Below are 57,671 nucleotides of genomic sequence, written 5' to 3' on the forward strand. Positions count from 1 at the left end.
TATAACAAATAGAATAAATGTGCAATATACTTTTAACTTTTTTAAATAAAAAATAAAGCAAATGATTTAATTTCATTTACTTTATCTTTCTTTGGAATTTTAAATATATTTAAACTATAAAAAATTTGGCTGATTAATCATCATTATCTATATTTTCTACTTCAATATTTTTTATACTTCCTGATTCTGCATTTATTTTTATTTCATACTCTTTATTATCTTTTATTATTTTTCCTTCATATTCATTGTCATCACTATCAAATTCAAATTCTACTATTTTACCACCGTTAACTTTATTGTTCATTATTTCCTTTGCTTTTTCATCTGATATTTTATGTTTTGATGAAGTTATATTGTTATCATCTTTGTCATCTAAATCATCATTATCGTCTTCAATTATATTATTATCTTTTATTAACTTTGCTTCACATTCAACTACAACTCCATTATTAGCATTTACTTTAATTTCATATTTAGCATTTCCCATTATTATTTTTCCTTCATACTGATTATCATCACTATCAAATTCAAATTCTACTATTTTTCCTCCGCCAGCTCTCTCTAACATTATTACTTGAGCTTCATTTTTCGTTATATTATTTTTAAATTTATCATCTTCTATTGTTTTTATATTTTTATTATTTTCTTTTACACCTATATTATCATCTGCAAAAGCAACTCCTCCTAAAGTTATACCAATACCTACTGTTAAAACAGCTATTCCTAAAGCGATTTTTTTCATATTTTATTCCTCCTAATTAAACTATTTCTCAAACTTTCTCAATTTTATTTTTCACTATTAAATACAATAATATTTTAAATTTTAGGGCCCTTTTTCAATATTTTTTAAAATTATTATTTTCATTATTAAATACAATATATATTTTTTATTTTGGGACTTTTTTAAATTAAAATTTGTTTTTACCCTATTACTTTTCTTTTTTAATTTTATAAACTTTATAAATTAACTTATATTTTATACTTTCTTATATACATAAAAAAAGTAGCTCTTTTTCAGCTACTTAATTTAAGTTAATAATAACTAATATTATATTAATTCATTTTTCAAGTTTTTAAGCCTCTTCATTACATTATTTTCTCCCTTTCCAAAATAATCATGAAGTATTTTATATTCTTTAAATAGTCTACTATAAAGCTTAACATTTTCCTCAATAGGCTTATATGTCTTTTCTTTTTTTCTAGCCATATATTTTGAAGCTTCACAAATATTATCATAACCACCATTTTCCTTACCTGCAATAGCTGCTGCAAGTATTGCTGAACCTAATGCTGAAGCTTGATTTGAATCAGATATATTTATTTCTTTATTTAATACATCTGAATAAATTTGCATCATCATTTCATTTTTTTGTGCTATTCCTCCAGCTGCATATATTTCTTCAATATTAACGCCTTCATTTTCAAATGCATCTATAATTATTTTAGTTCCAAAAGCTGTTCCTTCAATTAATACTCTATAAATCTCTTCAGGCTTTGTTAAAAGAGTATATCCTATAATTGCTCCTGTTAAATCTGCATCTGTAAGAATACTTCTATTTCCATTAAACCAATCTAATGCAATAAGCCCACTCTCACCTGGCTTTTGGTCTTTTACTTTTTCACATAACAACTCATGAATATTTATATTTTTATTTTTTGCTTCATATTCATATTCTTTTGGTACACCATTTCTAACAAACCAATCAAAATGATCCCCAACACAAGCCTGTCCAGCTTCATAAGCATAATATCCTGGTATTATTCCATCTTCAACAACTCCACTTACACCATCTATAAATCTTTCTTTATTATCCATCATTATATGGCAAGTTGATGTTCCCATAATCATAAGCATTTTACCTGGTCCTACAATACCTAAAGCAGGAAGTGCTGCATGTGCATCTACTATTCCAGTTGCAATTTTTATTCCTTCTTTTAAATTTAACTTATCTGCCATTTCTTTAGTTAAAGTTCCAGCACATTCATCTAATCTTTTTATATTATTACTAAGTTTTTCTTCTGTAAAGTTTTCTAATCTACTATCTAATTCACTTAAAAATTCTTTTGATTCATATCCACTTTCCTTAGACCACATTCCTTTAAATCCAGCACTACATATACTTCTACTTTCAATTCCCGTAAGCTTTAATATAATCCAATCAAGTGCCTCTATTATTCTATATGAATTATTATAAATTTCTTCATCTTCTTCTATAAGTTTCATGACTTTAGGAACAAGCCATTCTGAAGATATTTTCCCACCATATCTTTTAATAAAGCTTTTTCCTTTATTAATTGCTATTTTATTTAACTTATTGGCCTCATCTTGTGATGAATGATCTTTCCAAAGCTTAACATAAGCATGTTTTCTATTTTTAAATTCTTCTTTAAAACATAAAGGTTCATTATTTTTATCTATTGGAAGTATAGTACATGCTGTAAAATCCACTCCAATTCCAATAATATCTTCTTTATTTATTTTACATTCTTTTATAAGATTAGGTATTTTATATAAAACGTCCAAATAATCTTGTGGATGTTGAAGTGCAGTATCAAGTGGAAGTTTTGTCTTTCCATCTGGCATAAATTCATCCATAACACCATGTTTATAAGAAACTTCTTTAACTCCAATTTCTTTTCCATCTTGTACATCTACTAAAAGTATTCTTCCTGATAATGTTCCATAATCAATTCCTATTGTATATTTAGCCATATCTCTCCCCCTATAAATTAAGCTTATTTAAATCTTTAAGAAAACGTTATCTCATAGATTAATTATATTATCTTAAAATAATTATAGCTACCCTAAAATCACTTTAAGGTAGCTATTTTAATGAACTATATTATAATTTATTAATGGTCATCTCTATTATTTTCTTCCTTATCATTATCCTTTTCATTCTCATCATCTTTATCTGATTTATCATCTTTTTCATCATCATCTTTTTCATTTAAATCCTCATATCTATCTTCAATTTCATCTCTTATTTCTTCATTTAAATAAACAGGATTACCTTTCTTTTTAAGTAATTTTATAAGTTCATCTACAGACATACTTTCTATTTGATCTTCTAAATCATCTTCTATTTCTTCATCAGCTTTATATCTACCAAGACTTATTCCCTTATCAGTAGCTATTTTACTCTCTTCCTTTGTTCCATGCATATAAACTATCTCAACACCATTAAAATTCTTTCTGATTGTGTTCTGAACATTTTCTTCAAAAGTTTTATCCTCTTTATTATTTAAAAATGCAAATCCTACAATCATAGAATCTTTATTTTTTATTTCTTTATTATTTTCAATATAATCTTTTAATATTTTTGTTGCATCATTAAGACTTTTTCCTTTTAATTCATCAATATTTATTTTATTTCCATCATTATTTAAACCTTTTGTATTTAATACTATATTTTCCTCATCAACTTCAAGTCCTATACTTGGATTTATATCTAATGTTACTAATGCATAAGGTGTTAAAATGTTATTTATATATTTACTCGTTACATTAAACGTTACTATTAAACATATTAATGCTGCTGTGACTATAGGTATAATAAACTTTTTATTTTTAAATTTAGATACATTTTTATCTTTAACAACATCTTTTTCAGTGAACATTATTGTATCTCCAACAGATAATTTACCCTTTAATTTTATCTTTATTACTTCACCACTATTTATCATAACTATTGCAAACTTATCATTAATATCAATAACTATGCCTTTATAATACATACAATTACCCCCTTATCCAAAGTATTAAATTTCTATACCTTTTAAAAAATATTATTATAAGAGAAATTATAAATTTCTTACTTCTTTTTAATACTTTTTCAGTAACTAAATACTTTAAAGACATATTTTTTATTGGCAGTCTTTTTTTGCTATACAAAAATGTTGTAATTTCAATATCCTTACTTGCCTTTTCTGATATATTAATAGCATTTTTTCTAGTGTCTTTATGTTTTGGTGATTCATCTACTAGGTCTTCAAATGTAAGCTTGAATAACTTTAGTTCATTTTTTAATTTATCTATTTCATTTAAAAGCTCCTCTTTATCTTCTATGGGATTGCTTATTAAATTAGTTATATCAATTCCTAATTCATTATATTTATCTATAGAAACTACATTATTATTTTTACTTTCTTTAATTAAATAATTTTTTACTCTACTTTCAATTACAAGCTTTGCAAAAGAAATAAATGCGCCTTTTCTCTCATCATACTTTTCTAAAGCTTCTAAAAATCCCATTAAACCTATACTAAATTCTTCATCATTTTCAATTGAAACATATTTTCCAGTTACATTAGAAATCGTATTTATTATAAATCCAATATGCTCTTCTATAACATCGTTTATATTATCTTGAATGAACAATTCATTTATCATTTAATCCCCCTATTATTCATATTTTATTAACCATTAGTTCATAAAATAATTATACATTATTTTCTCTTTCATTAATAAATACAATGTTAAATAATATTTTTGGGACTTTTTTATAATAAAAAAGCATATAAAAAAATAGAAAATCTATCTTTTTATATGCTAAATTAATCTCATTTATAAAGCAGCAATTATATTATATATATTTACTAAAATAATTAATATCAAAACTATATTAAACATTCTTAATATATTCTTTTCTGAAACTGTTTTATTAAGTTTATAACCTATAAATCCTCCAAGTATTCCTCCAATAATCATAAGAGGAAGTGCTGTTAAATTATAAACTGCAAATCCAGTTGTAAAAGCTACTGATAGTATTTTAGCTCCTTGAGAAAAGAATATTACAATAATTGAATTTCTTGCAGCTTCCTTAGCTTCCATCTCAAAAAATATTGCAAATATAGCTACATTTATTGGACCTCCACCTATTCCTAAAAATGCAGCAATAGCACCTAAAACTATACCAATTAATATTATTATAAAACTATTTTTCAAATTATAAGTTTTTAATTTATTTTTATATCTCATATATATAAATACAAATAATAATAGTACTATAAGCATTATACTTTGAAGTATTGATATACCTGATGTATCCTTTGACATAGAAACTAATACTCTAAGTATTTTTTGTCCAACTATACCACCTATAATAGATCCTATAGCTAATATAGAAGTATTTTTAAAATTTATTTTATCTTTTTGTTTTATTTGCTTTGCAATAGAAACAACTGCCATTGCAAATATTGTTGCAGAAGATAAAAAGTTAACCGTTGGAAGAGTAAATATATTCATAGATTCAAGTACTGGTTTTATTATAACTCCTCCGCCAATTCCAGATGATGCACCTATTGTAGTTGCAATTATAGCAACTATAAAACAAATTAATTCCATTTATAAAATCCTCTTAATTTATAAAACCTTTTAAGGTTTTACATATGCAAAGCCTTCATTTTGTTTTTCTATAAGCTCCATAACTCCTGCAGGTACAACTTTTACAAAAGCTAAAAGTTCATCTTTATTTATATTGAATTTATTTAAACTATTATTACAAGCTGCAATTACAACTCCATTATCAGATACATCCTTTAAATCACTAAATACACCATGTTCTTTAGCATAATCTTCTTTTAAATTAAATATTGGATGTCCATGAACTAATAGTTCAATAATTATGTCTTTATTTAATTTTAATAAGTTTTTTATGTTGCCTAATGCAACTTCTAATTTTCCCTCTTCATCTACATGTAAAATTACTTTCATATAAACCATCTCCTTTATTACTTTAATTGTATCAGACTATATTATTTCTTCTGTTTCTAAAGTATAAACATTAATTGAAGTTTAATAGTAATTTCTTATATTATATATAACTATTTGTTTATATAACATAAAAAGCCGACTTTAATAAGTCGACTTTTTATTAATTACCAACACTTTCATAAGAAGAAAGTCCTTTAAGCCATATAAAATAAGCAACAAATATTGCTATAATTCCAATTATAAAAGTCATAATAACACCTATAAAAAAACTTTCTTTTCCTAAAAGATATGCTCCTGGATAAAATCCTGTAAAAGCAAAAGGGATTATATATGTTAAAAAGTTTTTTATAACATTAGGATATATTGTAACTGGATATTTAGAAAACCCACTTAATTCATAGGCCATTTGTAAATGTCTAAAGCTTGTCTTAGTCCAAAAAGCTATTGAAGCAGCTGCAAGTTTTATAGCTGTATATATAAGAGTTCCTCCAATTATAGCTAATATAAAACCTATTATTGTAATTGGAGTTACATTAATATGAAGCTTAATTCCAGAAAATACAACTAATATAAGTCCCACTATAAGCTCTCCAAATCCTTCTGGTTGAAATCTTTGTGCTATAACTTGAAATAATGGATTTAAAGGTCTTAAAAGATATCTATCAAGTTCACCATTTTTAACAGAGTGTCCACTAAATATCCAAAGGTAATCTGTAAATACATGATCTATTCCTCTTGGTATTTGTGAAAATCCATATATAAATATTATTTCATAAAATCCCCAACCTTTAATAGACGGAATATTATTAAATATAAGACCTATAAATATTAATGAAGATAATTGTATTAAGATAAATCCTATTAAGCCATACATAAAGTCTTCCTTATATTCCATTAATGTTTTTATATATTGCTTTAAAAACTGAATATATATTTTAAAGTATCTCTTCATATTTTAGCCCCCTTGTATAGTTAATTTATTAACTACCCTATTCCACATAACCTTTGATAGTCCTATAAGTATTAAAATCCATATAACTTGTAATATCATAGAATTAACTATTTGAGCTACCGATAACTTATTTAAATAAATCATTGCAGGTGTATAAACAATAGAACTAAAAGGTAGAAAGTTAAATAATTTTTGAACTAATTCTGGGAAAAATGTAAGCGGTATAAGACTACCTGAAACTAACATTACTATAGCTTCTGCTATTTGTCCTACTCCCCAAATACTATAAAATTTAAATGCTAAAAGTCCAAATATATAACTATAATATGTGTTTATTAAAAGACCTAAAAACATACTTAATATAAATAAAACAATTGATCCAAATGTAATGTTTACTCCATTTATAATTCCATATGATGTTATTCCAATTGCACCTGGTAAAAATAAAAGTACAAACATAAACATAAATTGTCCTATGCTTGCAGCAACCATTCTTCTTCTATAATTAATTGGTTTTATTAAATTCATTGCAATAGCTCCAGTTTTTACATCATCTGAAATCATAAAAGAAACATCACTTGAAGTTACAATTCCAATTAAAAAAGTAATCATAACATAAGTTAGCATTTCATTTAAAGTAAAGCCTTTCATTACACTATCTTGGGAGCTACTATATATTGCTTTCCAAAGATAATATGTTACAATAACCATTATAACTCTGCCTATTACTGCCATAATAATATTTGATCTATATGCAGCAAATTCTTTAGCTCTTCCCTTTGCAAAAGCTTTATACACCCTTAATTCTCTTAAATCCATAGACTACACCTCATTTCTATAGATTTTCTTTATTATATCTTCTATACTACTTTCATTTAAGGCAAAATCTAAAACTTTTACATTTTTCATAACATAATAAAGTATTTCTGAAGATGATATTTTATTTTTATTAAAATTAATTATAATTTTTGAATCTTCTATATCAAAACTTAAATCTTCTATATCTAATTTAAATTGTTTATCTAATCCTAAATTTTCTTTTAATAAATCTCTGTCTCTTTTATCTTTTATTTTTATTTTTATTTCTAAACTTGCCATATAACCAAATTTATTTTTTATATTTTCAAGACTTCCATCATAAATTTTTATTCCTTTATCAATAATTATAATTCTATTGCAAAGCTCTTCAATATCATTTAAATCATGCGTTGTTAAAATTATTGTTGTTTTAAACTCTTTATTTATTTCTTTAATAGCTGTACGAACTTTCTCTTTTACAACAACATCAAGTCCAATAGTTGGTTCATCCAAATAAAGTATTTTAGGATTATGAATAAGTGATGCTGCAAGATCCGCCCTCATCCTTTGTCCTAAAGAAAGAGTTCTAACAGGTCTTTTTATAAATTCCTCTAAATCTAAAACATTATTTAAAAATTTCATATTTCTCTCATATACATCATCCTCAATATTATAAATATCCTTTAATATTGTGAATGTTTCAGAAAGTGCTAAGTCCCACCAAAGTTGCGTTCTCTGTCCAAATACAACTCCAATATCCATAGCATTTTTTTCTCTTTCTTCATATGGTACTATCCCATTTACAATAACTCTTCCAGATGTAGGCGTCATTATTCCTGTCATCATTTTTATTGTCGTTGACTTTCCAGCTCCATTTGCTCCAATATAACCAACTACTTCACCATCATCTATTTCAAAAGAAATATCTGATACTGCTTTTTTTGTTTCATATTCATTTGAAAATAAAGATTTGACTGCGCCCTTAAAACCTCCATCTTTTTTTCTTAATTTAAAATCTTTTGTTAAATTCTCAACTTTAATCAAGTATATCCCCCCTTTATCCATAGCTTTATTAACGTTTACATTTAAAACTATATTTTGGAAACGTTTCTAATTAAAAGAAAAACTTTATAGATTAGCGTAATAATTATATCACATTTTTACTTATTATGGTAAATAACATTCATTATTTGTCTTATTTTTATACAAATCCCTATAATTAAATTTATAAAAAATTACCTCTTTAAATATATAAAAATAATATTTATATATTTAAAGAAGTATAATTTAATTTTTAATTATAAAATTTTTCTTTTAATTTTCTTTCAATTAAAAACATTGGAATCATTAAGGAAATTACTTCAACACCCATATTTATAATAGATAAATACTCTGGTCTTACTGGAATTAATATTTTATTAAATACTATAAAAATAAAAAGTACAATTCCAACCTTCATCCAATATTCTCCACAAAGTGTATTAGCATATCTCCAAGTTTCAATAGATTTAATTGCTCTTTTAGTTCTATACCCCAATCCACTATTCATGTCCTTAAGCGGATTTTTATAAAGCATATAACCAACAGCTATCATAGTTAATGGAATTAATAAATCTGTAACCCAAAAGAAAATCTTCATAGTTTTCCCTCCCATAAATAAATTTTATTTTATAATTTATTTTTATTCTCATTTACTCTTCCATAAACACATATAATATTTATTTTTTAATTAGCTAAAATAATTTTATTACTTATTCCTAGTTAATAGAAATCATTTACAAGGAATATATTTATTGATAACTACTATACATAAATCTATTTTCTTTATATTTTTTGAATATATTACTTTATTTTCCTTTATTATAAACTTTATTTATAATAAAATTAATGAACGTTTATTAAATTAATTATTAATTATTAAACGGTAATATTTATAAAAAAATTACCTTCTCAAGTATATAAATACTTATATACTTAAGAAGGTATAACTTAATTATAATATTTACTAACTATGAAATTTATCTTTTAACTTCTTTTCTATTATAAAAATCGGAATTATTAAAGCACCAATTCCAATAACCATATTTATAAGTGATAAATTTTCTGGTTTCATTGGTACTAATAATTTATCAATTACTACTATCATTAAAACTATTAATCCAATCTTTATCCAGTATAATCCGCAAAGTGTATTGGCATATTTCCATGCCTTAATAGATTGCTTAGATCTCCTTGTTCTATATCCATATAAACCATTTATATCTTTAGGTGGATTCTTATATAAAATATAGCCCATTATTATCATAGTTAATGGAATTAATAAATCTGTAACCCAAAAGAAACTCTCCATTATTTTACCCCCCATAAATTTTCTCTATATAAATTTATTATATAATAACTTTCAAATTAATGTAAATTTCTATTCTAACTCTGTTTCATAAACTTTATTATTCTTATCTCTAAAATATAATATTGAACTTATAAACCCTACAAATAAAATTACTACTCCAACAAAAAATGTAAAACTAAATCCTTTTGAAAAAGCTAATGCTACATTATCTCTACTAACACTTTCAAATAAATTTAAATAAGAATCTCTCTTCATAACCATTAAACTTACAAAAAGTGATAATCCCATAGCTGCTGATATTTGTTGAACTGTATTTATTATTGCAGTCCCATGAGGATATTCTTTTGGCTTTAATTGATTTAAACTATTAGTTTGAGATGATGTCATAACAAAAGGCATTCCTATATTTAAAACACAAAGAATTACAATTATATTTATATAACTTGTATTAACTGAAACCATAGACAACATAAAGAAACATACTGTAAGAATAATAAACCCTATCCTTACAACATTTTTAGCTCCAAATCTATCATATATATTACCTGTTATTATTGATGTTATAGCATTTATTATACCTGCTGGAAATATAGCCATACCAACTTGAAGTGGTGTTAAATGGTACATTCCCTCTAAGTACATAGGAATAACTACTAAAGTCTCAAATAAAGTCATCATTGACATCATTATAAAAATTACACCAATTGAATATTTTTTATTCTTTAACACTTTTAAATCAAGCATAGGTTCATTTAATTTAAATTGTCTTTTAGAAAATAATACTAGTGATACAATTCCTATTACAAAAAATATTAAACATGTCTTACTTCCAAGAAGACTAAATCCCATAATTATTCCACCAAATCCTGATGTTGAAAATATAATTGATATTATATCTATACTAGGATTAGTGCATTCTGTTACTTCTTCTAAAAATTTATATCCACAAATTATAGCAATTAATATTAAAGGAACTTCTATTATAAATAAATAACGCCATGATAAAGCTTGTATTATTATTCCTGATATTGTTGGTGCAATTGATGGTGCAAATAATATTACAAATAATCCAAGACCTACAGCAGCCCCTCTTTTTTCTGGTGGATTTATTACTACAATTGTATTCATCATTATTGGAACTAACATTCCTGTACCAGTAGCTTGTACTAATCTACCTATTAGTAAAATATTAAAATTTGGTGCTATTGCTGCAATTATTGTTCCAATCAAACATAAAAGCATTGCCCCTAAATATAATTTCTTTAAAGTAAATTTTTGAATTAAAAATGCAGTTACTGGAACTAATATACCAATAACAAGTAAATATCCTGTACTTAACCATTGTATAGTTTGTGCTGAAACATTTAATTCTTCCATAAGCTTTGGAAGTGCAACATTAACTATAGTTTCATTAAATAATGCTAAAAATCCTCCAAATAGGAGAACCCCCATAATTTTAATAACTTTTTCTTTTGATATCATAAAAAACTCCTTTTAAAATAATTAGACCAGTCTATATAATTTTTAGAAAAATAATAAAGGGATTTCCCCTTATTATAAAATCTTTTATGTAAACTTTAATTAAGTAAAATATTATTTTACTTTATGTATTGATTGATTATTGCTTTAATATTATCTTTAACTAATATAAGAGAACTGTTATCCTTTTTAGTTAATGCCATCACTATAGCACCTTCTATCATTATCTGAATTATTTTACTTAAATTTTTAGCATCTTCTATACTTATATTAAGTTCTTTAAGCCTTTCTTCATAAAGACTTTCCCATTCTTTAAACGTTTCGGCACAAGCTTCTCTTAAAATTTCATTTGTTTGTGAAGCTTCTAATGCTAACAAACTTACAGTTACACCTTTTACTATTTCTTCTCTATTTATTATGTCAGAAACATTTAATATAACCTTTTCAATTCCTTCTATTGGATCTTTTGTCTTAAATAAATTTTCTCTTATTTCTTCTCTTACAGAATTTTTAACTACTTCAATTGCTTCTAATGCCAACTCTTCTTTTCCATTTGGAAAATAATAATAAAGTGATCCCTTTGGAGATTCACTCCTTTTAAGTATAGCGTTTAATCCTGTTGCATGATAACCATTTGAAAAAAACATTTCTGATGCTGTTTTTAATATTTTTTCTCTTGTATCTATTTTATTTGCCATAATATCTCTCCTAATAATTATAACGATTGGTCTATATATAAAATACTTTCTAATAGTATAATTGTCAACTAATAAAATTTTAAAGAAGAGTCAATAAAGCATCTATTAATTGAAGAATTATAGTTTTAATATTTTTTGTAGGTCCAGCATACTGAATATCCCTTAATTTTTCAGTTAATTTTTTAAAATCCATATAATCACCTCAAAATATTATTTACTAAATCTATTTATATTTTCCTAATGTATCATTTTTATTTATTAATAATGCTATCATCAAAATTATTGGAAATACTATAAACCAAACTTTTCTTGTAAATATAGCTATTGTGTATCCAATAATCAAAAATAATATAGCTATAAAGTTCCTTATTATCTGACCCTTATCCTCAAATTTAAATAATTTTTTAAATGAATTAAATAATAATACTCCATATATAATTCCTAAAACTAAATATAAATATATTTCAAGTAATTGTTTTTCCACATTATCCTCCTGGTATTTTTTACTATTTTTATTAATTATACCTAATTAAATTAGTTTTTTAATGAACTTTATTTAAAGAAACTATTAAGTAAAAAAATTAGAGAGCTATAAAAACTCTCTAATTAAAATACAATTAATACCATTATATTATTTTATACATTACAGCTTCATAAGGTCTTAACATTAAATCATTAATATTTGTACTTGAATCCTTATAATTGCTTATTAATATATTTGCATCACCAGTTATATTTTCATCTAATTTAAACTGGACCTCTTTATCATAAAAATTACATATTACTAATATTTTTTCTCCATTTAGTTCTCTAACATACGCAAATACATTTCTATTATCCTTATTTAATAATTTATAATCTCCATATACTATTACTTCATTTTCTTTTCTTATTTCTATAAGTTTTTTATAATGATAAAATATTGAATCTTTATCTTCTAAACATTTTTTTGCATTTATATAAGTAAAATTTGGATTTACTTTAAGCCATGGATTATGCTCTGAAAATCCTCCATTTATTGAATCATCCCATTGCATTGGAGTCCTAGCATTATCTCTTCCTTTAGCATAAATAGATTCCATTATATCATCATGATTATAACCATTTTCTATTCTTTCCTTATACATATTTTTAAGTTCAATATCATTATACTCATCTATAGTGTCAAACTTAATATTTGTCATACCAAGTTCTTCACCTTGATAAATATATGGAGTTCCCTTCATTCCATGTAAAAGTGTTGCAAGCATTTTTGCACTTACTTCTCTATATTCCTTATCATTTCCCCATCTTGAAACTATTCTTGGAAGATCATGATTATTCCAAAATAAACTATTCCAACCATCAGAACTTAATTCTATTTGCCACTTTGATAATACTCTTTTTAAATCTAATAAATTTAATTCTTTTAAATCCCACTTATCTTTTCCTTCAACTTGATCAAGCATTATATGTTCAAATTGAAATACCATACTTAATTCATCTCTATCTGGATTTGAATAAAGTTTTGCAGTATCTGGAGTTACACCCCATGTTTCTCCAACTGTAAGTAAATCATGCTTTCCAAAAGTATTTTTATTCATCTCTTTTAAATACTCATGTAGCATTGGTCCATTTTCTCTAATCATCTTATCTGGAATTTTCCCAATCAAATCAATAACATCCATTCTAAATCCACCAATGCCTTTATCTATCCAAAAATTCATAATATCATAAATTTCTTTTCTTAAATCTTCATTTTCCCAGTTTAAATCTGGTTGCTTTTTACTAAACAAATGTAAATAATACTCATTGCTTTCCTTATCAAATTCCCAAGCACTTCCACTAAATGCTGATCTTAATTCATTTGGTTCTTTTGAATTTACAGGTTCTCTAAATATATAATAATCTCTATACTTATTATCCTTTGATTTTTTAGCTTCAATGAACCACTTATGTTCATCTGATGTATGATTTACTACTAAGTCCATAACTATTTTTATTCCATGTTCTTTTGCCCTTTTTATAAGCTCATCCATATCTTTCATAGTTCCAAACTCGTCCATTATATCTCTATAATCACTTATATCATATCCATTATCATCATTTGGAGACTTATATACCGGACTTAGCCATATAACATCTATTCCCAATTTTTCTAAATAATCTAATTTTTCTATAATTCCTTTTATATCACCAATTCCATCATTATTACTATCATTAAAACTTCTTGGATATATTTGATATACTACTGAATTATGCCACCATCTTTTTTTCATAAAATTATCCCCTTTTTACTTAAACTATATTTTAAAATAATGCTTATCTTATATAAAATTTTATAACTTTAAATTAAACATTTACTTAAAACATAACCTATACTTTATTTTTTATAATTGTATTATAAAATCTTATTTTAATTATTTCTTACGAATTATTGATTTAAAATTACGTTATTTTGACTTTTATATTTAAAACATTATTTAAATAAATATAACACTTATAACCTAAATTATTTACAAAATATATCTTTTTACATAAAAAAGCCTTTATAGACAAATAATTTTATCTATAAAGGCTTTTTTGAAATTATATTATTTTAAATAATCTTCAATTGCTTTTATTATAATCTTTCCTTTTATTAAACTATCACAAATAACTTAAGTCTTTTATTTAATCCAATATTTTTATTAATTCATCTAAATTTTCTTTAAGCTTCAATAACTTTTCTTTTGGAAGTCCAACTGAACAAAATAATTTCATTGGAACATCGCTAACCTTCTCTTTAAGTTCCATACCTTTTTCAGTAACTTCCACAATAACAATTCTATCATCTTCAATATCTCTGTATTTTTTTATAAGCTCCATACCTTCTAATTTTTTAAGAAGAGGAGTTAGTGTTCCAGAATCTAAATGTAGTTTTTTACCTATATCCTTAACACTTATATTTTTATATTCCCATATTACAAGCATTGTTATGTATTGAGTGTATGTTAAATTATATTTACTTAATATTGGTTTATATCTTTTTATTACTTCCCTTGATGCAGCATATAAACTAAAACATACTTGATTATCTAATTTTAACGTATCTTTCTTATCCATGAACTTTCACCATAATTAATCTTTCTAAATTTAATTTTATACAATTATTATGCTATTATCTTTTAATTTATATGTCAACATTCTATAACTTCATTATTTTATTTAATTTTAATGATTCTATACTTTCTTCTGTATGTGTTCCTAAATAAACTGTATCATTTTCTTTAATAAATTCTCTTACTTTATTTAAAGTATTTTTAGCTAATTCTAAATCTTCAAAAACAACTGAAAGTTTATTTTTTCTCAATGCCTCATCTGTATAAGTTACATCTCCATAGAACATATAATATTTATTATCATATTCTAATATAGCAATTGAATTTCCCTTTGTATGTCCATAAGCAGGAAGCATATATAATCCGTCTAAGATTTTTTCACTTTCACTAAAATTTTTATATTTTCCATCTTTAAAATTAACCTTTATTATATTATCTCCATCTAACTCCATATCTTCTGCTTCTATTTCTGATATATATATTTTTGCATTTTTAAACATTCGTAATTCTCCAGTATGATCTGGATGTTTATGAGTTACTATAACCTTATCTATGTCTTCAACTTCATATCCTAAGCCATTTAAAGCCTCTAAAAAACTTTGAATATATTCTCCTGGATATATCATCTGACCTTCCTTTTTTTCTTGTTCTTTAATTTCCATTGGAAGTCCTGTATCTATTAATATAACCTCATTCCCTGTATCTATCAAATAATTTTGTAAACTTGATTTATATTTTTTATTTAAATTTATTCCTTCTTTTCCTGAACCTCCAAAAGCAAACCCTTCTGTTAAATATCCACCTTTATAAAATTGTAGTGCTTTAATTTTCATATAACTCTCTCCTTTATTTTAATAATTTTTCTATATATTTTTTCATATTACTAGGCTTTGTAGTTGGTGAAAATCTATCTACTACATTACCTTCTCTATCTATTAAAAACTTAGTGAAATTCCATTTTATTTTTTTGCCCCAAATTCCACTTTTTTCATTTTTCAAAAATTTATATAATGGATGAGCACTGTCATCATTTACATCTATCTTTTCAAACATTTTAAATGTAACTCCATAATTTAATTTACAGAAATTATTTATTTGTTCATTATTGTTTGGATCTTGATTTTTAAATTGATTGCATGGAAAACCTAATATTTCGAAACCTTGCTCCTTATACTTTTTATATAAATTTTCTAATTCCTCAAATTGAGGTGTAAAACCACATTTACTTGCTGTATTAACTATAAGAACAACTTTTCCTTTATATTCTTTCATATTTATTTCTTTACCACTCATATCATTTGCTGAAAAATTATAAAAATTCATTTTTTTACCCCCTTTATTAATTTTACTAAATTTAATTTTATACAATTTAATTTAGTAAAATCATATTAGCATTAAATTTTTACTATGTCAATTTTTTTATAATAAAAAAGCCTTTATAGATAAATAAGTTTATCTATAAAGGCTTTTTTGAAATTATATTATTTTAAATAATCTTCAATTGCTTTTATTATATCCATTTGTATTCTTAAACTATCAATTGGATCTTTTTCTATATTTAAAGCGTGGTTTGCACCTTCAAATTCTATTAATTTTTCTCCATTTAAATTAGCTATTTTATTTAAATTTTCTTTTGTTAAAAGTGGATCTTTACTTCCAGTTATAACTAATGCATTTTCTTTAATTCCCATATTAACAGTTTTATCTATAGGACTTATATAAACATTTGTTATGTTGTATCCTTTTATATTTTCATTTAATACATTTTGTAAACAAGTTCCTATACTTTTACCTATTATAACTATATTTTTATAATTTGAATTTAACATTCTATTTACTTGCTCTAAAGTTTCTTTTGCAGCTATATCAAATTCTTTAGCTACATCAAAAGATTTTCTTACAGCTTGGAATCCATATTCAATTTTCATTAAATCATAACCTAATTTTAATACTAATTCACTAGCATATTCTAATGTTACTCTATCTAAAGTATATCCTATTCCAGGTAATACTATAGCCAAAGTTTCACTTCCTTGCTTAACTGAAAGTGGTTTTAGTTCTACTCCCCAATATGAATTAATTACATTATTCATAACCTCATCTTCTTTCTTTTTTATTTCTTTTATATATAAATATAATTTATGTTTTATCTTTTTACAATTTTTTGGTTTGATGTTGCAAGCTTTACATCATAATATATATTATTTTCTACTTTTAAACCTTCTTCATATCTTCCAAACTTAAAATATATATTTTTCAAACTATATAAATCAGGAAATTTAAGTTTAAACTCTTCTTCATTAAGGCCAGAATAAATTATTACTTTAAGCTCTTTATTTATAGCAGAATTTACAAGTTCTCTAAGCTCATTTGGTTGAAGTGACCATTCAAGTCCAGCAAGTATTATTCCTTCATTAAAAGGATTTTTTATTACCTCATCAAGTATTTCTTCTGAATCCATTTCTATTGTAGGTAAATTTTTCAAATGCTGATTAAAACAGCCCTTACAGTTAAACTTACAGTCTACTGCACATATTAATGCTCCCATAAAAGGTGCATCTTCAACTCTTTCATGAACTATTCCCTTTGTTTTTATAATCATAAACTTAATTGATTCCTATCTTTAAATTCTGATTTTTTACCATCATTAAAAAATTCTACTTTCCTTAAATATCCTGTTATTCGTTGATACAAATCTAACTTTTTACCACATATAGGACACTCTTCAACTTTATCTTCAATATATCCATGCTCTTCACAATATCTATTTAAAGGTGAAATACTAACATATGGAGTTTTATATTTTTGACAAACTGTCTTTATTATATGTTTTGCTTTTTCTCCACTTATTGCTCCATCACAATATATATGAACAACAGTTCCACCTGTAAATAATACTTGAAGTTTATTTTGGTGATCAAATAATTGATTTAAACTTGAAACTTCACTTGGTGGTATATGACATGAGTTTGTATAATATGGATACTCTCTTGACCCTCTAAATATTATGTCATCAAAGTCTTTAGCATCTTTTCTAGCTAATCTATAACATGTTGATTCAGCTGGAGTTGCCTCAAAATTATAAAGATTTCCTGTTTCTACTTGAAATTCTAATAATTTTTCTCTTATGAAATTACAAACTTTAATTGAAAAATCTAATCCTTCTTCTGTTAATATATTTTTCCCATTAAAGTTTTCACACATTTCATTTAATCCAACTATTCCAATTGTACTAAAGTGATTATTAAGTGTTCCAACATATGTTGAAAATGCAGGTAACATATCCTTATTTATTATATTTTCATTTAACCATTCTCTCTTCTTTTCTAAGCTATCTTTTGCAATAACTAAAATTTTATATAAATTTTCAAAGAAAGCTTCTTCATCATTTTTGTTTTTATATGCAAGTCTTGGTAAATTTATAGTTACAACTCCAATACTTCCTGTACTATCTCCACTACCAAAAAGACCTCCATTTCTCTTTCTAAGTTCTCTAAGATCTAAGTTTAATCTACAACACATTGATCTTACATCACTTTGATCCATGTCTGAATTCATGAAATTTGCAAAATATGGATAACCAAATTTTCCTGTCATTTCAAATAGCATTTTATTATTTTCATTATCAAAGTCAAAGTCTTTTCCTATATTGTATGTTGGAATTGGATAAGAAAATGGTCTTCCATTATAATCTCCCTCATTCATAAGCTCATAAAAAGCTTTATTTAACATATTCATTTCTTTTTGACAATCTTTATATTTAAAATCTGCTATATCATCACCAATTAAAGCAAAATCATTTTCTAAATCCTTTGGTGGAAAAAGATCAAATGTTATATTTGAAAATGCAGGTTCTGCTCCTGCACGACTATTGCTATTTATACTAAAAATGAAATTTTGTAAATTTTGTTTTACTTCTTTGTAACTTAAGCTATCAACCTTAATATATGGTGCTAATAATGTATCAAAAGAATTAAATGCAACAGCTCCCATTATTTCATTTTGGTATATTGTAACTAAATTAGCTATCTGATTTAAAATAGCATCAAAGTGCTTTGCTGGGCTGCTTGTTGGAATATTTGGTATTCCTTTTACACCCATCATAATTATATTTCTTAATGAATATCCACAACAATAAAGTGTTAATCCTCCTAAATCATGAATATGCATATCTCCACTTCTATAAGCATCTATTATATTTTTATCCTTATATACTTCATTTAGCCAATAATCTTTTGAAACTTCTGCTATTATATGCTTATTAAGGCTTCCAAAACTGTACGGTGAATTCGAATTTTCATTTACCCTCCAGTCCATTTTATCTATATAATCATCTACTATTTTTTTGCTAGATAGCATAGTTTTCACATCCTTTAATTATTACCTCTTTTAACATAATAACATTATACTCCTCATTGATTTATTATTATAATATAAATATTTTATATTATTTATAGGCTAATTATTATTTACATTTTTTATATATAAATAATTTAAATTTTTAATATTTTATACACTATAAAAATAATTTTTTACTTATTTATACTGTTAAATATATAAAAAAAAGGAGTTGTAAAACTCCTTTTTTAAAGTTAAAATATTATTTTTTTAAAATGCTTTTTTTCTAGATTTTAAAATCAAGATTATAGAAACAGGTAAGAATATAACTAAAAATATAATTCCAAGTATTCCTGTTAGTGCTACTGAAATAGTAGCTAATTTTGAAAGTGTCATTCCTAGAAAATTAAATACTATATGTACTATTATGCTTCCTATTAATGATTTACTATATAAATACATTAATGCACAAGCAACCCCTAATATAAAAGTATATATTCCTTGTACTATATTAAAATGCATAATTGAAAAAACTAATGCTTGAATTATAACAGCTATTACAATATTATAATTCTTCTTTAAAAATCCAAATATAACACCTCTAAAAAATATTTCTTCAAATATAGGTACAAATATTGATATTATTAAAATTCCTATTATTGAATTTTGTGCATGACTCAAATTATTTTGAACCGCCTTATAACTTGAAAAAATTGGAGCTAATAAAGATATTATAATCATTGAAACCATATATAATCCACAAGCTAACATAATAATATATATACATTTTTTTATGCTAATCTTATTAAATTCACCTTTATTTATAAGTCCATTTTTATGTCTTGTAAATATTAATAACAATATTATTAGCATTATTAAATCACTAATAAATATAGATAGGTTCAATCCTAACTTTGTATTTGAAATTAATTGCATTACCTTTCCATAATCAAATGGCAAATTATTTTGTTTCGCCACTATAAATATTTGCATGCTTTGAACTATCATCTGTATTATTACAAAAATTACAGGTAATCCAATTACTATCCCTAAAGTTTTTAAAGCTTTTTTCATTTTTATCCCCCTTAAAATATGTCTACACTTTTATATAAATGTATAAATTAATAATATCATTAAACACTTTTTTCAATTTTAAAGTTTTATTTACTATTTTGTAAATTTTTATAAAATTTATCTTTTAAATTTATTTAATCAATAAACTTTACTTTGCATATAATGATTATAATCAATGTATAAAGTGATATTATGGAATGTATTATAAAATTAAATGATTGCGAAATTTTAGGCTCTGGATGTGAAGGAAGTGTTTACTTGACTCCTGAAGGATATGCTCTTAAAGTTTTTACTAGCATTAAATCTGCTGAAAGTGAAGCAGAAATACTAAAAAAAACCGAAAGCAGTAGATTTTTCCCAAATCTTCTTCTTAAAGTTAGTAATATAGTAATACGAGACTGTGTTCATGGTGAAACTCTTTATGAATATTTAAAAATTAAAGGACTTTCTTTTAAAACATCAACTGAAATAATAGACCTTATTGAAGATTTAAAAAGACTTAAATTCAAACGTATAAACATAAGGAATGCTCATATATTTATAGATGATAACGAAAACATAATGGTTATAGACCCAAGAAAATCTTATGATAAATTAACTCCATACCCAAAGGATATAATTAAGGTTTTACTAAAGCTTAACCTATTTGATGATTTTATTAAAAATGTAGTAATTTATAAACCTGAACTTTTATCTTACTGGATAGATGGATACAATTATGTAGTAAATATGTATAGACATGTCCTAAGATATAAATGTTAGGACAAAAAAATAGATTATCTTATTTTAAATAAGATAATCTATTTTTATTAATTTCTCTATATTATCTAATTAATTATTCACTTATATCATCTACTTTCTTTTAAAAATTTCTATATAATCTTTTATTTATAATTTGAATAATCTTTTAATATTTAATTTATATATTTTCCAAATTTACACTTGAATTATTTTCCTAATAGTATTAAAATTTAATTAAGTAATTACTTAATTAAATTTAGAGGTACTTATGAAAAATATAGAAAAAATATTCAAAGCTTTTGGTGATGAAACTAGATTAAAAATTTTAATCTTGCTTTCAAAAAAAAATATTTGTGCTAAAGGTTTAGCTAAACATCTTAATATATCTGAGGCTGCAGTTTCTCAACATATAAAAATTCTTAAAGAAACTAATATTATTGAAGGTGAAAAAATTGGATATTTTGTTCACTACTCAATTAACGAAGATATTTTAGATGAATTAGTTAATTTTATAAACGCCATTAAAGGCAAAACTTTAGATACTAAAAATTATATTGACCTTCCAATATTTAAATGCGAAGGTAAGAAGCATTGCAAAAAAAATTGCAATTCTAATTCGAAAGGAGATATTAATAATGAAAATTTGTATTCCTGTAAAAGAAAATAAAGGTTTTGAAAGTATTCCTTATAATCACTTTGGTTCAGCACCATTTTTCTTAGTTGTTGATACTGATACAAATGAAATTACAGCTATAAATAATGGTGATTTAAATCATGAACACGGTAAATGTCAACCAATAAAAGCAATAGGTGGAGCTGACATTGATGTTGTTTTAGTTCTTGGAATAGGTGCTGGTGCTATAAATAAATTAAACAGCTTAGGTAAAAAAGTATTTAAAGCAGAAAATACTTCATTAAAAGAAAATGTTAATTTATTTATGGAAAACAAACTAATTGAATTTAATCCTGCAAATTCTTGTGCTGGACACACTTCAGGACATTCTTGTGGTCATAACTAAAATTTAAAAATAAAAATATAGCTAATAAGATATTATTCTTATTAGCTATATTTTTATGTAATTTATATATATTTTAATTTGAATATATGTATTTACTTCCTACCTTATCAGTTTTTAAAACTGTCTTTACTTCTATTATAGGCTTATTATCTATTACATTTATAGTACCCTCTACACTAACCCAGTCCCCTTCCTTAAAATTTGATAATGATTTGTAATCACATAAAAGTCCTACAATTTGAGTATCAGCAGCACAACAAGTCATAAGCTCTCTTCCAATTACAAACTCCCCTTCTTTAAATCCTTTTTCTTTAAAAATAAATCCTTCTGTTGTTATTTTTTTCCCTTTATAACTATCTGGATTTATCATTATTTCTTGATACAAACTCATATAATTATCTTCATTTAATATTAAGCTATCATCATCTTTATTATAATTTTCACTTTTTATTTTATTTTCTTCTTTTAACTTATATATTTCATTAAAGTTATCTTTTTCATACTTTTTTTCTGCATTTATTTCTTTTTGTACTATTTTATTATCCATATGAACCTTATAAATTGGATAAGTAAATAATATCAATATTCCGAAAAATGCTATAACTCCACCTTTAATCCACTTTAAACTATCAATTGAAAATGCATTTAAAAATTGATTTATACATAAAGCTATAAAAACTATAAATGTAAATAATATATATTTATTCATTCTTGGATTTAAAAATAATATAACTTTATTTGTTACTAATAAGTAATATAGTATTAATGCTCCAAATAAAAGTATTAAAAAATCAATAAATTCTTTTCTTTTAAAATTCATAAATTATACTCCTCCTAAAAGATTAAATAAAAGAGTTGAAATAAATGTTACTGCAATTATATAAATACTTAGCCTAATAACAAATGATTTTTTGAAATTACCAAGTAACATAGCAATATTTTTTATATCTATCATAGGTCCTAGAACTAGAAATGCAAGTATTGAACCAGTAGTAAATTTTAACGTAAATGCACTTGCTATAAATGCATCTGCTTCAGAACATACTGAAAGTACTATTGCTAATATAATCATTACAACAATTGATAAAAGAATATTAGAACCTAAAAACTCAAAACTTTCTTCTTTAACTGCTACTTTAAATAAACTAGAAATAAATGCTCCAAAAGCTAAATATTTAAAAACACTAAAAAGTTCAATCTTTGTATGAGTTAGTAACTCTCTTATTTTTGAAGTTTCTTCTTTATGATTATGTTCTTCATTATTATGATCATGGTGACAACATGAACAACTACAATTATGTATTTCCTTTGCTTCTTTTAATGGACTTTCCTTATCTTTATAAGAAATATGAATTAAATATCCAATTACTATAGAATTTATTATTCCAAATAATAATCTCATAAAAAATATAATTGGCTTATTTGTAAAAGCATAATACGTTGACATTATTACTATTGGATTAACTATCGGTACAGACAGCATAAAAGTAATTGCTATTGGAAGTGGTACTCCTTTTTTCATAAGTCTTCTTGCAATTGGAATTATGGCACACTCACACACTGGGAAAATAATTCCTAAAAATGATGTTGCTATTAATGCTAAAAACATATTTTTTGGTATTATCTTCTTTATAAAATCTTCTGAAACAAACATTTGTATTAAAGAAGAAATTATAGCTCCTATTAGTATAAATGGAATTGTCTCTAACAATATACTAATAAATATTGTAAAAAACTTGCTTATCATCTTAAATTTTCTCTCCCACTATTTTTATTTTTTTAATTATCTTTTAAATAAAAATTTATTTATATAACTACACCTTAAACTTTAACCTCCTTTACAAAAAGTTTTTTTGCAAATCATTTGCAACTACAATTATTTTTATCATAATTGCAAACGGTTTGCAATTACATTTTTATTAAGATGTGTATATCTAATATTCAATTTAGGAAAACTAAATATGAAATTTCTTTATTTAGGAGGTTATAATTATGACTATAAAAGAAAAGGCTTCACATGAAAAAGCAAAACAAATGCTTATTGCTGGTGAATCATATGATGATATAATAGCTGAAACTAATTTAAGATTAAAAGATATAAAAAGAATCGAAAAAAATGAAATATCTTCTAAATTCTAAAAAAACTATCTCAACTATATAATATTAGTTGAGATAGTTTTTAATTTTTATTTTATTTAGTTAATATTAAAACTTCTTCACCTTTTATCTGAATATCTTTTGTTATATGTTCTGATTTTGTATCTCTTTTATTAGATAAAGTAACTTTATAATTTCCAATTGGTAATTTTATATTAGCTGGATTTTCACTACTATTTACTATAACATATGAAACTTCATTCTTTGCTTTTCTTTTCATAACCATTACAGATTTATTGTTAGAATTTTTATAGGATACCGTTCCAGTTTTTAAAGAGATATTTTCTTCTCTAGCATTTAATAACTTTTTATAAAATTCATATATAGATTTATTTTTTTCTAAATCATTTGGTGAAATTTTTTTATCTATCAATTTACTTTTATCATAAATAATAATATCTTCACATAAACCTTTATTAGTAAATTCAAGTAATTCTCCACCATTTTTACTTTCAACTACTCCTTCACCTAAAAGTCCTATCTCTTCCCCATAATATATAACTGGATTACCTGGCAAAGTTAAATATATAGCTCCAGCCATTTTCATTTTTTCTTCTGAATTTCCTAATTTATTTATAAATCTATCTTCATAGTTATTATTTAAAACTGGTGATATTTTAAAATTTTTATTATTTAATTTATTTAGCTCATTATAATGAATTTCTAAAGTTTTTGATAACCTATCTATATTTTCCGTTAACAAACCATCTTTAATAAAATCACTAAGGTTTACATATAAAAAATTATCTAAAACATCCGTATAATTTTTCATATAAACTTGTCCTTCACGAACATCACCCATTATTATAAAATCATTCTTTAAGTCCTTACAGTAACTTGAAAATTCTTCTATAAATTTAGTGTTTTCTTCATAATAATTAAAATACCATTTAACTCCTTCTAACTTAAATCCATCAATCCCTTTATCAATATAAAATTTTGCTATATCTTTTATTTCATTTTTTACATCTTCATTAGTTAAATTTATATCTGGCATACACTCTGACCAAGTAGCATAATATTTATCCTTTTCATTTAATTCTCTCCAAGCAAACTTTATTGAAGGTGATACTATACTTTGATTAAAATCCTTAAGTTTCTCTTCATTATCTTTCCATATATAATAATCTCTATATTTATTTTTTTCATCTTTTTTAGCCTCTTCAAACCATTTATGTTTATCTGAAGTATTATTTAAAACTAAACTAAGATTAACCTTTATATCTCTTTTTTTTGCCTCTTTTATTAAATTTTCAAAATCATCAATGGTGCCATATTCTTCTTTTATTTCCTTATGCTCTGTAATATCATAACCATAATAACTATTTGACTTTTGTATAGGCAAAAGAATTATTCCTCCAACACCTAAATCTTTTAAATAATCTAAATTATTAATTACACCATTAATATCTCCAATTCCATCTCCATTACTATCACTAAATTCTCTAACAAAAATTTCATAATAAACTCTTCCGTCCCTACCATTTAGAATGTTATTTTTTACAGTAAAATAATAAATAATTAATCCACTTAAACTTGCGCCAAAAATTAATCCAGCTATAACTTTACTATATTTATTTTTCAACATTCTTCCCCCCATTTTATTAATTTATTAATTAAAATTAAATTTTTTTCATTATTATCTCAAATTATACAGTATATTGTTATTTATACAACACATTCCCTAATACAAAATACTACATTTTTTTACTTTGACTCAATTAATTGGTAATGTAACCCTTTTATTTCTTTACATATCTTTTGAAATAAAAAAAAAGCACCTATTTTTATAATTTAATAAAAATAAGCACTTTAAAATATTATTTCGTTAATATTAATATTTCTTCTGAATCTAAATCAATTTTCTCTTTTAATTTTAATTTTTCTTCTCTCTCTTTATTTGAATAAGTTACTTTATATTTTCCATTTTCCATATTAACTGTAACTTTATCTTTTGAATTATTTATTATTACGTATGATATTTCTTTATTTTCTTCTCTTTTCATCACCATTACAGATTTATTTCCTGACTCAACCATAGAAACTGTACCACTATTTAATGATTTATTTTCATTTCTAACTTTTATTATATCTTTATAAAAATTATATAATGAATCTTTATCTTCTTTTTGTACATTTAAAGCAACTTTATTAACATCATTTGTTATCTTTCTCCAACTTGTATTTTTCTTCATATCTTTATTATCCCATATAAATGGTTCTCTTATATCTTCATCAGGCTTTATGCCAGTCATTCCAACTTCCTCACCATAGTATATAAATGGTGTTCCTGGTAAAGTTAAATAAATTACAGCTGCCATTTTCATCTTTTCTTCATCTTTACCTAATGTATTCATAACTCTATTTTGATCATGATTACTTAAAAATGGTGCAACAACAAAATTTTTATTTTTCTCTGTGTATAATTCATAATTCATTTCTATAGACTCAGGTAATTTTTCTATATTACCTGATAGTAATCCTTTAGTTACCTTTTCACCAAGTGAAAAATCAAAAAAACTATCAAGTGATGTTTGATACTCAGCCATCGAAAATGGTCCATCCCATACTTCACCAACTAAAATAAAATCTTTATTTAATGACTTACAGTAACTAGAATATTCTGTTATAAACTTATTATTTGGTTCTATCTCATTGTAAAACCATTTAACTGCATCCATTCTAAATCCATCTACTCCAATATCAATATAAAACTTTGCTATATCTTTTAATTCATCTTTTACCTTTTCATTGTCTAAGTTTAAATCAGGCATACCTTCCCAAAATATTCCGTAATGATAGTCATCATTTCCTTTAAACTTTGACCATGGCATTGTGCCCATTGGTGACATCTTTGATACTTCTTCTTTATTATCTGTCCATATATAATAATCTCTATAATGATTATCTTTTCCTTTACTTGCTTCCTTAAACCATTTATGCTCACTTGAAGAATGATTAATTACCATATCTATAAATACTTTTATATCTCTTTTATGAGCTTCTTCTAATAATTTTTTAAAATCTTCAATTGTTCCATAATCTTTATTTATATCCTTATAATCAACTACATCATAACCATGATAACTTGGTGAAGGATTTATTGGCATAAGCCATATTCCTCCAATTCCTAATTCTTTAATATAATCTAGTTTTTCAGTAACTCCATTTATATCTCCAATGCCATCTCCATTAGTATCATTAAATGCTCTTACAAAGATTTCATAAAAAACACGTCCATTATAACTCTCTTTGGAAAGGTTTCCAGAACTTTCAATAGAACATGACATAGTAGTTATCATTATAATTACTATAATAATAGATACAATAATCCTTTTTATATTTAATTCCCTTCTCATTATTTTACCCCCATATTTTACAACTTTATCTAATATTATACATTAGATAAAGTTTTATGTAAATATTTTCATTATATTAATATTTACTATAATTTTAATCTTTATGTTAATGGTATAATAAGTATATAGAAGAAATATTTAATCATATTTTATTTTTTGAATCTAATTTTAATTCTTTTTATATTAAGCTTTATTTTAAAGTTTTTTGAGCTTAATATATATATTATTAATTTTATAAAATTGAATATTTATAAACAAAAGAAACTTTAAATATAATTAAAAAGGACTGTTTTATTATGAAAAATAAAAAAATAATCCCTTTAATCATAAAAATAGTATCCTCTGTAATTGTATTAATAGCAATAATACTTATTTTTAAAATTTGCGATACTGTAAATGTTAATAATAATACTTCTTTAGTTTCTTATATTGAAAAAAGAGAACATTCTTCAAATATTGAAATTAAAAAGAAAAAAGATTATGGAAAATTATGCTTTCTTTTATATACTACAAACAACAACTCAAGTAATGAATATAAACTTATAATTTTAAGTAGAGATAATATATTAAGAAATCGCTATGGATTCTTTGGCTCATCAGGCTCTTCATTTAAAACAGATCCTGTTGAAATATATATTTTCCCTCATTCTGATTATAATTTATTTGTAGTCTTTGGAAATAATTCAAAACTGCATGCATCTAAATATGAAATCTTAAATAATAATGAAATACTTTATGATGAAAATTTAAATGTTAATCAATATATTCTAGGTGTATATAAAGTAGATCCTAATAATGTATTCTCAAACAAAGTAGAATTTTTCAATAATGAAGGTATTAGAGTATTTTAAAAAAACTATCGTATATAATTTTATATACGGTAGTTTCTTTAATAAATATTATTTTAGTTTCAAATTAAATATAGCACTTGGTGTATTATCTAAAATATTTGAATAAAATTCAACTATAATCTCTTTTGACTTACTGTTTAAGGCATAAGCTGCACTTGCTGTGCATTTTTTACCTTTACTTATACTCTTTGCAACTTTCTCAGAGTCTACTGGATAACTTTCTAATATGTTTCCTTCTTTGTCATAAACTTTAAAGTTACTATCTGATATAAATAATTTTTCACTTAAATCTAGATTCTCATACATAAATTCTAATAAGATAACCTTATTAGCCTTTGTATTTAAAAATTTATTTCTTTCCTTAATTTCACTTAAACTATTAATTGTAACTGACATAAGCTTATTGCCGTCTTCATCTTTTTCATAATATGATTCTTTTATTTTATATTTATTATTTAAATTTTTACTTGAAACTTCTTCATCATTACTTTCATTATTTTTATTGTTATTATCATAAGAATTTATTTCTTTATATAAATTTTCATTATTTAAAACTTTACTTTCCATCTCCAAAAGATACTTATATCTCTCTTTTGTAATATTTACTCCATTTCCTACAAAATGCATAAATAAAACTCCTAACAAAAAAGAACTTATAAAAATTACAAATTTATTTGATATTACTTTTTTTATTTTCTCCTTAATCAAAAAAATCCCTCTCTTTACAATAGATAATAACTAATTACCTTAGAATTATCACCATAAAGAAAAGGATTTATTCACCATTTTAAATTTGTTTTACATTTAATTTAACTTTATATTCTTCTTTTTTTCCATTTTCAAATTGCAAATTTAGTTTTAAATACATATTACTAAGTAAATATTTTTTATCATATTGTTTAGTTATATATTCACCAGATATTCTACCTATATTTGTTTCTAAATCTCCTGGAAATGAAAATAAGCGTTTCTCATAATTTTCTGATTTACAATTAGTGCAAAATAAAATTTTTTCATTATTGTTTCCATAAGCACATATTTGAATTTTATAAGATTTTAAATCTTTTTTATTATCACCTAAATATTCAATTCTACCAGCATCTAATATATCTTTATTATAACTTTCTATTATAATACCATCAGTAATCTTCAAGTAGTCATTTTCACCATTTACTGAATAAACTTTAAATGCTTTGTTTATCTTATCTGATTTATTTTTATAATTTGTTGCTATAGCAATAAAAAATATATTAGTTACAATTAAAGCTACAAGCAAGAATCTGAATTCTTTTTTCATAATCTCACCCCATAAGAAACATTATTTTACTAATATATTATTTACAACTTAAATAGTAATTATTAAATATTTTAACTATATTTTCTGAAACAATATTACGATAAATAATATAATTTTTAAGCTTTTATACATTTTTTATTTCATTGTTATAATATTACAAATTTTTAATTGATACCAACCATATTTTGTGATATAATAAAAAATTCACTATTTCAAAAATGTATGTTATAATATAATATATAATAAGTTAATCTTTGTTTAAAAAGCGATAATCTACTATTATTGCTTTTAATTTGCCTTAATTTAAGGCTATTACTTCAAAGGAAGTCATATACGCAAGAAAAATGTTATAAGGAGGTTTTTCATTTGTTTAACGTAGGTGATAAAATTGTATATCCAAGTCAAGGGGTAGGTGTTATTGATCTTATTGAATCAAAAGAATTTAAAGGTAAAATGCAAAAATATTATAAAATACACCTATTTAATAATTCAATGAAATTAATGGTACCATTTAGTGTAATTGAACCATCACATATAAGACTAGTAAGTGATACAGAAGAAATTGATAATGTATTTGATAATATGGATAAATTCTTAGATGTAGATGATGATTTTACTTCTAATAATTTTAGAGAAAGAATTGCTATTAATAATCAAAAGATTAAATCTGGAACTTTATCAGATTGTATCGAAGTTATATGTAATCTTAGTAAAATTAATTCAAAACATAGTCTAAATAATGTTGAAAAACAAATGCTAACTAATACAAAAAAAATTTTAATCGAAGAAATATGTCAATCTAAAGACTTATCTAATAATGAAGCAGAAAAATTATTAGACGCTTCTATAATCTTTTAATTCAAACCAATATATTTTTCAAGTAAAATACTTCGATTTAGCGTTGTAAAATTTAAATAAAAAACTTAAGGGACGCTAAATGCGTCCCTATTTTTTTATTATAATATTTTCTATTTTTTCATATGTATTAATAACAAATTCCTTTAAAAATTTATTATATAAAATACTAGTTATTATAACAATTATATAAGCACCTATTACATCTGTTGGATAATGATGACCAACATAAACTCTTGATATTCCAATAAGTACTGAAAGCACTGTAAATATACAGCCTATAAATTTATTAAACATTCCAAATCCTAATGCAATACTCATACTTGCAGTTGCATGATCACTTGGAAATGAAGTATCTGCTGCATGATAATAAAGTAAATTAACTTTATTATGAACAAAAGGTCTTGGAGAATAATAGAATACACCTATTAAAAAACTTATTATTAAATTAATAATAGTAAATACTATTGTGCTAACAGCCATCTTTCTATAATTTATATCTCTCTTAACTATACCTATTAAAAATATTGCGATTATAGTTAAAGCAAATATATATGGTAAATACTTTGAAGAAAATATCATAAAACTATCTAAAGCATTACTTTTATATGCTAGTCCATTAATCGCATGAAAAATTTCCATATTTAAGCTCAAAATTTCTTCCTCCTTTGTTTTATCAATGCTTATTATACACAAAATAACTAAATACTTAATTAAATATAGATTATAATTTAATTAAGATATAATTAAATTTTTTTAATTTTTATAATTATATATATAATAAAAAGCAGACTAATTTAATAATCTGCTCTTAATCTTATATTTTATCCTATTACTAATTCCATTTCTGTTTTTTCTTTTGTAATTACTTCCGCCTTAACCTTTTTAACTAAAGATCCACCTGATGTAACAAATACATTCTTTTCTATAATTAAATCCATTAAATCATTTACTTCTGTGTTTGTTAAGTCATCTCTTATTTCTTTAATAGTTAAATTAATACTATTATCTAATTCATTTTTAAAATTCATAACTAATATTCTTTCAATCATTCTAATATACCCCCTTTTATTTATAAAATATTCTTTTAAAATTATTCAGATACCAATACACTATCTTCTTCTCTTTCGATTGCTACTAATGGATAAGATATTAAACTTGATATAGCTTTTCCAACTAAATATATGTCTGTATCATTTGCTGTTAAATTTATATTTTTATATCTTTGATACTTAACTATATCCTTTCCCTTTCCATCTTTTCCTCTGTTATAATTTACTGATAAAGCTAATTCTTTTATTGTTTTTGTTGCCATCTTTATCAACTCCTTTCATTTAATAAATATGCACTTTATAAAAAACGCAAAAAAATTTATAAGAAAATTTTTAAGAAATCTTATAAGAAGTCTTAATTGTAACTTTATTTAAACTTAAATAAAAAAGAGATTCCTACAAATAATGCAAAAATCTCTTTTTAAAACTTATTTAATTATTTATATTAACCCATTAAAAAATCAAGTATATTCCAACCATCACTTGTTTTAGCCTTATATAACTCAGTAAATCCACATCTTGTACAACTTATTGTAATGAACTTCTTATTTTGAACATCAAATATTTTTGCGAAATTACCTCCTGTTGCTTGAAATTGATCTGATTCAAAATGTTCATTCCCACACTTTGGACAAATATATTGTTTCTTTTCCATTAATATCTCCCCTTTACTTTCATTAATTCAAATATACATAAAATTTTTTAAAAAATCCTTAAATGTTTATTAGATTTTACTTAATACACTAAAAATTTATTGATTCATTTCAATTAATAGTATTTATTTAATATATTACTAAATTTAATTCTATTTTTATTTTAATATCCCTTTAAATATTATTATTAAATAAATTTTATAAATTCAAATGATTATTTTATGCTATTTTTCAACTTTTACTAATATATATTAATATAAACCTTTTTGATGCTCCTGACCTCCTGGCATTAAAAAGAAAAGGTGCTAAAATATTAGCACCTTTATCTTATATATATTCTATTAACCAGCCATTCCAATGTACATTCCTACAAAATAAGGTATTAACCAAATAAACCATACTACCATACTAAATTTATGAAATGCTTCTTTAGCTTTTTCGCTTCCTTTATTTAAAACCCAAGTTGCCCAAACTGCATGGAATAACATTAATAATATTGCAAGCATGCCTGTTGATTGATGAATTAAAAGTTGAGCTGGTGTTATTGTTTTGTCAGCATGTGCTGCTGCAATTCTGCTCATTGTAAATGTTCCTAAAGTATCACAAACTAAACCACACCAGAAAATAATAACATGTTTCTTTTCTAATACTTTAGCTCTATGCTCTCCCCATACTCCTACTGTGTAGAAAATTAATGCAAGTGTTATAAATATAATTGCTGGAATTAATAATTTTGGCATAAAAATCTCTCCTTTTCAATCTTATTATTTATCTATTTTATTAATTAGCTTTTCTAAATTAGTTTCTATAAGAATTAAATCATCTTTAGAAATACCATTAAAAACCTCTTTGAAACTACCATTTATATCTTCTTTTATATCATTAGATAAAATTTGTCCTTTTTTAGAAAATACTATATAAGTAACTCTTTTATCATCTTCATCTTTAACTCTTTCAAATACTTCCATATTTTCCAATCTATCAACAATTCCAGAACAAGTAGATTTTTTAATTGACATATACTCACTAAGTTCTGTTAAAGTTAATCTTTTAAAATGTGCTACAAGTTTTATAGCTGTAATTTGACTTTGAGTAAGACCTCTCTCTTTAATTTTTTGATTAATTCTATTATTTATAATTGAATTAATTTCTTTTAAATAAAGACAAATCTTAAATTCATGTGAGTCTTTCATATTTTCCTCCCACAATTAATTTAGTTAGTATACTAACTACTTTATTATAATAATATTTTAAGGCTACAAATACAATGAACAGACTATTAAATAATATTTAACAATAAAAGAAATGATTTTTTAATAAATTAGTAAATTGAGAATAGATATATATAAGTGTTATAATTAATTAAATCAAATGAAAAGAAGGGATGAGACTATGTTAAAAAAGCTTACAGATAGAGTATATTATATGGAAAATAAAGAGTCTGGTGATAGACCTGCACTTGGCCTTGTAATTGGAGATAAATATAGTTTAATTATTGATGGAGGTAATTCAAAAGCTCATGCAGAAAGCTTTTTAAAAGAAGCAAAAAAACTAGCAACTTCAGAAATAAAATATTTAGTTATAACTCACTGGCATTGGGATCATATAGTTGGAGCAAGCTATATGAACTTAATAAATATAGTAAATGGTATAACTAATGAAAAACTTGATGGACTTAGAGATTTAAAATGGACAAACAGTGCAATTGAAGAAAGAGTTAAAACTGGTGAAGAAATTGAATTTTGCTTAGAACATATAAAAATAGAACACCCAAATGATGATAGAGAAATTTTAATACCTACAGGTGATATAATTTATGATGAATTTTTAAAGATAGATTTAGGTGGAGTTAAAGTTTTTGTTGAACACATTTCAAGTGATCATTCAAATGATAACTCAATAGTTTTAATTGAGGAACCATCTAAAACTACAGCCTTTGTTGGTGATTCTCTTTATTTGGACATGTATAACGGTAATTGGAGCTATTCAAAAGATAAATTTATACCACTTCTAATAGAACTTGAATGTTATGAAGCAGACTATTACGTTCCATCTCATCATGAAATATATACTAAAGAAAGTTTTGATAAATATGTTAACCATATGAAACTATTAAGTAATATTGTATCTGACAAAACTTCTATAGAAGATTGTATAAATGAATTCAGAAAAGAATTAAAAAAAGAGCCAACTGAAGATGAAATATATGATATGAATTGCTTTGTTGAAGGTAATAAAAAAGAGTTATAATAATAAATTGTAAACAATTTCAAATATATGTTTTATTTTTCTTATATATGGTATATAATAAACTTAAATTAAATACTATATATAAAAAGATTATATATATTTGATGTACGCATTATGAGAATTAGGAGTCGCGTGCTATTCTATAAAGTCTATAGATTAGCTGCGATTTTTTTTATCCCTTTTGTTAATTTTTTAACTTATTATTGGTATAATGGAGGTATTTTTATGAATTATTCAAAACAATATAATGAAAAGCTTATCTCAATAGATGATGCATTAAACCTTGTAAAATCAAATGATGAAATAGTTTGTTCACTAGGACCATGTGAACCACAAGGTTTTCTTAATAAATTACACACAATAAAAAACAGGGTTGAAAATGTTAATGTAGTAACAATGTTAAGCTTAAATGAGTATGTTTATAACACAAATGAAGCTATGAAGGGACATTTTTTTAATGAATCTTTATTTATGGGAGGTCCTGCAAGAAATGCTAGAAAAAACGGATTAGGTTCATACATCCCTACTCACTTAAGATATTCTGCAACTAAAAGATTAAAATATAAAAAACCTAATATTTTTGTTGGAGCTGTAACTCCAATGGATAAACATGGTTTCTTTTCTCTTTCACTTTCTTTAGTTTATGAACGTGAAAATGTAGAAAAAGCAGATATAGTAATTTTTGAAGTAAATGAAAATTTACCAAAAACTCATGGAGATACACAAGTTCATATAAGCGAAGTTGATTATATAATAGAAAACACAACTAAAGTTCCAGAGCTTCAACCAAAAGAACCATCAGATAAAGATTTAATAATAGGTGATTATATAGCTTCTTTAGTTGAAGATGGTTCTACTATCCAACTTGGTATTGGTGGAATTCCAAATGCTGTTGCTAAATCTTTAATGACAAAAAAAGATTTAGGAGTTCATACAGAAATGATTACAGAAGGAATAGTTGATCTTTTTGATGCTGGAGTTATTACAAACAGCCAAAAGACTCTTCATAAAAATAAAATAATTGGAACATTTGCTCTTGGAACGAAAAAACTTTATGACTTCTTAGATGATAATCCTTGTGTGGAATTAAAATCTTGTTATTATGTAAATGATCCATTTGTAATTGGAAAGAATAATAAAATGATTTCAATAAACACAGCTTTATCAGTTGACTTAACTGGTCAGTGTTCATCTGAAAGCTTTGGCTTTAATCAATACAGTGGTACAGGTGGACAAAGCGATACTGGAATTGGTGCATTTATATCAGAAGGTGGTAAATCAATTATAGCTCTCCACTCTACTGCTAAAGATGATAAAATTTCAACTATATCAACAGGACATGCTCCAGGAACTTCTATATCTTACTCAAGAAATGATGTTGATTACGTTGTTACTGAGTATGGAATAGCAAATCTTACTGGAAAAAGTGTAAAAGATAGAGCTAAAAGTTTAATAAAAATAGCTCACCCTAAATTTAGAGATGAACTTACTGAATTTGCAAAATCAAATAATATTATTTAAATAATAATCTAAAATTAATATAATAAATTTTATAAAAAAGGATGTGTTCAATATGACTGAAAAACAATCAATCAAAAAAATGGAAAGACAAATAGATATTTTAAACAATCAAATCAAAATGCTTGAAATGCTTGCTAAAAACTCATCCTCTTGTGAAGAAATCCTAAATTACTTTGGTGAAGAAACTACTGATTACATTGAAAACGTAATCAAAAATGCATCCCAAGTTTTAGGTAACTAAATTTAATAATTATTTTTTATAATATAAATAATTTAAAATAAACCACTATATACTCCAATTGTTCAAAATAAAAACGACATGTTTTAAAACATGTCGTTTTTATTTATATTATTAAACAAATTATTCCACATCTAACATATTAACAGTTGCCTCTTCTTCTTTAGTAAAAATATTAATAACTAATGAAACTACTACTGCAATTACTGCTGGTACTATCCATGCAAATCCTGCACTAGCAAATGGTACAAATTTAAATATTCCATTAAGTGCTGTAACTCCAAATTTAGTATGAAGTACATCTAATACAGATACTACAAGAGTTGTGTAAACTGTTATTTTGTAAGTTAATTTACTTTCTACTCCAATTATATTAAATAATATAAGAACTATTTGTATTGGGTAGAAAATCATAAGTATTGGAACTGCAAGTGATATTATGCTTCCTATACCAGCAATTGAAATTATTGCTGAAGAAACACAAATTATTGTAACTATAATTTCATATTTAACTTTTAATAATTTTGAGAAAAACTCTCCTACCATTGCTGTTAATCCAATTGCAGTTGTAAGACAAGCTGCTGCAACAGCAATTCCAAGTGCTATCTTACCAAAATTACCTAAAATTAAATGTGCAATTCCTATAGTTAATTCAGCTTGGCTTATATTTTGTGGAAAATATCCTCCAAGGGCTGCCCCTAAAAATAATAATCCTCCATACACAAATACAAATCCAATACTTGATACTATACTTGCTTTCTTTAATATAGACTTTTTATCTGAATCTTTATTATAACCTAAAGCAACAATTGCATTTATTGCAATTACTGCTGTAAGAGGTGCTCCTAATGCATCCATTGGTTGGTATCCATTTATAAATCCATAACTAAATCCATTTACTGTTCCATCTCTAAATATATGTTCAGTAAAAAATATACCTTTAATTATAATTACTGAAAGTATAACCAAAATAATTGGTGTTAATACCTTACCAATATATCCTACAATTTTTGTTGGCCTTAAAGTTAACACAAGTGTTATTGAGAAAAATATTACTGCAAAAACTACTGAGCTTATTGAATCACCTAAGTTAGGTAAAATACCCATTTCATATGTGCTAGCTCCAGTTCTTGGGATAGCAACAATTGGCCCTAAGCATATAAGTATTAGTGCTGTATAAATATTTGTAAATTTAGAACCTATTTTCTCTCCAAACTTCTCTAAACTTCCTGCTTTATTAAGAGCTAATATTCCAAGAAGAGGTAATCCTATACCTGAAATAAAAAATCCTAATAAAGACATAAACCAATCTTTACCTGAATTTATACCAATCTCTGGTGGAAATATTAAATTTCCAGCTCCAAAGAATATGGCAAATATTGTGAATCCTACTGCTATGAAATCATGCTTTTTATTCATGTTCATACCTCCTATACTACTATTAACTTTCCTTCTTTTAAGTTTAATAACTTAAATCCTACTTTTCCTAACTGTACTACTCTGTTCTACAATGCTATATGTTTTGTCCATTTTATCATATAAAATAATATTTTGTAAATAATAAAATAATATAAAATTCATTTAATTTAAAACTTATTTTATTAAACATTTTATATTATTTTTTAAATTATTATATTAATTTACTAATTCTTTCTTTAACCTTATTTGGTAAAATTCCATTCAATGATCTTTTTAATAACTCATTATTTTTTATTCCATTATCATTTAAATACTTTTCTATTTTCTGTACTTTATATTCTCTTCCTTCTATAAGTTGATATATAACATACCAATCTTCTAAAGATGTAAGCGGTATATTTTCTCCATTTATTTGCATTACATTGTCTATTGATTTTTCATCAAATATATATTCAAAAACTCCATCCTTATGGTTAATTTTAAATCCTGACATAACATCAATATCAATATTCTCTATAACATATTCATAAAAATATTCAGTTGAATAATCTTCTGTTTTTTTATATTCTTTCTTTATTCCCATTTCTTTTAAAATATTGTCAGCTTTTTCAATATCTTTTAAGCTAACTAATATATCTATATCATTTGGATTTTCAATTAAATTATAATAATTTAACACTATTGAAGCTCCAACCGCCCACAATATTCCTTCTTTATTAAACTTTTTTCCTATATCACTTAATAGTGAATATTTATCTAGTATTACTTCTTTACTATTATTCATTACTTTTCTCCCTTATTTTATTTAACAATAAATTCAACCAATCTTTTTGCTTCTTCTAACCCTGAATTAATTTTTAAAGCTTCATTAAAATAATTAAATGCAATTTTATCATTTTCCATTAAAAAATTAAGTGATTTCTTAGGTCCCATATACCTAATACCCTTTATATTAAAATATATTTCAAGCCCTTCTGTTAATAAAAGATGATATCTAAAATTCCCTTCAATATCATTTCTTTTTACTCTATTTATCATTTTAAGAAGCCAACTCTTTTGAAAATTAATCTCTTCATCACTTAATTTTTCTTCTGTTTTCAAATACTTATCAATATCTTCTAAGAGCTTATTACACATATTTTTTTCATCTAATATTATCTTGCCACCCAAAATATGAATTAATTTTTTAAAGTCATACATAACATTAGTATCATATATCCACGCATCTAACTCTCTTCCTAATAATTTATTTGTATCATTTTGTTCTTTAACATTGTCAGAGAAACAAATTACATCTATATCACTTTCATTAGTTTCTGTTCCGTCTGATAATGATCCATATAATATTATTGAATGACAATTATATTTTTTCTTTAAGTATTTTTTCAAAACCTCTATCTCTTCTTTTTTATCCACGCCCAATAACTCCTTACTATTTTTTATTACTTATTTGTGATGAAAATTTTATTATAATTGTAACATATTTCAAAAAGCAGATAGAAATTTTTATTCTATCTGCTTAACTTGTAAACACTAAAAATTTTTAATCTTAATTAATCCACAATCATAACTTAAAAAATATATTAAATACTAAATAATCTCTAACCTTTTTACCTTCCAAATACTAATAATTATACTAAATATAATTATTATAATTAATGGTAATAAGCTAGTTGTATCATACTTTCCTGTACTCATTATTTCATAACCTAAAGTTGCTGGAAATACTTTCCCTATATTTCTAAATATATTTGGTAATAAATCTACTGGAAACATAATACCTGAAAGCATTATTGATGGAAGAAAGATAAACTGTGATATCATTGTAAGCTTAGATATGCTTTTTACAAATAATCCAATTAATGTTCCAATTGACAATGATGCAAAAAGAAATATTAAAAGTCCAATAAAATATAAAAATATATTATTTGGAATAGTTGCATCAAATGCTATAGGAGCAATAAAAAATAAAATCAAACTCATAATGAATAAATGTATAAATCCTGAAATAAAATTATTACCTATTATTGAGAAAAAAGGTATGTTGTATACTTTGTAAGATTTTTTTATATCACTATTAAAAAATTCTACTAGCGATGTTGGAAACCCTATAATTGCTCCCATAGTTACTCCAAAAACAGTCATTGATGGAATAAGTGTTTTATATGCTTCTTCATTAATTGATGTAAATATCCTACTCATAAATAAAAAGAAAACTAAAGGAACTATATAATAAGTAAGTAGTATTCCTTTATTTCTTAAATCCAACTTCCACTTAATTAAAACACCATATAAAAATGCACTCATTCCTCATCCCCCTTAGTAATACTCATAAAACATTCTTCTAAGCTTGCACGTTCTATTTTTATATCATTAATATCAATTTTATTCTCTTTTATTAAATTGAGAAGTTCTAACAATGCTTCATGAACACAATTGGATTCAAAATTGTAATATTCTTTATCGATTCCTTTATACTCTGAATAATTAATTTGTAAATTTTCTAATTTAGCTGATAATTTTACTTTTATTTTATATACACTTTTTATATTGTTTGTAAGTTCATTTGCTGTTCCTATAAAAACTATACATCCATCTTTTAAAATAGCTATTTTATCACATAAGCTTTCTACTTCTGCCATATCATGACTTGCTATTATTATTGTTTTACCAGAGCTTTTTAACCTTTTAATTTCTTCGTGAAAAGATACTCTTCCTTCAACATCTAAGCCTGCCGTTGGCTCATCAAGAAAAATAATATCAGGATTACCTATTATTGATAATACTAAATGTAATCTCATTTTTTGTCCTGTAGATAGCTCTTTATACTGTTTTTTTAATATATTTTTTAATCCAAGTCTCTTTATTAATTCATTATCAATACTTCCTTTATTCCACTTTGAAAATAAATTTAAAACTTCATAACATCTTATATTCTCAGGAAGAGATGATGTTTGTAACTGCACCCCTACTTTTCCATTAATATATATTTTTCCATAATCATATTCTCTTAAACCTTCCATACATTCAAGAGTAGTTGTTTTACCTGCACCATTTATTCCTAAAATCGCAAATATTTCTCCTTCTTTTATGTCAAATGATATTCCCTTTAAAACTTCTTTTTTCCCATAACTCTTCTTTAAATTAGATACTCTAATTTTATAATTCATATTTCCCCCTATTTAATTAATATTTGAAAAACATAATTAATCATTATAGTATAAAGAAAAGAACAAATATAAACTTATCCTTTTTAACCTATATATCATTATCATTATTTATAGTTTCCTTTTCATAACAATAGCTTGCAAAGCCTTTCCTGACCAATTTAATGCTTCAAATATCATTTTCACTATAATCCTTTAACTTATTATTCTCCATTTTCCAAGCATTATAAAATTCACTAATAGATTTATATCTTTTTTCTCTATTTTTATTTACAGCTTTTTTGGCAATATAATATAAATTTTCTGAAGCTTTCCAAGATTCAATATCCCGAGTTTTATTATCTCCTAAAACTTCAAAAGCAATCGCTCCCATAGTATATACATTAGTAATTTCATCTATTGATTCTCCAAATTCAAATTCTTCTGGTGACATAAATCGATCTGATCCCCACATTCTTCCCATAGTATTTATTATAGGACCTTTAGTATAAAAATCTATATCACATATTGTAGTTTTATTATTTAAAAAATCATATATGATACTTCCATCATAAAAATCTATTGCTACATATCCCTTTTTAGCTATTAATTCATGTAGTTTAAAAATATCATCAAGACATTTAAGCTTATATCTTAAATCCAATTTACTAAATTTATAATTTGGAGATTTTGGATGAACATACTTTGGATACTTGTCAAAATTCCAATGTTCATGCAAACATTCACCATCTATCCATTCAAATATTAAAGCATACCCATTATTTACTTCAAAATGATCAATTAAATTTATAAGATTTGAATCTTTGATATCCTCATATATTAAAATTGTATTCTTCAATCTTAAAATAGCCTCTTCACTCTTTCCACCATAATTAATAGTAGGTGCTCCTGCATATTTTATAAATAACTTTTTATTGCCATCTTTAAGTCCAAAACAAATATTTCCTGAATCTTGTTTATCAAATACTTTAAAAACCTGTCCATATTTATTTAAAAATCTAAAATCAAAATCTTTTTTCAACTCAAAACTTACATCATCAATCTTTTTTATTATACTATTCAAATTATTCCCCCTTAAGTAAAATAACCTTATTTAACTTTTATATAATAAGTATCATATGCTTTATCAAACACATATCCTAACTTTTCAGCTAAACTTTTTGAATTTAAGTTTGCTGCATCCCAACTTGGATATATATTTCTTTCAAGACAATCTTTAATTAGTGCTGCCGATACTATAGTTGCAAGTCCTTTTCTTCTATAATTAATATCTGTATCAACTTCTATTTCAATTCCATTATCATAAATTGTATAACTTGATGCCCCACTAACAACTTTACCATTATGAATTATAACGTATCCAATTCCCCTATTTAGAAAATCTTTTACTGATTCAAATTGACCTGTAAAATCTTCTGAAAGCTCATTTAAAGATTTGCTATTTGCAATTTCTTCATCAATCTTTTTTAATTCATATCCATCTTCTAATGGAATTAAAAATCCTTTTATTTTGTTAATATCCAAATTATTTATATCCTTTTTAAATGAATATCTGCTAAACTTCTCTGAAAGTTCTACATCCATCTGTTCAATACGCCTTCCAATACTATCACTTTGAGGAACTATAAACATATTTTTAGGAATATTATTTAATAACTCACCTAGCCCATCACTATTTGAATCTCCTGCAAAGAAAGTAAAATCTCCAACTAAAGCTTGTACACAAGTAGGTTCTTTAAGATTATCAACAAAAATACTTCCCATATGTCCTTGAATACATGAAAGTATTAATGTATCATCCATTCCACTAAATAGCTTCATTACTTTATCTCTTAATTCATTATTAGATTTTAAAACAGCTTTATAAATCATAAACTCACTCCCTTCTAAAATAAATTTCTTAGAATTTTAACTTATAAATTTCTCTTTAATTTCTTTAATCAAAGTATTAAAATAACGCTTTACAGCATTCCTATTATTAAGCTAATTGTTGATAATAGTGCCATTATTGAAATAAAAACCATAGCTAAAATTTTCCCAATCTTTGCAAACTTATCCCCTCGGTACCTATTACCAATAAATATTGCTATTAAAAATAATATTATAGAAATTATTGAAGTTGGAATTTCAAGTCCTAATGCTCTCATTATAAAAGTTCCAACATAATTCCCATTTACATAAGTAAAAGAAAAAACTATAGATATTATAGAAATTAATAAAGATAAACTTCCTACACCTAATTTCCTAGTAACTTTTGACTTCTCCATAAACTCATCCCCTCAAATTTATTTTTCACAGTTATATTTTTTTGTAGTTATCTCTAATATACATCCTAATCCTAATCCGATTATCATTCCAAATATTAGCCATTTGTTATTAACTAAATATCCTATTACACTTCCTAATAATCCCAAAAACCTATCTTATATATCCAAAATATATGAATTGTTTTATTCATTTTATTTACCTCCTTATAAGATTATTTTTTATCTTCTTACTTATATAATATAACTCCCAAGAATAAATTTCCATATATTATAATATTTGTTTTAAATTTATACTTAATTATAAAAAAGCCTATTTAAATAAAATTTTAATTCTATTTAAATAGGCCATTTTGTATATTCTAAAATATTAAATTCATCCATAATCGTCCTCAAAATTTAGTAATTATAAATTTTCTATATTATTTTCATCATATCCTATAAAAGTTGCTACTGCTATTGCTTTTAATACTCCAAAAAATTTTTTCATCCTTATCACTCTCCACTAATTTATTGTTTAATTTCTTTTTACAATTCAAATTATATAATTTCACAATAAAATTAAGTATCGATTTATATTTCATATAAATTACATTTTTGAAATCTTCTTCAAATTATTTCTTTAACTCTTCCAACAATACCACCTTCAAGCATAACTTTAATACCTCTATGATGATTTGGTGAATTTGTAAGAATTCTTTGTATTACCCCTTCTGTTAATTTACCAGAACGTTGGTCTTGCTTTTGAACTACCATAACTTTCATACCTAGTTTTAAATCCGCTCTTCTAGTTCCATTCATATTTTTCCTCTTTCCTATTTATATCATTTAAAATAAAAATTGCCTAAAATAATTAGAAACTTTTAGGCAATTTTAAAATTACATATTTTAATATTTAAATTTTTACTTTTCTACTACACCATATTTTATAAATTTAAATTTTCTTATTAAGTCCTCTCTACACTTTTCTTTATGACACATATTACTAAAAAATATAGAAATCTGATTCATCATTATATTCATAAGCATACTATTAAGACTTATAAGTTCATCAAAATCTTTTACTTTTAAACTACTTACATCAACAAGCTTTATAAAATAATCTTTATATTTTAAAAAATTATCTGGCTTTAAAAATGCAAATAAATGATTTAAAAGTTTTATATCCATATTTGAAACTGTAGTTATTATAAAATCTCTATCTTCACTATTTGCTGTATCCTCAGTTATAAAATCATAAACTAAAGTTAAAAATTCAAATATATCATATTTTTTACCTTTAATATTTTTTGCTAATGATTCAAGCATTCTATATTTAAATTCATCTAAAATATATATAAATAAATCTTCTTTATTTTCAAAATATTGATAAAAGCTTCCTCGTGATATACACGCTTCTTTTATTATTCTATTTATTGAAGCATCATAAAAACTATATTTGCTAAACTCTTCCTTTGAAGCAGTTATAATTTTATTTTGTTTATCTTTTTGTAAATTAAAAAATGTTTGGAAGGGCATCTATAATCTTCTCCTATCAATATTTAAAGTAATTATTTTATTCTGTTCTTAATGAATCAACTGGATCTAATTTTGCAGCTTTTCTAGCTGGTACAAGACCTGCACACATACTTACAATTGTACTTACAAGAATACCGCATATTGCATAAGCTGGAGTTATATTTATAACTTTCATATCAAAAACTTCCATTGAACCAATGTTTGCAACAATTGATATTAAAAATGCACCAGTTAAGCCAATTATACCACTAAATAACCCTATTAAAAATGCTTCTGATACAAATATTCTCTTTATATCTTTACTTCTTGCTCCTATTGCCCTTAATAATCCAATCTCCTTTGTTCTCTCAACTACACTTATATGAAGAACTACTAATATCATTATCGATGAAACAATTAAAGAAATAGCAGCAATACCAGCAAGAACTATTGTTAATACATTTAACATTGTTATCATTTGATCTCCCATAATTTCTTGAGTTGATCCTTGATACCCCATATCTAAAATCTTTGTTTTTATATTACTTGCCTTTTCTTTTGTATTTGCAACAAGATATATAACACTTGCATCTAAGTTTTCATCTTTCTTTTTAAGTAATGAATTTAAATCATTATAATTCATAAACACAACTTCTGTTGTTTCTGACATACGGTCTTTGTTTCCAGTTGTATAAATACCACTTACCTTAAATGTTCCTTCAACTTCTTTTCCTTGAACCAATGCTTTTAATTTAACATTTTTTCCAATAATATTTTCACCAAGTTCTTTTTCAACTAATTCACTTACTAAAATTTCATTGTTTTTTGGTAATTTACCTTTCTCTACATTTTTATCAGTTATGGCAGATGACATACTATTTAACATCATTATATCGCTTTTCTTATCTCCATATTTTAATGAATTATTTCCTGACATATTTATATAACTAAATCCTTTTTGTACTTCCTTAACACCATCTATTTTTGATAATTCTTTTATATTTTTATCTTTAAAAGGTTCTTTTGCACCCATCATGGCTTTCATAGCGGCTGCTGGGTCATTTGGATTATTAGAATTTTTCTCTGCCGGCATATTAACTTCAACTACTAAAGGGTTCATAAAACTTTTTATCATATCATTAAAATATGATTTCATTCCATTCCCTAAAGATAACATTAATACAACACTCATAATCCCTATACTTACCCCTACAGCAACTAATATATTTCTCTTAAGTTTTTGCTTCATATTATTTGCTGCAAGTCTTATTGCTGAAAAAAAGCTTAAATTTTTGTTGCTTTTATTTTCTGCTATATTTTCAAAAGAAACGTTATCTAATTCTACTCCTTCAATATCTTCAACTATTTCTCCATCCAATATTTTTATTATTCTACTTGAATGGGCTGCAACCTTTTCTGAATGAGTAACCATTATTACAAGCTTACCTTTTCTTGCAATATCTTTTATAATGTTTAATACTTGTTCTGTTGTTTCAGAATCTAATGCCCCTGTTGGCTCATCTGCAAGTATTATCTCTGGATCATTAACCAAAGCTCTTGCTATTGCAACTCTTTGTTTTTGACCTCCAGATAACTGATTTGGTTTTTTGTGAATATGTTCTTCAAGTCCAACTTCCTTTAAAACTTTAGTAGCTTTTTCTATACGAGTCTCTTTACTTACATTAGATAAAGTAAGTGCAATAGTTACATTATCTAATATAGATAAATGTGGTATTAAATTACAACTTTGAAATACGAAACCTATTTTTTTCTTTCTATATTCATCTAATTCTTTTTCTTTAAAATCACCTATATTCTTTCCATCTATAAGTAATTCACCTGTAAAATCAGAATCCAAACCTCCAATTAAATTCATCATTGTAGATTTACCGCTACCTGACTCACCTATTATAGATACAAGCTCCCCTCTATTAAAGGATACATTAATATTTTTTAATGCATGAAACTCTTGATTATTACCTAGTTTATAATACTTATTAATATTTTTTAATTGTAATAAATCCATATTTTATCTCCTCTAACTTTAACATTATATGACAAGTTGTCATTTCTAATAAGTTTATATGACAAGCTGTCATATGTCAATTGAAATATATGCCTTAATCAATTAATATTTTATCTACTTTTTAAAATAATTAATCATATAATACTAAAAATATTTTTTTAATTTATCTCTATTTAAATTAAATACTATGAACTTTTTGTATAATTTAATTATATTTATTTCTAAAGTAGTATAATTTTACTTAGTAATAAGGGAGGTTTTTTATATGAGAAGAGTCTATACTTGTTTTCCTCACGGAAAAGTTAAAGCTTTAACTTTAAGTTATGATGATGGTTCTTTAGCTGATATAAGATTAGTTAAAATATTAAATGAAAATGGTATTAAAGGAACTTTCCATTTAAATTCAAATTTAATTTTAGATGATGTAGATGTTTATGATAAAGTTCCATTTTATGAAGTTAAAGAACTTTATAAAGGTCATGAAGTAGCATGCCATACTTTAAATCATCCTGATATGACACGAACTAATATGACTACTAATATACAAGAAGTTATAAATGATCGTATTAATATTGAAGATGTAGTTGATTATCCTGTTCGTGGTATGTCTTATCCTTATGGTACATTTAATTTAGAAATTAAAAATATTATGAAAATGTGTGGAATAGCTTATTCTAGAATTACTGGTAATTCTGAAAACTTTAATATGCCAAAAGATTTTTATGAATGGAAACCAACTTGTCACCATAATCATAAATTATTAGAACTTTGTGATGAATTTTTAAAAAGAGATAGAAAAAATTTACTAAGTCTTTTCTATGTTTGGGGACATAGCTATGAATTCGATAGGGATAATAACTGGAAACTAATAGAGGACTTTGCAAAAAAAATTGGTCATAAAAAAGATATCTGGTATGCAACTAATATTGAAATAGTAGATTACATAAATGCTTCAAAAAGACTTCAATTCTTTGCTGATTGTAGTAAAGTTTTCAATCCAAACGGAATATCTATTTGGTTATCTATATTTACTAACCTTTCAAAAACTCAAAAAATCATTGAAGTTAAGCCGCTTGAAACAGTTTCTTTAAAGTAAGATAAACTAAAAATACTAAGGAATATAAATTAAATTATTTTATAATCCTTAGTATTTTTTTTAGTTTATTTATTAGATTCTATTTCATTAACTATATTATTAATTCTTTGCATTAAAGTATTTAAATCTGTATATCCTTTAGCCGCAAGATAATATTTCTTTTCATTTTCTTTTATTAAAACTTGTGGAAATGAGTTAACTTTAAGCATCTTTGCATATTCAAAATCTTTAATAGAATCTTCTATGACACTTTTCTCTTTCATTTTACTTAAAAATTCATTTTCATTTATATTAAAATATTGTGCAAGTGATTTATAAAACTCATCATAATTAGGATTTAATCCTTCAAAAAATATTTGATTTTGTAATTTCTTTATAAATTTAAATTCATCTTCTTTTTTAAATCCATAAGTTCTAAATGCACTTAAAGCACGTGCTGTTTTTTCTGAATTTAATTTATAGTTTTCTTTTCTTATTAATTCTAAATACGCTTCTGTTATTTTAGCACCTGTAACTTCAAAAATACGATTATATCCTTCTTTATAATGTTCTTTTAGTATCATCTTTACTGGTACCATTGCTTCTCCTGTAAACATACCTCCACTTACTATTTTAAAATTAAATTTATCCTTAAACTTTTCATAAGCTTCATTTATTACATCATCAAAACCATAACACCATGAACATAAACCATCATATACATAAATTATTTCATAATACTTTTCCATAAATATTACCTCCAAATCTTTACATACATAATAGTTCAATGAAGTTTCATTTTCAATGTACTTAAAAGTTATTTAATTGTATATTAATATAAATAATATAAGCAGTATTAAATGTTAATAATTATTGTTTTAAAAGTTAAAGCTAATCTTCTATTGAATTTATTATATTATCTATATTTACTTTTAGCTCATTCCAATTTTCTATAAAATTATTTAGCTCATCTATTCCGCTATCAGTAAGTCTATAATATTTTCTTTTAGCTCCAACATTTGATTCTCTCATAGTAGCAGTTAAAAGCCCTGCTTTTTCTAATCTTAAAAGCAGTGGATACATTGTTCCCTCAGATGCATTATCAAAACCATATTCTTTTAACTTTGATATTATCTCGTATCCATAAGTTTCATTCTTATGAATTATTGCAAGTATGCATCCTTCCAATGTACCTTTAAGCATTTGTGTTTTTTTGCTCATTTATATCAACTCTTTCTTTAATCCTCTTCTTTTCTTATATTCTTTTTCACTTATATAGTTATTTAGCTCATATAAAATTCCAAATGGTAACACTAAAAAGTATATTTTTATATCAATTAAATTTATTTGTGGAACTATTGTTTTTACAGTTATTATTATAGAAATTGAAATCATTATAAGTAAAATAATAAACTTTAATATTTTATTATCTTTTTTAATCTTTTCACCATAAACTTTAATTTTACATTCTTTTATAGAATCCTTTTTTATTTCTGAAAATACTAAATAACACATTAAAGCTATTATTAAATTTGAAATTAATTGATTGATTGTCAGGTTATAATTTAATGTAAATCCTTTACCCATTAATATACTTGTTAATTGAGACATTAAGTAATTTATAGTAAATAATACAGCCATAGAAATTAAAAATACTTGAATTTTAAAATTATTTATTATTTTATCAACTCTAGTATACTTAACTTTTATTTCATTTATTATATTATCACAAAATTTTATATAATTATCTCCAACTAAATATTTTATATCTTTACCATCTTTTTCAGCTTCTATAATCATATCTGCAATTTCTATTAAAGTTTCTTCTACATCTATATCTTTTAAATCTGAAAGTCTCATATAAACTACAATTTCTTCGTATATATTCTCATCTTCTTTGGTCATTCTTTTACTCAGCTTATTTATTTCTTTTAAATATTTCTCTTTAATACCCATATTACCATCTCCTAAATAATATTTATTCTTAAGTATATGTGTATTGTATTACAAGGTATATACTTTGTCAAACAAGGTACTATAAAATAAAAAGAAGAAGTTAAAATTTTTAACCTCTTAACTTCTTCCTTATTTTTACTTTATATTATTTTTCATCTTCTACTTTATTTTTCTTTTTTATAAATACTACCCCAACTAACATTAATAAAGCTGCTACCATAACTGATAATATTCCATATTCATAACCTGTTTTAGGTAAATTATCATCTTGGTTATTTTTATCTGTTTTATTTAAATCTTTATCTTGACTATTTGCTTCAGAGTTTACTACTTGTTTTTTATCATTTGCAGTGTCCTTTGATTTATCATTTGTAGTTGCATTGGCTGTGCTATTATTATCTTTTGAAGCATTAGTAGAATTATTTGTATTTGTATTATTATTTTTATTATCTGTTTGTTTATTAGGGTCTTGGTTATTATTTGTTTTATCGTTGTTTGTTTTATCATTACTTGTTGTTCCGCTATTTTTATCTGAATTATCTTTATCATTATTAGTATTTGGGTTTTCTACTGCAAATGCAGTTTGTGAAGTTGTATGTGGTTTGTTTGCGGCAAGTAAATCTTTATATAATAAATAATATGATGCTGATGACCAACTAAAGTTTTTACAATTTAATCCATTACCATTTTCAGGATCATAATTTTCTCTTATTGGACCATCTCCAGTTAATCCTTCTGCTTTATTAAACAACTTCTCTGTCATTGATTTTGCTTCTTTATTGTAACCATAATTTTGAAGTGCTTCTACTCCAAATAATGCTTGATCTAACCATACTGGGCCTCTCCAGTATTGAGTAGGTGAATATTTAGGATTATCCTTTGAAGCTGTTGGGAATGGCATTGGAGTATTAAACTTATCTGGACTAACCATATTTTTTTCTACTGCTTGAGCTTGTTCTTTAGTTGCCATTTTAGCCCATAATGGTATCCAACCTTCTGTTCCTTTTCCCCTATTAACTAATAATTTTTTCTTTGTTCCATCATTATTAATTTGAAGGTCGTAGAAAAATCCTGTTTTCTTATCAAACATATTATTATCTACATATTGTTTTATATGTTCAGCTTGCTTTTCAAATTTTGCAGCATCTCCACTTTCACCTAAAACATCAGCCATTGATTTTAAGAATCCATCTTCTGCGTAAAGATATGCATTTAAATCAACTGATTCTTGATTTATAGAGTATCCAACAACTTTTCCATCTTTATTTTTATTTTCAAATACTTTTACCCCTACATCTCCTTCACCTGATCCTTTAACATCGAATCTTGTTGCATTATCCATTCCACTTTCCCAAGCAGCAGCTTCGATTATTGCATTAGGATCAAATTTTGGATTTCCATCTTTATCTTTAACTACATTTCCATCCTTATCATATAAGTAGTGAGCATTATGAACCATAGCTCCATATTCAGCTATACCATTTTTATCATGATCTCTGTTCTCATACCACCATTTATGATAAGCAACTAACTTAGGATACATTTCTTCTAAGAAACTTACATCACCTGTTTGTTTATATACATTCCATACTGCCCATGCTGATAGAGGTGGCTTAGAGTTTCTTTCATTCCAGTTGCCACCTTTCCCCCCTCTTTCTGAATCTTTGTTGTAAAATATTGCATCTATTACGGCTCCAGCATCTTGTGGTCTAACTTTATCTCCTGGTTTTACTTGATAATCAAACATAGCTCTTATATTATTTTCAGCAAGTGTTCCATCAAAATTAGCTGCTGCAACTGCATGTTTCCATGAATCCCAAGCCCACATTCCTAAGAACCATTTATATGACATTGAAGGAACAATTCCATCATGTTTAATAGCTCCAGCTTTACTCTTCCAGTTTGTAGTAAGAGTTTCCATAGCTTTTACTGCTACTTTTTCATATTTAGGATCTATACTCTTTGTTCCATCAAAAGTTTTATTTAAGTATCCTTGCCAACGTTCATTATTCTTATTAAAGTATGTATCTCCATTAGCTAATAAATTATTTATCTTTTCATTTTCATTATTTAGCTCTTCCTTTGTAAAAGTGTAGCTTTCTGTTGTATATGTTTTAAATTCTTTTTTGGGTGATATTTTTATACCTTTATTTAATTCAGTTGTATAACTATTACCATCTACCTTTGTACTTGTATCTCCATTATAATTTATTGTAAATCTAGTTTGATCTGTTGAAAAAAAGTTCCAAGTATACTCAATATTTGAGAAAGTAATTTCTACTCCATTTTTAGTTGCTAATAATTTTTGATTAAGAGGTGCTGAACCTCCTCCTTCTTTAAATTCATTAAATATATGACCTTTCCATCCTAATTTAAGATTTAAATCTTTATCAGTATTGTTTATTATAGATGTTTTAATTAATGCAGTTCTATTAGTTGGAAATATAAGTTCTAAAACTAAAGTAAAATCTTTTAATTTATAATTTTCAACTAATTTTCCTGGGTAATATGTAAAAGTAGCTTTACTATCTTTTCCTAAATCATATACTTTACCAGTATCTGAATTTGTTATGTATATTTTACTTATTGAATCTGATAAATTAATTGGATATTCTTGACCAATTATTACTGGACCTTGGAAGTCCCCATAATTCTTTGTATCACTTTCCTTTGGCAGATAATATCCATGCCATGCTCCTTTATCAGAGAAATTATTATATTTATTATTTGAATTTTCCCCATATAAACTACTTGTTATGTTTCCTTTTACATTTAATACATTTTTATAATTTGTAACCTCCTTTCCGCTTTCTGCTGCAAAAGCATTTACTCCCGTACAACTTAAAAGTACCATTGATGACATTCCAAAAGAAGCAATACACTTAATTGCCCTTTTCTTAAAAATCATTAAAAATCCCCCTTTATTCCTTTTAAGTTATATAAATTAACTATGGAATTTTATAAACTACTTTTAATACATCTTTTAACCTATAATATATAAATTTTCCATAACTAACTTGAATATCTTAAAAGAAAAATAAATTATTATAACCATTCAGATTTTATTATAAAACCCTTATTAAACGTTTTCAAACTTCTCTAAATTCACTTTTATTATTTTTTTAACTATTATTTTAAAATTTTTAAAGTATTTATAATAACTTTTTCAAATAATTTAATTAAATAGTTAAATTTACATATTATTTTTAAAACTTTACTATAGTAAATTGATTTAATATTATTTTTAAATCCTTTTAATATAAATTAAAAAATTTATTTAAATATATATTTGATATAGATTATCTTTATTTATCTTATAAATTTCTAATTTTATATATTTATTTAATATCTTTTATATATATTTTTATTATGATAAAATATTTTTAGAAACTTTTATAGAATTTATATATATTTTCTATAATATGTATAATTTTTCAAAAGACAAATTTAAAATTAACTTTAGGGGGATTGTTAATAATGAAAAAAATTACTACCTTAGTGCTGTCATGTTTAATTCCTGTATCTTTATTATTTACAGGCTGTGGCAAATCTACAAATGATTCAAAGGATTTTAAAAGCGAAATTTCTTTTGCTGGATCTTCTACTTTAGTTCCTGTAATTGATGCTGAAAAAGAAGCTTTTACAAGCAATGGAAAAACTACTTGGAACAAAATTAATAGTGAGTTTCCAGAAGAAGAAATTAAAATGCCAATAACATCTGGTGGTTCTGGTGAAGGGGTAAAAGCTGTAATTGATAAAACTGCTGACCTTGGACTTGTATCTAGAACTGTAAAAAAAGAAGAAAAAGAGAAAATAAAAGATTTTAAAGAATTCAAAATTGGTACTGATGCTTTAACTATATCAGTTAATCCAAAGAATCCAATTTTAAAGAAAACTGATAACTTAACTACTGAACAAATAAGAGATATATTCTCTGGAAAATATAAATATTGGAGTGACTTAGATAAAAGCTTACCAAAGAAAGAAATCGTAGTTATTACTAGAGACTTAAGTGGTGGAGCTCATGAAGTATTCCAAAAGAATGTTATGAAAGATGTAAAAGTAAAAAAAGATGTTATACAAGCTCCTTCAATGGGTGCCTTAACAAGCAAAATCATGGAAAATGAATATGCAATAGGTTATGCATCATATGGTGTTGTTAATCAAAATAAAGGAAAATTAACACCACTAAAAGTAGATGGAGTTGAAGCTACAAAAGAAAATATTAAAGATGGTAAATATAAAATCTCTCGTCCATTATTAATTATAAAAAGTGGAGATTTAAATCTTTCTGAAAAAGCATTTGTTGACTTCATTCTTTCTAGTGATGGTCAAGCTGTAGTAGAAAAATTAGGTTTTATTCCTGAAAAGTAATTATTTAATTAACTTGTAGTGTAATCTTATGCTACAAGTTAATTTATTTTAAAAGAAAGGATTTATTTTATGAATATAAGAGATAAGTTATTTAAACTTATAATAAAAGTAATAGCTATAATTTCTTTAAGTTTAATTGCACTTATTGTATTATTTATTTTTAAAGAAAGTATAGCTCTTTTTAAGGACTATTCTTTTACAAAATTTATTTTTTCAAAAGAATGGAATCCATTAAGTGATCCAGTAGAGCTTGGTATACTTCCTATGATATTATCAACTCTTTACATTTCATTTTTAGCAATTTTAATTGCAACTCCAATAGCAATAGGTGCTGCTTTATATATTAGTTTTTTTGTAAATAAAAGGCTTAAAAATTTAATTCATTCCTTTATATCTATACTTGCTGGAATCCCTTCAGTAATTTATGGATTTATTGGACTTTTAGTTGTAGTTAAATTTATAGAGATTACTTTCAATAAGGAATCTGGAGAAAGTGTACTAGCTGGTGCTATAGTTTTATCTATAATGATAATTCCATATATAATATCCAATTTAGAAGAAAGTTTCACTAAAATTTATAATAAATATGGTAAAGCATCATCTTCTCTTGGTGTATCAAAAAATTATATGATTTTAAATCTTATAATTCCATCTGCAAAGAGAAGTATAATAGCAAGTATAGTATTAGCCCTTGGAAGAGCTATGGGTGAAACTATGGCTGTTATGATGGTTATTGGTAATGCTCCTATTATGCCAAAACTTTTAGGTAAAGCTGAAACTATCCCTTCACTTTTAGCACTTGAAGTTGGCTCATCAGAACTTTATAGCTTTCATTACTATGGTCTTTATGCATCAGGCTTTGTCCTTATGATAGTACTTATAATAATAAACATAGTATTCCAAAGAGTTAAAGATTCAGTAATAAAGGAGTAATTTAAATGAAAAAACTTATTAATATATGGATATATTTAAGTATGCTAATTGTTGTTGTTGTATTAAGCTTTATTTTAATATTTATAGCTAAAGAAGGAATATCACAAATAAATTTCACATTTTTATTCAAATCTCCAAAAGGTATGCCAATAGGTTCTAATGGAGGAATATTCCCTGCAATTATAGGAAGTTTATTAACTACATTTATTGCAAGTATTATAGCTGGAATAATGGGATTATGTACATCTATATTTAACGTATTTTACATAAAAAATAAGACACTTAATAATGTTGTATGTACTATTGTTCAGTGCATATCAGGTGTTCCTTCAATAATACTTGGTTTATTTGGATATGCATTTTTAGTAGTAACTTTAGGCTTTGGTAAAAGTGTTCTTTCAGCTTCAATAACTTTAGCAATTATGATATATCCTTACATAGAAGTTAGACTTGAAAAATGTTTTAGAGAATTTCAAGAAGAATATTTATTATCATCTTATTCCCTTGGTGTATCAAAGGAATATACAATAATACACCTAGTCTTAAATGGAACAAAAAAAGAAATTATAACATCCATAACTATGGCTTCTGGTTTTGCAATGGGAGCAACCGCTCCTATAATGTTAACAGGTGCTGTTGTTAATACTCATTCTCCAGAAAGTTTACTCGATCCATTTATGTCATTACCTTACCATCTTTATATTTTAATGCAACAAGGTATAGGTATTGATAAAGCTTATGGTACTGCATTTGTTCTTATAATTTTAGTTCTTATTATAAACTTTTTAGGTGCAATTTTAGGAGGTCTTAAAAAAGATGAACACTTTGATTAAAATAAGAAATTTAACTATTAATTCTAAAGATAAAATTATTTTAAATAATATAAATTTGGATATTGAAAAAAATAAAATAACAGTAATTTTAGGACCTTCAGGTGGTGGAAAAACTACTTTGCTTAAAACTATAAATAGAATGATAGATGAAGATAATTCACTTAAACAAGAAGGTTCAATATTTTTAGATGATAAAGACATATCAAAAATGCCACTTCAAATGGTAAGAAAAGAAATTGGTATGGTTTTTCAAAATCCTACTCCATTTCCATTTTCAATTTATAAAAATATGATTTATGGCCCAAAATACTTTGGCTTAAAAAATTTAAAAGAAATTGTTTATGAAAACTTGAAAAAAGTTTCTTTATATAATGAAATTGAAGGTAACTTAAAGATGAATGCATTAAAACTTTCAGGTGGCCAAAAACAAAGATTATGCATAGCTAGAGCATTAACTGTAAATCCTAAAGTTTTATTACTTGATGAACCTTGTTCTGCTCTAGATTATAAAAATGTTTTAAATATAGAAAATCTTTTAAAATCTTTAAAGAAAGATTATACGATAATAGTTGTAACTCATAACTTAGATCAAGCTGAAAGAATTGCAGATAAAAAAATATATATTGAAGATGGTAAATTAATAAAAAAAGGACTGTAATTTCATAATTACAGTCCTTTAAAATATTTTAAAAACAATTATTTATTAGCTAATCTTTTCTTTCTAAATCTTGTAGCACTAACTAAAACTCCGATAAAACATATTACTGCTGCAACTACATAAACAAAATCTGTAGCGCTTATAAATACATGATCTTTTCCTTTAACATAGTTTGTAACAGTATATCCAAGCATACTACTCATTCTACTATATAAAAGAGTTGTTCCAAGTGTTACACCAAATATCATACCTAAGTTTCTAACTAAAGCATTTATACTACCTGCAATTCCAAGTTTATCTCTTTTTACTGTAGACATTACAAGTGTATTATTTGGAGATTGGAACATTCCATTACCAATTCCCATTAAAACAGAATATATTCCAATAAGCCATAAAGGAGTTAATTCATGTACTGTTGACATAAATACAAAACTTAAAGCAAGCATAAATAGACCTATAAGAGCTATAAGTTCTGAACCAATTTTATCAGCTAAATTCCCACTTAAAGGTGATACAACTGATAAAGTTATTGGATATATCATCATAAATAATCCTGCATAAAATGGTGTAAGATTTAATACATCTTGAAGATAAAATGGTAATAAAATTGTAAAGCAACTAATTGCTATAAATGATATAAATCCACAAAATACACTAATTGAAAATAAATTATTTTTAAATATACTTAAATCTAAAACTGGTGATTCTATTTTTAATTCTGTAACTATAAATAATATAAATGATATTATACTTATTAAGAATCCAATAATTATAGGAGTGCTTTTATATCCTAAGAATTGACCTTCTGTTAATGATAAAACTATTGATATTATAAATATTGCAAAAAGAATAGTTCCTATTATATCAATTTTCTTATTCTTTTCTCCATTTTCTTTAGGTAATATTTTCATCGCTGCTATAAATGCTATAATTCCAATTGGTACATTTATTAAAAATATATATTCCCATTTAAATGATACTATCATTCCGC

General features: G+C 24.5%; 65 protein-coding genes (1 of these 65 running past the window's edge). 14 read left to right on the forward strand and 51 right to left on the reverse strand.

Annotation, left to right across the window (positions count from 1 at the left end; all coding sequences use genetic code 11):
• Nucleotides 1-133 precede the first annotated feature (133 nt).
• From O212_RS0111495 to O212_RS0111605, 22 genes are all read right to left on the reverse strand, one after another.
• Nucleotides 134-742, reverse strand: a complete 609-nt coding sequence (locus O212_RS0111495; protein ID WP_024615253.1) for a PepSY domain-containing protein — start codon at nucleotides 740-742, stop codon at nucleotides 134-136.
• A 306-nt stretch (nucleotides 743-1,048) separates the two neighbouring features.
• Nucleotides 1,049-2,713 (reverse strand): ribulokinase, encoded by a 1,665-nt coding sequence (locus O212_RS0111500; protein WP_024615254.1) that lies wholly within the window; start codon nucleotides 2,711-2,713, stop codon nucleotides 1,049-1,051.
• A gap of 140 nt (nucleotides 2,714-2,853) precedes the next feature.
• Nucleotides 2,854-3,738 (reverse strand): anti-sigma factor domain-containing protein, encoded by an 885-nt coding sequence (locus O212_RS0111505; RefSeq protein WP_024615255.1) that lies wholly within the window; start codon nucleotides 3,736-3,738, stop codon nucleotides 2,854-2,856.
• 4 nt (nucleotides 3,739-3,742) lie between these two features.
• Complete coding sequence (locus O212_RS0111510) at nucleotides 3,743-4,393, reverse strand: sigma factor (protein ID WP_024615256.1); 651 nt, start codon at nucleotides 4,391-4,393, stop codon at nucleotides 3,743-3,745.
• 174 nt (nucleotides 4,394-4,567) lie between these two features.
• Nucleotides 4,568-5,347 carry a TSUP family transporter gene (locus O212_RS0111515; RefSeq protein ID WP_024615257.1) on the reverse strand — a complete coding sequence of 260 codons (780 nt, stop codon included), beginning with the start codon at nucleotides 5,345-5,347 and terminating at the stop codon, nucleotides 4,568-4,570.
• A gap of 30 nt (nucleotides 5,348-5,377) precedes the next feature.
• Nucleotides 5,378-5,716 carry a DsrE family protein gene (locus O212_RS0111520; RefSeq protein ID WP_024615258.1) on the reverse strand — a complete coding sequence of 113 codons (339 nt, stop codon included), beginning with the start codon at nucleotides 5,714-5,716 and terminating at the stop codon, nucleotides 5,378-5,380.
• A 160-nt stretch (nucleotides 5,717-5,876) separates the two neighbouring features.
• Complete coding sequence (locus O212_RS0111525; RefSeq protein WP_024615259.1) at nucleotides 5,877-6,668, reverse strand: ABC transporter permease; 792 nt, start codon at nucleotides 6,666-6,668, stop codon at nucleotides 5,877-5,879.
• Between the two features lie 3 nt (nucleotides 6,669-6,671).
• On the reverse strand, nucleotides 6,672-7,487 hold the full coding sequence (locus O212_RS0111530) for an ABC-2 family transporter protein (protein ID WP_024615260.1): 816 nt from the start codon (nucleotides 7,485-7,487) through the stop codon (nucleotides 6,672-6,674).
• A gap of 3 nt (nucleotides 7,488-7,490) precedes the next feature.
• A complete protein-coding gene (locus O212_RS0111535) occupies nucleotides 7,491-8,516 on the reverse strand; it encodes an ATP-binding cassette domain-containing protein (protein ID WP_173391492.1) in 1,026 nt (341 codons plus the stop codon).
• A gap of 244 nt (nucleotides 8,517-8,760) precedes the next feature.
• Entirely contained in the window at nucleotides 8,761-9,105 is a 345-nt protein-coding gene (locus O212_RS0111540) for an SdpI family protein (protein ID WP_024615262.1), read from the reverse strand.
• A gap of 366 nt (nucleotides 9,106-9,471) precedes the next feature.
• Complete coding sequence (locus O212_RS0111545; RefSeq protein WP_051373012.1) at nucleotides 9,472-9,816, reverse strand: SdpI family protein; 345 nt, start codon at nucleotides 9,814-9,816, stop codon at nucleotides 9,472-9,474.
• 69 nt (nucleotides 9,817-9,885) lie between these two features.
• Nucleotides 9,886-11,298 carry an MDR family MFS transporter gene (locus tag O212_RS0111550; RefSeq protein WP_024615264.1) on the reverse strand — a complete coding sequence of 471 codons (1,413 nt, stop codon included), beginning with the start codon at nucleotides 11,296-11,298 and terminating at the stop codon, nucleotides 9,886-9,888.
• A gap of 116 nt (nucleotides 11,299-11,414) precedes the next feature.
• Nucleotides 11,415-11,993 carry a TetR/AcrR family transcriptional regulator gene (locus O212_RS0111555; RefSeq protein ID WP_024615265.1) on the reverse strand — a complete coding sequence of 193 codons (579 nt, stop codon included), beginning with the start codon at nucleotides 11,991-11,993 and terminating at the stop codon, nucleotides 11,415-11,417.
• A gap of 223 nt (nucleotides 11,994-12,216) precedes the next feature.
• Nucleotides 12,217-12,477: a hypothetical protein gene (locus O212_RS0111565; RefSeq protein WP_024615266.1), complete on the reverse strand. Its 261-nt coding sequence runs from the start codon at nucleotides 12,475-12,477 to the stop codon at nucleotides 12,217-12,219.
• Between the two features lie 142 nt (nucleotides 12,478-12,619).
• Entirely contained in the window at nucleotides 12,620-14,251 is a 1,632-nt protein-coding gene (locus tag O212_RS0111570; protein ID WP_024615267.1) for an alpha-glucosidase, read from the reverse strand.
• A 394-nt stretch (nucleotides 14,252-14,645) separates the two neighbouring features.
• Complete coding sequence (locus O212_RS0111575; RefSeq protein ID WP_024615268.1) at nucleotides 14,646-15,077, reverse strand: MarR family transcriptional regulator; 432 nt, start codon at nucleotides 15,075-15,077, stop codon at nucleotides 14,646-14,648.
• Between the two features lie 82 nt (nucleotides 15,078-15,159).
• Nucleotides 15,160-15,906, reverse strand: coding sequence for an MBL fold metallo-hydrolase (locus O212_RS0111580; protein ID WP_024615269.1), 747 nt, complete (start codon nucleotides 15,904-15,906; stop codon nucleotides 15,160-15,162).
• A gap of 13 nt (nucleotides 15,907-15,919) precedes the next feature.
• Complete coding sequence (locus O212_RS0111585; RefSeq protein ID WP_024615270.1) at nucleotides 15,920-16,396, reverse strand: glutathione peroxidase; 477 nt, start codon at nucleotides 16,394-16,396, stop codon at nucleotides 15,920-15,922.
• Nucleotides 16,397-16,554: 158 nt separating this feature from the next.
• A complete protein-coding gene (locus tag O212_RS0111590) occupies nucleotides 16,555-17,166 on the reverse strand; it encodes an alpha/beta hydrolase (protein WP_024615271.1) in 612 nt (203 codons plus the stop codon).
• Nucleotides 17,167-17,219: 53 nt separating this feature from the next.
• The gene (locus O212_RS0111595; protein ID WP_024615272.1) at nucleotides 17,220-17,675 is read right to left on the reverse strand and encodes a 4Fe-4S cluster-binding domain-containing protein; all 456 of its coding nucleotides are present in this window, start codon (nucleotides 17,673-17,675) and stop codon (nucleotides 17,220-17,222) included.
• Entirely contained in the window at nucleotides 17,672-19,432 is a 1,761-nt protein-coding gene (locus O212_RS0111600) for a ribonucleoside triphosphate reductase (RefSeq protein WP_029699349.1), read from the reverse strand. Before O212_RS0111600 ends, O212_RS0111595 begins: the two co-directional genes overlap by 4 nt.
• Before the next feature lie 249 nt (nucleotides 19,433-19,681).
• Nucleotides 19,682-20,485, reverse strand: a complete 804-nt coding sequence (locus tag O212_RS0111605; RefSeq protein ID WP_024615273.1) for a CPBP family intramembrane glutamic endopeptidase — start codon at nucleotides 20,483-20,485, stop codon at nucleotides 19,682-19,684.
• A gap of 192 nt (nucleotides 20,486-20,677) precedes the next feature.
• Between O212_RS0111605 and O212_RS0111610 the strand changes: the two genes are divergently transcribed.
• From O212_RS0111610 to O212_RS0111620, 3 genes are all read left to right on the forward strand, one after another.
• Nucleotides 20,678-21,247: a hypothetical protein gene (locus O212_RS0111610; protein ID WP_024615274.1), complete on the forward strand. Its 570-nt coding sequence runs from the start codon at nucleotides 20,678-20,680 to the stop codon at nucleotides 21,245-21,247.
• Nucleotides 21,248-21,494: 247 nt separating this feature from the next.
• Nucleotides 21,495-21,893, forward strand: a complete 399-nt coding sequence (locus O212_RS16255; RefSeq protein ID WP_024615275.1) for a metalloregulator ArsR/SmtB family transcription factor — start codon at nucleotides 21,495-21,497, stop codon at nucleotides 21,891-21,893.
• Nucleotides 21,862-22,245, forward strand: coding sequence for a NifB/NifX family molybdenum-iron cluster-binding protein (locus tag O212_RS0111620; RefSeq protein ID WP_024615276.1), 384 nt, complete (start codon nucleotides 21,862-21,864; stop codon nucleotides 22,243-22,245). The genes O212_RS16255 and O212_RS0111620 overlap by 32 nt, the downstream gene beginning before the upstream one ends.
• A gap of 73 nt (nucleotides 22,246-22,318) precedes the next feature.
• Here O212_RS0111620 and O212_RS0111625 read toward each other — a convergent pair whose 3' ends face one another.
• Together O212_RS0111625 and O212_RS0111630 are read right to left on the reverse strand one after the other, a co-directional pair.
• Nucleotides 22,319-23,065: a TIGR03943 family protein gene (locus O212_RS0111625; RefSeq protein ID WP_024615277.1), complete on the reverse strand. Its 747-nt coding sequence runs from the start codon at nucleotides 23,063-23,065 to the stop codon at nucleotides 22,319-22,321.
• Between the two features lie 3 nt (nucleotides 23,066-23,068).
• Complete coding sequence (locus O212_RS0111630; protein ID WP_024615278.1) at nucleotides 23,069-23,992, reverse strand: permease; 924 nt, start codon at nucleotides 23,990-23,992, stop codon at nucleotides 23,069-23,071.
• Nucleotides 23,993-24,237: 245 nt separating this feature from the next.
• On the opposite strand from O212_RS0111630, the gene O212_RS16865 reads away from it, so the two are divergent.
• Entirely contained in the window at nucleotides 24,238-24,384 is a 147-nt protein-coding gene (locus tag O212_RS16865; RefSeq protein ID WP_173391489.1) for a hypothetical protein, read from the forward strand.
• Nucleotides 24,385-24,436: 52 nt separating this feature from the next.
• On the opposite strand, the gene O212_RS0111640 is transcribed toward O212_RS16865, so the two are convergent.
• Together O212_RS0111640 and O212_RS0111645 are read right to left on the reverse strand one after the other, a co-directional pair.
• The gene (locus O212_RS0111640; RefSeq protein ID WP_160166417.1) at nucleotides 24,437-25,990 is read right to left on the reverse strand and encodes an alpha-amylase family glycosyl hydrolase; all 1,554 of its coding nucleotides are present in this window, start codon (nucleotides 25,988-25,990) and stop codon (nucleotides 24,437-24,439) included.
• A 232-nt stretch (nucleotides 25,991-26,222) separates the two neighbouring features.
• The gene (locus tag O212_RS0111645; RefSeq protein ID WP_024615280.1) at nucleotides 26,223-27,761 is read right to left on the reverse strand and encodes an alpha-amylase family glycosyl hydrolase; all 1,539 of its coding nucleotides are present in this window, start codon (nucleotides 27,759-27,761) and stop codon (nucleotides 26,223-26,225) included.
• A gap of 296 nt (nucleotides 27,762-28,057) precedes the next feature.
• On the opposite strand from O212_RS0111645, the gene O212_RS0111650 reads away from it, so the two are divergent.
• Nucleotides 28,058-28,612 (forward strand): hypothetical protein, encoded by a 555-nt coding sequence (locus tag O212_RS0111650; RefSeq protein WP_024615281.1) that lies wholly within the window; start codon nucleotides 28,058-28,060, stop codon nucleotides 28,610-28,612.
• A 48-nt stretch (nucleotides 28,613-28,660) separates the two neighbouring features.
• Here the strand turns inward: O212_RS0111650 and O212_RS0111655 are convergent, their stop codons facing one another.
• Nucleotides 28,661-29,239, reverse strand: coding sequence for a hypothetical protein (locus O212_RS0111655; protein WP_152524869.1), 579 nt, complete (start codon nucleotides 29,237-29,239; stop codon nucleotides 28,661-28,663).
• Between the two features lie 160 nt (nucleotides 29,240-29,399).
• Nucleotides 29,400-29,909, reverse strand: coding sequence for a hypothetical protein (locus O212_RS0111660; RefSeq protein ID WP_024615283.1), 510 nt, complete (start codon nucleotides 29,907-29,909; stop codon nucleotides 29,400-29,402).
• Between the two features lie 366 nt (nucleotides 29,910-30,275).
• Here O212_RS0111660 and O212_RS0111665 point away from each other — a divergent pair, with 366 nt between their 5' ends.
• Nucleotides 30,276-30,767: a CarD family transcriptional regulator gene (locus O212_RS0111665; protein WP_024615284.1), complete on the forward strand. Its 492-nt coding sequence runs from the start codon at nucleotides 30,276-30,278 to the stop codon at nucleotides 30,765-30,767.
• 87 nt (nucleotides 30,768-30,854) lie between these two features.
• Here O212_RS0111665 and O212_RS0111670 read toward each other — a convergent pair whose 3' ends face one another.
• The 6 genes from O212_RS0111670 to O212_RS0111695 all read right to left on the reverse strand — a co-directional run bounded on the left by O212_RS0111670 (nucleotide 30,855) and on the right by O212_RS0111695 (nucleotide 33,662).
• Nucleotides 30,855-31,418: an undecaprenyl-diphosphatase gene (locus O212_RS0111670; protein WP_024615285.1), complete on the reverse strand. Its 564-nt coding sequence runs from the start codon at nucleotides 31,416-31,418 to the stop codon at nucleotides 30,855-30,857.
• Between the two features lie 170 nt (nucleotides 31,419-31,588).
• The gene (locus O212_RS0111675; protein ID WP_029699354.1) at nucleotides 31,589-31,816 is read right to left on the reverse strand and encodes a DUF2922 domain-containing protein; all 228 of its coding nucleotides are present in this window, start codon (nucleotides 31,814-31,816) and stop codon (nucleotides 31,589-31,591) included.
• A 41-nt stretch (nucleotides 31,817-31,857) separates the two neighbouring features.
• Nucleotides 31,858-32,079, reverse strand: a complete 222-nt coding sequence (locus O212_RS0111680) for a DUF1659 domain-containing protein (RefSeq protein ID WP_024615287.1) — start codon at nucleotides 32,077-32,079, stop codon at nucleotides 31,858-31,860.
• 182 nt (nucleotides 32,080-32,261) lie between these two features.
• Nucleotides 32,262-32,471, reverse strand: a complete 210-nt coding sequence (locus O212_RS0111685) for a zinc ribbon domain-containing protein (protein ID WP_024615288.1) — start codon at nucleotides 32,469-32,471, stop codon at nucleotides 32,262-32,264.
• A gap of 339 nt (nucleotides 32,472-32,810) precedes the next feature.
• A complete protein-coding gene (locus O212_RS0111690; RefSeq protein ID WP_024615289.1) occupies nucleotides 32,811-33,209 on the reverse strand; it encodes an HsmA family protein in 399 nt (132 codons plus the stop codon).
• A gap of 24 nt (nucleotides 33,210-33,233) precedes the next feature.
• Nucleotides 33,234-33,662, reverse strand: a complete 429-nt coding sequence (locus tag O212_RS0111695; RefSeq protein ID WP_024615290.1) for a MarR family transcriptional regulator — start codon at nucleotides 33,660-33,662, stop codon at nucleotides 33,234-33,236.
• 199 nt (nucleotides 33,663-33,861) lie between these two features.
• Between O212_RS0111695 and O212_RS0111700 the strand changes: the two genes are divergently transcribed.
• The 3 genes from O212_RS0111700 to O212_RS0111710 all read left to right on the forward strand — a co-directional run bounded on the left by O212_RS0111700 (nucleotide 33,862) and on the right by O212_RS0111710 (nucleotide 36,481).
• Nucleotides 33,862-34,719 carry an MBL fold metallo-hydrolase gene (locus O212_RS0111700; RefSeq protein ID WP_024615291.1) on the forward strand — a complete coding sequence of 286 codons (858 nt, stop codon included), beginning with the start codon at nucleotides 33,862-33,864 and terminating at the stop codon, nucleotides 34,717-34,719.
• 225 nt (nucleotides 34,720-34,944) lie between these two features.
• Nucleotides 34,945-36,240 carry an acetyl-CoA hydrolase/transferase C-terminal domain-containing protein gene (locus O212_RS0111705; RefSeq protein WP_024615292.1) on the forward strand — a complete coding sequence of 432 codons (1,296 nt, stop codon included), beginning with the start codon at nucleotides 34,945-34,947 and terminating at the stop codon, nucleotides 36,238-36,240.
• Nucleotides 36,241-36,292: 52 nt separating this feature from the next.
• On the forward strand, nucleotides 36,293-36,481 hold the full coding sequence (locus tag O212_RS0111710; RefSeq protein WP_024615293.1) for a hypothetical protein: 189 nt from the start codon (nucleotides 36,293-36,295) through the stop codon (nucleotides 36,479-36,481).
• Between the two features lie 120 nt (nucleotides 36,482-36,601).
• On the opposite strand, the gene brnQ is transcribed toward O212_RS0111710, so the two are convergent.
• From brnQ to O212_RS0111775, 12 genes are all read right to left on the reverse strand, one after another.
• The gene (gene brnQ / locus O212_RS0111715; RefSeq protein WP_029699356.1) at nucleotides 36,602-37,897 is read right to left on the reverse strand and encodes a branched-chain amino acid transport system II carrier protein; all 1,296 of its coding nucleotides are present in this window, start codon (nucleotides 37,895-37,897) and stop codon (nucleotides 36,602-36,604) included.
• Between the two features lie 211 nt (nucleotides 37,898-38,108).
• Nucleotides 38,109-38,681 (reverse strand): nucleotidyltransferase family protein, encoded by a 573-nt coding sequence (locus O212_RS0111720; protein WP_024615295.1) that lies wholly within the window; start codon nucleotides 38,679-38,681, stop codon nucleotides 38,109-38,111.
• 17 nt (nucleotides 38,682-38,698) lie between these two features.
• Entirely contained in the window at nucleotides 38,699-39,313 is a 615-nt protein-coding gene (locus O212_RS0111725; protein WP_024615296.1) for a nucleotidyltransferase domain-containing protein, read from the reverse strand.
• Nucleotides 39,314-39,487: 174 nt separating this feature from the next.
• Entirely contained in the window at nucleotides 39,488-40,204 is a 717-nt protein-coding gene (locus O212_RS0111730) for an ABC transporter permease (RefSeq protein WP_024615297.1), read from the reverse strand.
• Nucleotides 40,201-41,067, reverse strand: coding sequence for an ABC transporter ATP-binding protein (locus O212_RS0111735; RefSeq protein ID WP_024615298.1), 867 nt, complete (start codon nucleotides 41,065-41,067; stop codon nucleotides 40,201-40,203). The genes O212_RS0111730 and O212_RS0111735 overlap by 4 nt, the downstream gene beginning before the upstream one ends.
• Nucleotides 41,068-41,233: 166 nt before the next feature.
• Nucleotides 41,234-42,127: a serine/threonine protein kinase gene (locus O212_RS0111740; RefSeq protein WP_029699358.1), complete on the reverse strand. Its 894-nt coding sequence runs from the start codon at nucleotides 42,125-42,127 to the stop codon at nucleotides 41,234-41,236.
• Between the two features lie 26 nt (nucleotides 42,128-42,153).
• On the reverse strand, nucleotides 42,154-42,936 hold the full coding sequence (locus O212_RS0111745; protein ID WP_024615300.1) for a GNAT family N-acetyltransferase: 783 nt from the start codon (nucleotides 42,934-42,936) through the stop codon (nucleotides 42,154-42,156).
• 89 nt (nucleotides 42,937-43,025) lie between these two features.
• Nucleotides 43,026-43,331 carry a hypothetical protein gene (locus O212_RS0111750; protein WP_024615301.1) on the reverse strand — a complete coding sequence of 102 codons (306 nt, stop codon included), beginning with the start codon at nucleotides 43,329-43,331 and terminating at the stop codon, nucleotides 43,026-43,028.
• 18 nt (nucleotides 43,332-43,349) lie between these two features.
• Nucleotides 43,350-43,478 (reverse strand): hypothetical protein, encoded by a 129-nt coding sequence (locus O212_RS17050; protein ID WP_278244712.1) that lies wholly within the window; start codon nucleotides 43,476-43,478, stop codon nucleotides 43,350-43,352.
• A gap of 459 nt (nucleotides 43,479-43,937) precedes the next feature.
• The gene (locus O212_RS0111765; RefSeq protein WP_024615302.1) at nucleotides 43,938-44,129 is read right to left on the reverse strand and encodes a YwbE family protein; all 192 of its coding nucleotides are present in this window, start codon (nucleotides 44,127-44,129) and stop codon (nucleotides 43,938-43,940) included.
• Nucleotides 44,130-44,231: 102 nt separating this feature from the next.
• Nucleotides 44,232-44,846, reverse strand: a complete 615-nt coding sequence (locus O212_RS16260) for a TetR family transcriptional regulator (RefSeq protein ID WP_024615303.1) — start codon at nucleotides 44,844-44,846, stop codon at nucleotides 44,232-44,234.
• A gap of 37 nt (nucleotides 44,847-44,883) precedes the next feature.
• Nucleotides 44,884-46,851, reverse strand: a complete 1,968-nt coding sequence (locus O212_RS0111775) for an ABC transporter ATP-binding protein/permease (RefSeq protein WP_024615304.1) — start codon at nucleotides 46,849-46,851, stop codon at nucleotides 44,884-44,886.
• Between the two features lie 265 nt (nucleotides 46,852-47,116).
• Between O212_RS0111775 and O212_RS0111780 the strand changes: the two genes are divergently transcribed.
• A complete protein-coding gene (locus O212_RS0111780) occupies nucleotides 47,117-47,947 on the forward strand; it encodes a polysaccharide deacetylase family protein (RefSeq protein ID WP_024615305.1) in 831 nt (276 codons plus the stop codon).
• A gap of 65 nt (nucleotides 47,948-48,012) precedes the next feature.
• Here the strand turns inward: O212_RS0111780 and O212_RS0111785 are convergent, their stop codons facing one another.
• The 4 genes from O212_RS0111785 to ygjK form a co-directional block, all read right to left on the reverse strand.
• On the reverse strand, nucleotides 48,013-48,675 hold the full coding sequence (locus O212_RS0111785) for a DsbA family protein (RefSeq protein WP_024615306.1): 663 nt from the start codon (nucleotides 48,673-48,675) through the stop codon (nucleotides 48,013-48,015).
• Between the two features lie 142 nt (nucleotides 48,676-48,817).
• On the reverse strand, nucleotides 48,818-49,147 hold the full coding sequence (locus O212_RS0111790) for a PadR family transcriptional regulator (protein WP_024615307.1): 330 nt from the start codon (nucleotides 49,145-49,147) through the stop codon (nucleotides 48,818-48,820).
• Nucleotides 49,148-49,882: a DUF1048 domain-containing protein gene (locus O212_RS0111795; protein WP_024615308.1), complete on the reverse strand. Its 735-nt coding sequence runs from the start codon at nucleotides 49,880-49,882 to the stop codon at nucleotides 49,148-49,150. It lies immediately after the preceding gene.
• 145 nt (nucleotides 49,883-50,027) lie between these two features.
• A complete protein-coding gene (gene ygjK / locus O212_RS0111800) occupies nucleotides 50,028-52,790 on the reverse strand; it encodes an alpha-glucosidase (protein WP_024615309.1) in 2,763 nt (920 codons plus the stop codon).
• A gap of 569 nt (nucleotides 52,791-53,359) precedes the next feature.
• Between ygjK and O212_RS0111805 the strand changes: the two genes are divergently transcribed.
• The 4 genes from O212_RS0111805 (at nucleotide 53,360) to O212_RS0111820 (ending at nucleotide 56,680) form a co-directional block, all read left to right on the forward strand.
• Nucleotides 53,360-54,256 carry a phosphate ABC transporter substrate-binding protein gene (locus O212_RS0111805; RefSeq protein WP_024615310.1) on the forward strand — a complete coding sequence of 299 codons (897 nt, stop codon included), beginning with the start codon at nucleotides 53,360-53,362 and terminating at the stop codon, nucleotides 54,254-54,256.
• 69 nt (nucleotides 54,257-54,325) lie between these two features.
• A complete protein-coding gene (pstC, locus tag O212_RS0111810) occupies nucleotides 54,326-55,189 on the forward strand; it encodes a phosphate ABC transporter permease subunit PstC (protein ID WP_024615311.1) in 864 nt (287 codons plus the stop codon).
• A 5-nt stretch (nucleotides 55,190-55,194) separates the two neighbouring features.
• Complete coding sequence (locus O212_RS0111815; protein ID WP_024615312.1) at nucleotides 55,195-56,022, forward strand: ABC transporter permease subunit; 828 nt, start codon at nucleotides 55,195-55,197, stop codon at nucleotides 56,020-56,022.
• Nucleotides 56,006-56,680: an ATP-binding cassette domain-containing protein gene (locus O212_RS0111820; protein ID WP_024615313.1), complete on the forward strand. Its 675-nt coding sequence runs from the start codon at nucleotides 56,006-56,008 to the stop codon at nucleotides 56,678-56,680. The genes O212_RS0111815 and O212_RS0111820 overlap by 17 nt, the downstream gene beginning before the upstream one ends.
• Before the next feature lie 38 nt (nucleotides 56,681-56,718).
• Here the strand turns inward: O212_RS0111820 and O212_RS0111825 are convergent, their stop codons facing one another.
• Nucleotides 56,719-57,671, reverse strand: the 3' portion of a protein-coding gene (locus tag O212_RS0111825; RefSeq protein ID WP_024615314.1) for an MFS transporter. The gene runs 475 nt beyond the window's last position; the window shows 953 of its 1,428 coding nt (coding positions 476-1,428); its start codon lies off the right edge, out of view; it ends in the stop codon at nucleotides 56,719-56,721.

The sequence above is a fragment of the Clostridium sp. Ade.TY genome, assembly GCF_000498355.1.
GTDB lineage: Bacteria > Bacillota > Clostridia > Clostridiales > Clostridiaceae > Clostridium.

Bases quoted from the DNA above. Each gene is read 5' to 3' on its own strand.
- O212_RS0111640 (WP_160166417.1), bottom strand. From the start codon at position 25,990: ATGTTGAAAAATAAATATAGTAAAGTTATAGCTGGATTAATTTTTGGC.
- O212_RS0111685 (WP_024615288.1), bottom strand. From the start codon at position 32,471: ATGGAAAAGAAACAATATATTTGTCCAAAGTGTGGGAATGAACATTTT.
- O212_RS0111700 (WP_024615291.1), top strand. From the start codon at position 33,862: ATGTTAAAAAAGCTTACAGATAGAGTATATTATATGGAAAATAAAGAG.
- O212_RS0111645 (WP_024615280.1), bottom strand. From the start codon at position 27,761: ATGAGAAGGGAATTAAATATAAAAAGGATTATTGTATCTATTATTATA.
- O212_RS0111515 (WP_024615257.1), bottom strand. From the start codon at position 5,347: ATGGAATTAATTTGTTTTATAGTTGCTATAATTGCAACTACAATAGGT.
- O212_RS0111795 (WP_024615308.1), bottom strand. From the start codon at position 49,882: ATGGGTATTAAAGAGAAATATTTAAAAGAAATAAATAAGCTGAGTAAA.
- O212_RS0111820 (WP_024615313.1), top strand. From the start codon at position 56,006: ATGAACACTTTGATTAAAATAAGAAATTTAACTATTAATTCTAAAGAT.
- O212_RS0111520 (WP_024615258.1), bottom strand. From the start codon at position 5,716: ATGAAAGTAATTTTACATGTAGATGAAGAGGGAAAATTAGAAGTTGCA.
- O212_RS0111575 (WP_024615268.1), bottom strand. From the start codon at position 15,077: ATGGATAAGAAAGATACGTTAAAATTAGATAATCAAGTATGTTTTAGT.
- O212_RS0111695 (WP_024615290.1), bottom strand. From the start codon at position 33,662: ATGAAAGACTCACATGAATTTAAGATTTGTCTTTATTTAAAAGAAATT.
- O212_RS0111580 (WP_024615269.1), bottom strand. From the start codon at position 15,906: ATGAAAATTAAAGCACTACAATTTTATAAAGGTGGATATTTAACAGAA.
- O212_RS0111805 (WP_024615310.1), top strand. From the start codon at position 53,360: ATGAAAAAAATTACTACCTTAGTGCTGTCATGTTTAATTCCTGTATCT.
- O212_RS0111660 (WP_024615283.1), bottom strand. From the start codon at position 29,909: ATGAAAAAAGAATTCAGATTCTTGCTTGTAGCTTTAATTGTAACTAAT.
- O212_RS0111790 (WP_024615307.1), bottom strand. From the start codon at position 49,147: ATGAGCAAAAAAACACAAATGCTTAAAGGTACATTGGAAGGATGCATA.
- O212_RS0111570 (WP_024615267.1), bottom strand. From the start codon at position 14,251: ATGAAAAAAAGATGGTGGCATAATTCAGTAGTATATCAAATATATCCA.
- O212_RS0111785 (WP_024615306.1), bottom strand. From the start codon at position 48,675: ATGGAAAAGTATTATGAAATAATTTATGTATATGATGGTTTATGTTCA.
- O212_RS0111720 (WP_024615295.1), bottom strand. From the start codon at position 38,681: ATGAATAATAGTAAAGAAGTAATACTAGATAAATATTCACTATTAAGT.
- pstC (WP_024615311.1), top strand. From the start codon at position 54,326: ATGAATATAAGAGATAAGTTATTTAAACTTATAATAAAAGTAATAGCT.
- ygjK (WP_024615309.1), bottom strand. From the start codon at position 52,790: ATGATTTTTAAGAAAAGGGCAATTAAGTGTATTGCTTCTTTTGGAATG.
- O212_RS0111610 (WP_024615274.1), top strand. From the start codon at position 20,678: ATGGAATGTATTATAAAATTAAATGATTGCGAAATTTTAGGCTCTGGA.
- O212_RS0111500 (WP_024615254.1), bottom strand. From the start codon at position 2,713: ATGGCTAAATATACAATAGGAATTGATTATGGAACATTATCAGGAAGA.
- O212_RS0111625 (WP_024615277.1), bottom strand. From the start codon at position 23,065: ATGAATTTTAAAAGAAAAGAATTTATTGATTTTTTAATACTTTTATTT.
- O212_RS0111620 (WP_024615276.1), top strand. From the start codon at position 21,862: ATGAAAATTTGTATTCCTGTAAAAGAAAATAAAGGTTTTGAAAGTATT.
- O212_RS0111595 (WP_024615272.1), bottom strand. From the start codon at position 17,675: ATGATTATAAAAACAAAGGGAATAGTTCATGAAAGAGTTGAAGATGCA.
- O212_RS0111735 (WP_024615298.1), bottom strand. From the start codon at position 41,067: ATGAATTATAAAATTAGAGTATCTAATTTAAAGAAGAGTTATGGGAAA.
- O212_RS0111550 (WP_024615264.1), bottom strand. From the start codon at position 11,298: ATGATATCAAAAGAAAAAGTTATTAAAATTATGGGGGTTCTCCTATTT.
- O212_RS0111495 (WP_024615253.1), bottom strand. From the start codon at position 742: ATGAAAAAAATCGCTTTAGGAATAGCTGTTTTAACAGTAGGTATTGGT.
- O212_RS0111510 (WP_024615256.1), bottom strand. From the start codon at position 4,393: ATGATAAATGAATTGTTCATTCAAGATAATATAAACGATGTTATAGAA.
- O212_RS0111525 (WP_024615259.1), bottom strand. From the start codon at position 6,668: ATGAAGAGATACTTTAAAATATATATTCAGTTTTTAAAGCAATATATA.
- O212_RS0111655 (WP_152524869.1), bottom strand. From the start codon at position 29,239: ATGCATTTTGTAGGAAATGGAGTAAATATTACAAAAGAGAGATATAAG.
- O212_RS0111780 (WP_024615305.1), top strand. From the start codon at position 47,117: ATGAGAAGAGTCTATACTTGTTTTCCTCACGGAAAAGTTAAAGCTTTA.
- O212_RS0111650 (WP_024615281.1), top strand. From the start codon at position 28,058: ATGAAAAATAAAAAAATAATCCCTTTAATCATAAAAATAGTATCCTCT.
- O212_RS0111530 (WP_024615260.1), bottom strand. From the start codon at position 7,487: ATGGATTTAAGAGAATTAAGGGTGTATAAAGCTTTTGCAAAGGGAAGA.
- O212_RS0111815 (WP_024615312.1), top strand. From the start codon at position 55,195: ATGAAAAAACTTATTAATATATGGATATATTTAAGTATGCTAATTGTT.
- O212_RS0111730 (WP_024615297.1), bottom strand. From the start codon at position 40,204: ATGAGTGCATTTTTATATGGTGTTTTAATTAAGTGGAAGTTGGATTTA.
- brnQ (WP_029699356.1), bottom strand. From the start codon at position 37,897: ATGAATAAAAAGCATGATTTCATAGCAGTAGGATTCACAATATTTGCC.
- O212_RS16260 (WP_024615303.1), bottom strand. From the start codon at position 44,846: ATGCCCTTCCAAACATTTTTTAATTTACAAAAAGATAAACAAAATAAA.
- O212_RS16255 (WP_024615275.1), top strand. From the start codon at position 21,495: ATGAAAAATATAGAAAAAATATTCAAAGCTTTTGGTGATGAAACTAGA.
- O212_RS0111675 (WP_029699354.1), bottom strand. From the start codon at position 31,816: ATGATTGAAAGAATATTAGTTATGAATTTTAAAAATGAATTAGATAAT.
- O212_RS0111630 (WP_024615278.1), bottom strand. From the start codon at position 23,992: ATGATAAGCAAGTTTTTTACAATATTTATTAGTATATTGTTAGAGACA.
- O212_RS0111745 (WP_024615300.1), bottom strand. From the start codon at position 42,936: ATGATTTATAAAGCTGTTTTAAAATCTAATAATGAATTAAGAGATAAA.
- O212_RS0111765 (WP_024615302.1), bottom strand. From the start codon at position 44,129: ATGAATGGAACTAGAAGAGCGGATTTAAAACTAGGTATGAAAGTTATG.
- O212_RS0111690 (WP_024615289.1), bottom strand. From the start codon at position 33,209: ATGCCAAAATTATTAATTCCAGCAATTATATTTATAACACTTGCATTA.
- O212_RS16865 (WP_173391489.1), top strand. From the start codon at position 24,238: ATGACTATAAAAGAAAAGGCTTCACATGAAAAAGCAAAACAAATGCTT.
- O212_RS0111590 (WP_024615271.1), bottom strand. From the start codon at position 17,166: ATGAATAATGTAATTAATTCATATTGGGGAGTAGAACTAAAACCACTT.
- O212_RS0111585 (WP_024615270.1), bottom strand. From the start codon at position 16,396: ATGAATTTTTATAATTTTTCAGCAAATGATATGAGTGGTAAAGAAATA.
- O212_RS0111775 (WP_024615304.1), bottom strand. From the start codon at position 46,851: ATGGATTTATTACAATTAAAAAATATTAATAAGTATTATAAACTAGGT.
- O212_RS0111555 (WP_024615265.1), bottom strand. From the start codon at position 11,993: ATGGCAAATAAAATAGATACAAGAGAAAAAATATTAAAAACAGCATCA.
- O212_RS0111545 (WP_051373012.1), bottom strand. From the start codon at position 9,816: ATGGAGAGTTTCTTTTGGGTTACAGATTTATTAATTCCATTAACTATG.
- O212_RS0111705 (WP_024615292.1), top strand. From the start codon at position 34,945: ATGAATTATTCAAAACAATATAATGAAAAGCTTATCTCAATAGATGAT.
- O212_RS0111600 (WP_029699349.1), bottom strand. From the start codon at position 19,432: ATGCTATCTAGCAAAAAAATAGTAGATGATTATATAGATAAAATGGAC.
- O212_RS0111540 (WP_024615262.1), bottom strand. From the start codon at position 9,105: ATGAAGATTTTCTTTTGGGTTACAGATTTATTAATTCCATTAACTATG.
- O212_RS0111710 (WP_024615293.1), top strand. From the start codon at position 36,293: ATGACTGAAAAACAATCAATCAAAAAAATGGAAAGACAAATAGATATT.
- O212_RS0111680 (WP_024615287.1), bottom strand. From the start codon at position 32,079: ATGGCAACAAAAACAATAAAAGAATTAGCTTTATCAGTAAATTATAAC.
- O212_RS0111750 (WP_024615301.1), bottom strand. From the start codon at position 43,331: ATGGAGAAGTCAAAAGTTACTAGGAAATTAGGTGTAGGAAGTTTATCT.
- O212_RS0111505 (WP_024615255.1), bottom strand. From the start codon at position 3,738: ATGTATTATAAAGGCATAGTTATTGATATTAATGATAAGTTTGCAATA.
- O212_RS0111605 (WP_024615273.1), bottom strand. From the start codon at position 20,485: ATGAAAAAAGCTTTAAAAACTTTAGGGATAGTAATTGGATTACCTGTA.